This is a genomic window from Pseudomonas sp. SZ40, from assembly GCF_052958135.1.
In genome coordinates this window covers 57,672-112,723 of the sequence record NZ_JBQWIF010000005.1, presented here as the reverse complement: position 1 = coordinate 112,723, position 55,052 = coordinate 57,672, and the positions used below count along the sequence as shown (strand labels likewise).

Sequence of the window (55,052 nt, the reverse complement as noted above, 5' to 3'; positions counted from 1 at the left end):
CCGATTCCCATTAGGAGACTTGCATATGAGTATTACAAGGAAAGCGGTACCCCTGATCATTGCGTCCACCTTTCTGACGGGGTGCGCTGGCGTTCAGAAATCCGACTGGCCAACCTGTGCTGCGGTAGGCGGCGTCAGTGGCGCAGCGTTGGGCGCCATCGAAAGCTCGGCCTGGGCTGGTGGTGGTGCAGTGATCGGTGCTGGCTTCGCTGCCGCCTATTGCTGGGTGCACGGCGCTGATGGTCAGGAAGAGCTGGTGTTGGTCGAAGAAACCATCGTCGAAGAGCCGGTGGTCGCTGAGCCGGTTGCTGAAGCGGTACGTGTCGAGCTGGACGTGAAGTTCGATTTTGACAAGTCTCAAGTGAAGCAGGAAAGCCTTGGCGATATTCAGAGCCTGGCTGACTTCCTCAAGCAATATCCGCAAACCACCACTGTGGTTGAAGGCCATACCGACTCCGTCGGTACCGACGCCTACAACCAGGCCCTGTCCGAGCGCCGTGCAAATGCCGTGCGTGAAGTACTGGTCAATCAGTACGGTGTGGGTGGTACCCGCGTGAATGCAGTCGGCTATGGTGAAAGCCGTCCGGTTGCCGATAACGCCACCGAAGAAGGCCGTGCGATCAACCGTCGCGTGGAAGCGGAAGTCGAAGCACGGCCATAAGCCAGCCTCGACATTCGCGAGAATCCTGACCGGCTTCATGCCGGTCAGGAGCACGATGCTACGCAACGGGCATCGTTTTCGTTCGACCCTCTGGTTTCCTTACCCGCAAACACAGTAATGTGCCGCAAAATCATAAGCGGTCGGGGCGGGCAATGAAGACTATCGCGGGGCTGGGCAAACTCTTGGCGACACTGTTCTGGTGCGTCGTGCTTGCCAATCTGATCGACCCATACGCTCAACCTTTCGCTCAGTTGCTGACGCTCGCTGGCGCTGCCGTGCTGGCGCTGCATGTCATCGAACTGGCGTTGTTCAATGGTCTGCTTCGCGGTCAGCCGCGCGTCGCTGTGGCGCGGGCTCAGGTGCTGGCTTTCGGCATCTTCCATCTGTGGACGCTTCCGGCTGTTGCCAGCACGGCTCTGCAGGTTAGCCCCGAGGAAACCGCCCATGCGTAAGCTGATTCTGCTGGCGGCACTGTGTTGCCCGTTGCTGGCACTGGGCGAGGCCGTCATCGAGGTCGACTCCCACAACTTCATGCGCCTGCCCGCGCAGGGCAGCGTGCTGCAATTGCAGCGCCTGACGATCGCAGACAACGGTACCTTGCTGGTGCCGGTCGGGGTCAGCGAGTTGCGTATCGACGAGCTATATCTGGGTCATAACGCGCAGATCGCCATCGCGCCGTCCAACGAAAGTCTGCATCTGGATATCGGCTCCGGCGAGATCGCCTCGGGCGCGCAGATCAGTGCGCCGGGTGCTCCGGGTACTGCCCAGCGTGCAGCAGTACCGGGGCGTACGCTGGTCATCCGCCTGCAGGCCGTGAACACCGATCAGTGGCTGCTCGATGCCCGTGGTGGTCGTGGCGCCCCCGGTTATGCCGGACTGGACGGCGCCGATGGCAAGGCCGGTGGTTGTGCCTGGGGGCAGGCCAGTGAAGGCCACAATGGCCAGAACGGTACCGATGGGCATCCCGGTGCGCCGGGTGGGCAGGTGCGTCTGGAGGTCCCGGCGGACTTCCCTGTCGAGCGTTTGCAGGCCCGGCTGGAAGGTGGCGCCGGTGGCCCTGCCGGTAGTGCGGGCATTGCCGGTACGGGTGGTGCGAGCAAGGGCTGCTGGATCTACAGCACCAGCGGTGCTCGCGATGGGCGGCCCGGCATGGCCGGCCAACCCGGTGCAGCCGGGCAGGACGGGCGCCTTGACGTGGTGCGTTTCTGATCAGCGCTTAAAGATTGGGGCGGGCTGCCGCGATCGCGACCACGACCAGCCCCAATGACAGGTTGATCGCGACCAGTCGGCGGATACGCCCCAGTACGACGCCACCTGCCGGCCAGTCCTGGGCTTGCACCGCGCGGCGCAATGCCGGCAGTTGCAAGGCCTGGATACGCAGGAACAGCGCCAGCATCGCCAGATAAAGGCCCATCATCACGTTCACGTAGCGGGGGGCGCCATCGAAGCCGCTGAAGCCCATGTGCAGCATGCCGACTCCGCTGATCGGCAACAGCAGCACCGCGATCCACACCCAGACGAAGAAGCGCCGGAACACGTCCAGCCATAGCGTCAGCCGCTCGGCGGGCTGCAGCGTGGCGCCTGTCGCGGGGCGCAGCACCATCCAGGCGAAGAACATGCCGCCGACCCAGACCAGCGCAGCGAGCAGGTGCAGGGTGTAGATCAAGGAATAAGGTTGCATTCATGTACTCCGGTTACAGCCCGGATCAGGCAGCATTGGCCGATGCGATCGCAGCCATGCCTGGCCGACGTTGCCGAAGTCCATTTCCTCGCCGTCGCTCGGGACGGCTCGATTGCCAGCAGCACTGCGCTGATCGGGTTTCAGAAAGTCTTGCCGCGCGCTGCTCTTCATCCGGTTTTGGCAAGCGAGTCAGCGCGCAGGCGATTGGCGCGCTATGATAGCGGCCGTTTGCAAACACTGAAAATATATCCAGCCTTTTTAGCCTAAGTTCTTCATGCTCAGTACCGAACTCAAGTCCCAGATCCAGGGCGCCTATTCCCGTTTTCTCGAGTCCAAGGGGCTCAAGCCGCGCTATGGGCAGCGTCTGATGATCGCTGAAATAGCCAAGGTGCTCGGGACCATCAAGACCGACGACGAGGAGCGTCGCCTGGGCGAGCCTGCCGTGGTCGCGGTGGAGGCTGGCACCGGTACCGGCAAGACCGTGGCCTACAGCATGGCGGCCATCCCTATCGCCAAGGCGGCCGGCAAGCGGCTGGTGATCGCCACGGCCACCGTGGCCCTGCAAGAGCAGATCGTGCACAAGGATCTTCCGGATCTGATGCGTAACAGCGGCCTCAGTTTCAGCTTCGCACTGGCCAAGGGCCGTGGGCGCTATCTGTGCCTGTCGAAACTCGACGTATTGCTGCAGGAAGGCCAGGCGCAGAGCTCCACCGCGCAGTTGTTCGAGGAAGAAGGCTTTCGTATCGACGTGGACGAGGCAGGGCAGAAGCTCTTCACCTCCATGATCGAGAAGCTCGCTGGCAATAAGTGGGATGGTGACCGTGACAGCTGGCCCGAGGAGCTGGAAGACAGCCGTTGGGCGCAACTGACCACCGATCACAGCCAGTGCACCAGCCGGCACTGCCCCAACTTCGGACAATGCGCCTTCTACAAAGCCCGCGAAGGCATGGGCAAGGTCGATGTGATCGTCACCAACCACGACATGGTGCTGGCGGATCTCGCCCTCGGCGGCGGGGCGGTGCTGCCCGATCCGCGTGACACCCTGTATGTGTTCGACGAAGGCCATCACCTGCCGGACAAGGCCATCGGCCATTTCGCTCACTTCACCCGGCTGCGTTCCACTGCCGACTGGCTCGAGCAAATCGCCAAGAACCTCGCCAAGCTGCTGGCTCAGCATCCCCTGCCGGGTGACCTCGGTCGGCTGATCGAGCAGGTCCCGGAGCTGGCTCGCGAGCTCAAGACCCATCAGCAGTTCATGTTCAGCGCCTGTGAACAGCTCGCTGATTTCAAGCCGGGCGAAGATATGGAGGGGCGTGAGCGGCCGCGCCATCGTTTCATCGGCGGCGTGGTGCCCGAACACCTGATCGAGCTGGGCCTGGAACTCAAGAAGGGTTTTTCCAAACTCACCGATCTGTTCACTGGCGTCACCGAAAAACTCAAGGAAGCCATGGATGGTGAGACCGGCAACGGCATCGCCAGCCACCAGGCCGAAGAGTGGTACCCGCTGTTCGGCAGTCTGCTGGCGCGGGCCAAGGGCACCTGGGAGCTGTGGCTGGCGTTCACCAGTGAAGACCCGGAAGACAGCCCGCCGATGGCGCGCTGGCTGACCCTGGCCGAAAGTGGTGCGTTGTTCGATATCGAGGTCAATGCCAGCCCGATCCTGGCCGCCGAGACCCTGCGGCGCAACCTGTGGAATGTGGCCTATGGGGCCCTCGTGACCTCGGCGACACTCACCGCACTGGGAACCTTCGACCGCTATCGCATGCGCGCCGGGCTGCCGAAGGTGGCCGTCACGGCGGTGGTGCCGAGTCCGTTCCACCATGCCGATGCAGGCGTGTTGCGGGTCCCGGATCTGAAGGCCGACCCGCGCAATGCCGCCGAGCACACGGCCGCGATCATCCGCGATTTGCCTGGGCTGGTGCAGGGTTCGCGGGGAACCCTGGTGCTGTTTTCCTCGCGTCGACAGATGCAGGACGTGTTCGACGGCCTGGAGCGCGACTGGCGCAAGCGTGTGTTCATCCAGGGCAACCTGTCCAAGCAGGAAACCCTCAACAAGCACAAGGCTCGGGTCGACAGTGGCGAGGAGAGCGTGCTGTTCGGTCTCGCCAGCTTCGCCGAAGGTGTCGACTTGCCTGGCGCCTATTGCGAGCACGTGGTGATCGCCAAGATTCCTTTCGCGGTACCGGATGATCCTGTCGAGGCCGCACTGGCGGAGTGGATCGAAGCCCGTGGCGGCAACCCGTTCATGGAAATCTCCGTGCCCGATGCATCGCTGCGCCTGGTTCAGGCCTGCGGGCGCCTGCTACGTACCGAGGCGGATCGTGGCACCATCACCCTGTTGGATCGACGGGTGGTCACCCAGCGTTACGGCAAGGCGATTCTCAATGCGTTGCCGCCGTTTCGCCGAGAGATCTCCTGACGCCGCCCCGGCGACGGCGAAAAAAACAGGCACCAAAATCGTCCTTAATCGACATGCGGGCTTTGCGGTCAGGCCCCCATCTGGCGCACTATTGCCGCTTCGCGCGTGAAGCGCGGCATAGGGCTCGTGGCGGGACTGTCTCGGGTCATTTTTATCTGTCGAGTTGCGGGGAGAAGGGGTCTTGAAGGTCAACACCTGGCTGCTGTCGGCCGATCGTTCGGTGCAGTGCGACGCGCACGTGCCCACCGAGGGTCTGGTTTCCAAAGTACGGTCACTGTGCATCGCTGCAGCCCGTCCTCGACAACCCCTGGCGATGGGACGTCTGGTTCTGGTCGCGCTGCTCGGCCTGCCGACCATGGGCCATGCCGCAGATCAACAGGAACTGTTCAACTTCGTCCGGCCGATGGACGCGGTACAGATCGGTGGCGAAAACGCCTACCTGCCCAGCGTTACTGCGGAAAGCGCTGCCCAGGGCGAAATCCTGCGCCGCGCTACTTTCAACCCAAGCGAACGCCCGACGCTGCGGCTGACTCCGCAGAGTGGCAACTGGGACTGGTCCGAGTTCAGTGCCATGAGTTTGCGTGTGCAGAACGCCATGGATTGGGCGCTGACTGTCGATGTCACCATCGAAAGTGCCGACGGCAAGCGCCTGACCACCCAGATCGCCCTGCCGGCCGGGCCCGCGCAGACACTGCTGGTGCCGCTGGGGGCTACCTCGCCGCGTGCTCAGGGTATGCGTGCCGGGGCCGTGATGCCGTGGCGTTACGATGGTCGTCTGCTGCTGTTGGCGGAGACCGTCAATGGTGAGATCGACCCGGCGAAGGTCACTGCGGTGACGCTCTCCATCCCCAATCCTCAGGCTGCCCAGCATCTGTTGCTGGGACGTTTCGGTGTGCGCGACAGCGCCGATCTGGAAGACGCCTACCGCGGTATCGTCGATACCTATGGTCAGTTCACTCGCCGTGATTGGCCGGGCAAGATCAAGAACGACGATCAACTGCGCCAGGGTGTTGCTCAGGAAGACAAGCAACTGCAGGCCTGGCAGGCCGATCGCCCCCGGCAGGACAACTATGGCGGCTGGATCGGCGGCCCGTCCTTCGAGGCCACTGGCTTTTTCCGCACCGAGAAGCGGGCAGGGCGCTGGTTCCTGATCACGCCCGAGGGCAACCCCTTCTATTCCCTGGGGGTGAACACGGTCATCGGCAGCGAGAGCCAGACCTATATCGAAGGCCGTGAAAAGATGTTCAGCGCGCTGCCCGCCGAGGGCGAGCCGCTGGCCGCGTTCTACGGCAGCAGCGACAACCAGTCCGATACCGGCGCCAACCGCGGCCGTGCCTTCGACAGTGGTCGTTGGTACGATTTCTACAGCGCCAACCTGCAGCGCACATACGGCGCTCAGGACCCCAAGGTCTGGCGCGAGCGGGCACAGAATCGTCTGCAGGCCTGGGGCTTCAACACCCTGGGTAACTGGAGCGAGAACGATTTCGCCTTCGACAAACGCATGCCCTACAGCATCCCGCTGTCGATCCATGGCGACTACGCGACCATCAGCACCGGTATCGATTGGTGGGGCGGCATGCCTGACCCGTTCGATCCACGATTCGCCATGGCCGCCGAGCGCGCCATCGCCATCGCCACCCGTGACCATCGTGACGACCCCTGGGTGATGGGCTATTACGCCGACAACGAACTGGCCTGGGCCGGTCCGGCGGACGATCCGCTATCGCGCTACGCCCTGGCATACGCGACCCTGCGCCTGACCACCGACGTGCCGGCCAAGCGTGCGTTTCTGAAACAGCTGCGCGACAAGTACCGCAACCAGGAAGGGCTGTCCAAGGCCTGGGGTATCGAGCTGCAGGCCTGGGAACTGATGGAAGACCCTGGCTTCAAGGCGCCGCCGATCAACCCGGCCTACCCGGCCATTGAAAACGACATGAAGCGTTTTCTGCGTCTGTTCGCCGACACCTATTTCAAGACCATCGCCGACTCGCTCGACTGGCACACGCCGAATCATCTACTGCTCGGTGGTCGTTTCTCGGCGAGCATTCCCGAGGCGGTGGAAGCCTGTGCTCAATACTGTGACGTGCTGAGCTTCAATTTCTACACCCGCGAGCCGCAGCACGGTTACGACTTCGAGGCACTGCGCAAGCTGGACAAGCCGATGCTGGTCACCGAGTTCCATTTCGGCTCTCGCGACCGCGGCCCGTTCTGGGGCGGCGTATCCGAGGTCTACAAGGAAGAGGAGCGCGGCCCGGCCTATGCGCATTTCCTCGAGAAGGCACTCGAAGAACCGCAGATCGTCGGTGTGCACTGGTTCCAGTACCTCGATCAGCCGGTAACCGGACGCCTGCTCGATGGCGAGAACGGGCACCTGGGGCTGGTGGCGATCACCGACAGGCCGTGGGACGGTTTCGTCCAGGCGGTTCGCAAGGCCAACCTGGCCGTGCCGTCCAAGGTGCTCGAGGAGGCAGCCAAGGAGCCGCCAGCCGCAGCCGCTCCGGCCAAGGACGCGGCGGCCGAGCCTGAAGCCAAGCCGAGCGAAGCGACCACGCCTTAATCACCGGGGCGCCAGGTGAGCCTGGCGCCTCCCTCGCAGGAGCAAGCAGTGCAGATTCAGGGTTACTTCGACCTCAAGTTCGAAGCAGTGAAAGACGCCTTCGCCGATTTCTTCGACGATCCGCAGGAACGCGGTGCAGCGCTCTGCGTTCAGGTGGGCGGTGAAACCGTGGTGGATATCTGGGCCGGGGTCGCCGACAAGGACGGCCAGCAGGCCTGGCACAGCGATACCATCCTCAACCTGTTTTCCTGCACCAAGCCCTTCACGGCGGTTACCGCGCTGCAGTTGGTCGGCGAAGGCAAGCTGGAACTGGACGCACCGGTAGCCCGCTACTGGCCGGAGTTCGCGGCAGCAGGCAAAGAGCGCATCACCCTGCGCCATCTGCTCAGCCATCAGGCCGGGTTGCCGGCGATACGTGAGAGCTTGCCGGCCGAAGCCCTTTACGATTGGCAGACCATGACCCGTGCGCTGGCGGCCGAGGCACCCTGGTGGGCCCTGGGCGAAGGCCACGGCTATGCGCCGATCACCTATGGCTGGCTGGTCGGAGAATTGTTACGGCGTATTGAAGGGCGTGGCCCGGGCGAGTCGATCGTTGCACGCACCGCCAAGCCGTTGGGCTTGGACTTTCATGTCGGCCTGGCCGATGAGGAATTCCACCGGGTGGCGACGATCAGCCGTGGCAAGGGCAATGTCGGCGATGCCGCGGCCCAGCGCCTGCTCAAGACCATGATGAGCGATGCCCAGGCCCTGACCACCCGGGCGTTCGCCAACCCTCCCTCGATCATGACCAGCACCAACAAGCCGGAGTGGCGGCGCATGCAGCAGCCCGCCGCCAATGGCCACGGCAATGCCCGTAGCCTCGCTGGTTTCTACAGCGGTCTGCTCGATGGCAGCCTGCTCGACAGCGAGCTGCTGGCCGAACTCACCCGTGAGCACAGTGTCGGTGAGGACAGGACCTTGCTGACGTCGACCCGTTTCGGCCTTGGCTGCATGCTCGATCAGCCCGCCCTGGCCAACGCCACCTACGGCATGGGGCCGTGCGCATTCGGCCATCCCGGTGCGGGAGGTTCGACCGGTTTCGCGGACCCGCAGCGCGATGTGGCCGTGGGTTTCGTTACGAATAACCTGGGGCCGTTCGTCTTAATGGATCCGCGGGCACAGAAACTTGCAGGTATCTTATGCAAGTGTTTTTAACAATCGCGGCTAAACTCTTGCGTAATATGGCTTTTAGCTGCTGACTCCGGTTTGGCCGGGTGACTTCGACCGATTAGATGTGGATGACCGATGCTTTCCTATAAGACTTGCGCGCTGGCGCTTTGCGTACTGTTGACAGGTTGCTCCCTGTTCGAGAAGAAGGAAGACCCCAAGCCGGCGCCGATGCCGCCGCCCGAGGTTACCCAGGCCTGGCTCGATGAGTACGAGCCGCTGGTGCGCGAAGCGATCAAGGGCAGCAACTTCGAAATCGAACGTCGCGAGAACCTGCTGGTGGTCACCGCCCCGGTCAAGGGTTCGTTCAACCCTGACCGTCCAGGCATGCTGCTGCCGGTCACCCTCGGGCCGATCACCCGCGTAGCCAAGGTGCTGGAGAAGGACAACAAGGTCGGCGTGCTGGTATTGGGGCATGCCGATAGCAGCGGCGCGCTGGAAACCAACCGTGAGCTCAGCCATGAGCGTGCACGTGCCTTCACCGCCATCTTCCGCCTCAGCGGCCTCAAGCAGGATCGCCTGATGGTTCAGGGCATGGGCCCGGACATGCCGCGTGCAGCCAACGACAGCGCCAATGGTCGTGAGTTGAACCGCCGCGTGGAAATCCTGTTGACCCGTCAGGACACCCTGCGCGCATTGATCGCCCAGTACAGCCGGCCAGCTCCGGCCCCGGCGGCTACCGATGCCACCGCTGTGGCCGTGGCCGACAAGCCGGCAGCCAAGGCTGACGCAAAACCTGCAGCCAAGGCGGCGAGCAAGCCTGCAGCCAAGGCGGTGGCCAAGTCATCGGCCAAACCTGCAGCCAAGCCGGCGGCCAAGCCTGCCGCGAAGGCAGTAGCCAAGGCAGCCGACAAGCCTGCGGCCAAGAACACCACCAAGTTGGCCGACGCCAAGAAAGTGGTTGCTTCAGATCAAGCCAAATAGGCGTTACGCCTTTAGACTAGGGTCTCTGTCGCTTCCGAGAATACGCTCATGACACAGACCCTGGCCGACATGCGCCGTGACTACACCCGTGACGGCTTGAGCGAGGAACAGGCTCCACTGGAGCCCTTCTCGCTGTTCAGAAGCTGGTTCGCCGACGCGGTGAAGACCGAGCAACTTCCTGTAGAACCCAATGCCATGTCCCTGGCGACCGTCGATGCCGATGGTCGTCCGCACTGCCGTGTGCTGCTGCTCAAGGGGCTCGACGAGCAGGGTTTCACCTTCTTCAGCAATTACCAGAGCGCCAAAGGCGAGCAGTTGCAGGCCAACCCCTTCGCGGCGATGACTTTCTTCTGGCCGACCCTGGAGCGTCAGGTGCGTATCGAAGGTCGGGTAGAGCGGGTTTCGCCTGCCGAGTCCGATGCCTACTTTCAGGTGCGTCCGCTGGGCAGCCGCCTGGGTGCCTGGGCGTCGCCACAGAGCCGGGTGATCCATGATCGTGCCGAGCTGGAGGGGCTGCTGGCGCAGACCGAACGCCGCTTCGCCGACCAGGCTCCCGAGTGCCCGCCGCACTGGGGCGGATACCGCCTGCTGCCGGAGCGCATCGAGTTCTGGCAGGGCCGTGCCAGCCGTCTGCACGATCGCCTCGACTATCGCCGCGAGGGCGACGCCTGGTTGCGTCGGCGCCTGGCACCCTGACGTAGCCCCATGCCTCGCCATCGCTGCGGCGCATGGCATGTCGCCGGGTCTTTCATTCTGCCTACAATGGCGGCTTCCTTCCCGGAGGCCGCACGATGCTCGAACTCGACTCCACCCTGGCCCAGCACATCGTTGATCGAGCCATGGCCATCCTGCCGTACAACATCAACGTGATGGATGCTCAGGGCATGATCATCGGCAGCGGTGATCCGCTGCGCCTGCATACCCGGCATGAGGGGGCACAGCTGGTGCTGGCCAACCGTCGCGTCGTGGAGATCGACGAGCAGGCCGCAACCTGCCTGCGTGGCGTGCGGCCCGGCGTCAATCTGCCCTTGCTGCACGCCGACGCGCTGATCGGCGTATTGGGTATCACCGGAGCGCCCGAGGTGGTGAGGCCCTATGCCGAGCTGGTGCGCATGGCCGCGGAGATGCTGGTCGAGCAACGCCAGGTACAGGCCGAGCGCCACTGGCAGCGGCATCAGCTGGATGCCTGGCTGCGTCAGCTGTTCGATCCGTCGGTTGCCCTGGGTACTTTGGCGGCTGATGCCGAGCGTCAGGGCCTGGCACTCGGCTGGCCGCGTCAGGTGTGTCTGCTGGAGTTGCAGGAGCAGGGCGAGCCCCTGGCGCAGCAGGCCCGCCTGCTCGGTGCGCTGAGCGGCAAGAGCGAGCACCTGTGCGCACCATTGGGAATGCGCGAATTGCTCTGGTGCCGCCCGTTGGCGGCGGGCCGTACCGACAGCCATTGGCTGGCAAGCGCCGACGAGCGTGACTGGGGCGTGGCTCGCCTGTTGGTCAGCGACCCGGTGCAGTCCCTCGGGCAATTGCGCCAGGCCTGTCTGGCCTTGCGCGATCTGCAGGCTTTCGCCCGGGCACGTTATCCGTCGCAGCGCCTGATCTGCCTGGAGGAGCATCGCCTGCCGACACTGCTCTACGCACAGCGCAACAGCTGGTTGCTGCAAGGCTGGCTGGCGCCGTTGAAGCAGGTGCTGGCCCAGGATGGCAGCGGTGCTCTTCGTGAGACGCTCGAGGCCTGGTGTGCCCATGACGGCCAGGTGCAGAGTTGTGCCGCTGCCCTGGGGATTCATCGCAATACCCTGCGTTATCGCCTCGAACGCATCGCCGAACTCAGCGGTGTCGAGCTGACCCGCCTGGATCGTCGCCTGCAGCTGTCACTGGGCCTGGGCCTTATCGAGCCAGGCTGAAGTTCCGCACGCAAATGATGCATCTGCACAGTAACTGACCTGCGCTTTGCCTTTCTCGTTGTGCGGGTGAACAGGGTGTCGCCCGCTGTTGCTGGGTGACAATGCACGGCACCTGGCAAATCACATAACAACAATGAGGAAACCGGCATGGCTCTGGTTCTGATCCTGGTCGCGCTCATCGCGTTTATCGTGGTGTCGACTACACGTCTCAAGCTGCATCCCTTTCTTGCCCTGCTGATCGCCGCGATAGTCGCCGGCTTCGCTTATCAACTGCCCCATCAGGACATTCTCAAGACTGTCGCCACCGGCTTTGGCGGCATCCTCGGCAACATCGGTGTGGTGATCGTGCTGGGGACCATCATCGGTGTGATTCTCGAGCGCAGCGGCGCCGCCATCACCCTGGCGGAAACCGTGATCAAGCTGCTCGGCGAACGCTTCCCCACGCTGACTATGTCGATCATCGGTTACATCGTGTCGATCCCCGTGTTCTGCGACTCCGGCTACATCATCCTCAATTCGCTGAAGAACGCCCTGGCCGCACGCATGAAGGTCTCCATGGTGGCGATGAGCGTCGCTCTGGCCACCGGCTTGTACGCCACGCATACCTTCGTGCCACCGACCCCCGGGCCGATCGCAGCTGCCGGCAACCTTGGTCTCGAATCGAGCCTGGGTCTGGTTATCGCCGTCGGTCTGTTCGTGGCCATGGTGTCCGCGCTGGCCGGCCTGCTCTGGGCCAACCGCTTCATCGGCAAGGACATCGCCCTCGAGGACGACGGCACGCCGGGCGCCGAGGATTTCGAGGCGCTGAAGGCGCAGTACGGAAAACTGCCGAGCGCCACCCAGGCCTTCGCGCCGATCCTGGTGCCCATCGTGTTGATCTGTCTGGGATCGGTGTCGGTATTCCCCAGCCGCCCGCTGGGCGATGGCACGCTGCAGGCCGTGCTGAGCTTCCTCGGTCAGCCGGTGGTGGCATTGCTGGTCGGTCTGGTGCTGGCTTGTACCTTGCTCAGGGGCAACGGCAAGCGCCAGCAACTGCATGATCGGGTGACCGACGGCATTCTCTCCGCCGCGCCGATCATCCTCATCACCGGTGCTGGTGGCGCTTTCGGTGCGGTGCTCAGCGCTTCGCCGCTGGGCGCTTATCTGGGCAGCACCTTGTCCGCATTGGGTATCGGCCTGTTCATGCCATTTCTGGTCGCTGCAGCGCTGAAGACAGCACAGGGTTCCACCACCGTGGCCATGGTCACCACGTCGGCGATGGTCGCGCCACTGCTCGGGCAGATCGGCCTGGATAGCGAGATGGGCCGGGTGCTCACCGTACTGGCGATCGGTGCTGGCGGCATGACCGTTTCCCACGCCAACGACAGCTACTTCTGGGTAGTGACCCAGTTCAGCCGCATGCCGGTAGCCGTTGCCTACCGCGCGCAAACCATGGCTACGCTGATTCAAGGTGTGGTCGGTATCACCACGGTTTGGCTGCTGAGCCTGGTACTTCTCTAAGAACCTGCTCCATGTCTGCTGTGCGTCGGTACTGCGCTGTAAAAAAGGCATTGCCCTAGCTCGCCAGGCCTAGAGAAGGTTCTCAGCCGTTTTCATACGGGACGCCCCGCGGCGTCCCGCTGCATCGAGGTCTTGCCATGAAAATCGTCATCGCTCCTGATTCGTTCAAGGAGAGCCTGAGTGCGCCCGACGTGGCCCAGGCCATCGCCCGCGGCTGGCTCGCCGTTTACCCGGATGCCGAGATCGCGTTGTGCCCCATGGCCGACGGCGGCGAAGGAACGGTGGATGCCGTGCTCGCCGCCACTGGCGGCGAGCGTCGTGAGCTGCGCGTTCAGGGCCCCCTGGCCACACCGGTGCAGGCCCATTGGGGCTGGCTGGGCGATGGTACGGCGGTAATCGAGATGGCCGCTGCCAGCGGCCTGCACTGGGTGCCGAGTGCGCAACGTGATGCCCGAGTGACCAGCAGCTACGGCACCGGGGAGCTGATTCGTGCGGCGCTGGACGCCGGTGCCACGCGGATCATTCTCGGCCTCGGTGGTAGTGCCACCAACGACGGTGGCAGCGGACTGCTGCGTGCATTGGGTGCGCGCTTTCTCGATGCAGGTGGCAACGAATTGCGGCCGGGCGGGGCGGCACTGGCCACGCTGCAGCGCGTCGACCTCAGCGCACTGGATCCCCGTCTGCAGGATGTTCAGGTCGATGTTGCCGCAGACGTCGACAATCCTCTGTGCGGGCCTCATGGCGCGTCGGCTGTGTTCGGTCCGCAGAAGGGCGCCAGCCCGGAGCAGGTCAAGGAACTGGATGCCGCCCTGGCGCGTCTGGCCGAAGTGGTCGGTGAAGCGCTTGGCGAAGACTTCAGCGCTTTCCCCGGTGTCGGTGCTGCCGGTGGCCTCGGTTTCGCTGCCAAGGCGTTTTTCGGTGCGCGCTTTCGTCCGGGTATCGAACTGGTTGCCGAGCTGTCAGGCCTTGCCGAGGCGGTGAAGGGGGCCGACCTGGTGATCACCGGAGAGGGGCGTCTCGACGCCCAGAGCCTGCATGGCAAGACGCCGGTCGGCGTCGCGCGGGTGGCGCAGGCTCAGGGAGTTCCGGTGATCGCCCTGGCCGGCAGCCTGGGGGAGGGGTATCAACAGGTGCGCGAAGCCGGTATCGAAGCCGCCTTCAGCCTGGCGCCAGGGCCTATCACCCTGGAGCACGCCTGCGCCAATGCCGCGCAGGAGCTGCAAGCCCGGGCTGCCGATTTAGCCAGGTTCTGGCGCCTGGCTCAGGCTGCGCGACGCTGATCGGGAACCGATGATTGCGTAATGGCACGGTGACGAACGTAGCCGGCTGCTGTCTATACTCCTGTCAGGGGAGAGGCCCTGTTGCGTCGCCCATCCTGTACCGCTGCTGAACGGGTGATGCAATTTATGGGCATTCACAGTGACCGTCCTGGCGGCCGTGCTGTCATAGCGTTATCAGTCCAGTCTGGAGAATCGTCATGCATAAACCTGGTATTTTCGTTGTCCTGTTTGCCGCAGCGACTCTCACCCTTGGCGGCTGCGCATCGAGCCTGACCGGCGACAGCTATTCCCGCGATGAAGCGCGTGCCGTGCAGACCGTGCGCATGGGTACCATCGAATCCCTGCGTCCGGTGAAGATCGAAGGCACCAAAACGCCAATCGGTGGTGGTGCCGGCGCCGTCATCGGTGGCGTTGCAGGCAGCGGCGTTGGCGGTGGTCGTGGTTCGGCCGTGGCGGCGGTGATCGGTGCTGTAGCTGGTGGTCTGCTGGGTGCAGCTGCCGAAGAAGGCATCACCCGTACGCAAGGCGTTGAAATCACCGTGCGTGAAGACGACGGCAGCATGCGCGCCTACGTGCAGGCCGTTGAGGAAAACCAGATTTTCCGCGTTGGTGAGCGTGTCCGCATCATGACCGTCAACGGCACCAGCCGTGTGACCAACTGATGTTCGTCTGACGGCGCCATGTGCGCCGTCGGTACCATTGCACGAAAGCCGGACCGGCATGCCGATCCGGCTTTTTTCATGGGCGTTATTCGCTAAAAACCGCCATTTAGAGCGTTCGCAAGAGAGTCAGTCGGGCCACGCCGAAATCTCTCCGAGGATAGTTTTAGTAATAATTCTATCCATGACCTTGAGTCGATAGTTAAGCATAATCGAGCTCGCTTTCCTGGTTAGCGCGCTCGCAGCTCACGACTGGAAAAACAAGTCGAACGCCATGGGTGTTTCGCCAGTCAGTTAGAGCGACCGCGCATTATGCGCAGACTTGATCGAAACTGACTTGGCATGCTCCGAGTTGGACTGCTACAGGCGGTTTCTCCGCCTGCCGGGTTGGCATCACGCACACCATCGCAGGGATCGGCCGGACGCCAGGCGCCCGGTATTCTGGCACACACTAACTGGCCGTCTGGCTGCATGACGGGCTTGTACAAGGGGTTTAGTGTATGGCGCTTGCGCTGATCATCGCCTTACCATTTTTAGGCATCTTTCTACCGTTGCTGGCTGACCGCATGGGGCGCTCGCTCTGTGCGCTGGCAGCCGCGATCGGGCCTGCAGCGGCGCTCGTGCTGCTCTGGCTACAGCAGCCGGCGGTGTTCGCTGGCGAGGTACGGATCGTCCGCTATCCGTGGCTGTCGGACCTCGGCCTGGACCTGAGCCTGCGCCTCGACGGCCTGGGTTTCCTGTTCGCCCTGATGATTCTCGGCATCGGTTTGCTGGTGATCCTCTACGCCCGTTATTACCTGGGCAAGCAGGAGCCGATGGGGCGCTTCTTCGCCTATCTGCTGCTGTTCATGGGCGCCATGCTGGGCGTGGTGCTCTCGGAAAACATGCTGCTGATGATGGTGTTCTGGGAACTGACCAGCCTGTCGTCGTTCCTGCTGATCGGCTTCTGGAGTGGCAGTTCGGACGCACGCCGCGGCTCGCGCATGGCCCTGACCGTCACCGGCGGCGGCGGTCTGGCCCTGCTGGCAGGCATCCTGCTGCTTGGCAATATCGCTGGCAGCTTCGAGCTGACCCAGGTGCTGGCAGCTGGCGATGTGATCCGCAATCACGCCCTGTACCCGATTACCCTGATCCTGATTCTGCTAGGCGTCTTCACCAAGTCCGCGCAATTTCCCTTCCATTTCTGGCTGCCGCAGGCCATGTCGGCACCCACGCCGGTGTCGGCCTATCTGCACTCGGCGACCATGGTCAAGGCTGGCGTGTTCCTGCTGGCGCGCTTTTACCCGGTGCTGGCAGGCACGGAGTGGTGGTTCTATCTGGTCAGCGTGACCGGCATGGCGACGCTGCTGTTCGGCGCTGGCATGGCATTGTTCCAGCACGATCTCAAGGGGCTGCTGGCCTATTCGACCATCAGCCACCTGGGCCTGATCACCCTGCTGTTCGGCTTCAACTCTGATCTGTCCTCGGTCGCGGCGGTGTTCCACATCATCAACCACGCCACCTTCAAGGCTTCGCTGTTCATGGCCGCCGGTATCATCGACCATGAAACCGGAAGCCGCGACATGCGGCGTATCGCCGGGCTCTGGAAATACATGCCGCACACCGCCGTGCTGGCCATGGTCGCGGCCTCGGCAATGGCCGGGGTGCCACTGCTGAACGGCTTCCTGAGCAAGGAAATGTTCTTCACCGAGACGCTCAATCAGGATCTGCTCGGCATCTTCAGCTGGATGATTCCCGCCGCGGCTACGCTCGCCGGGGTGTTCTCGGTCGCTTACTCGTTGCGTTTCATTCACGACGTGTTCTTCAACGGCGAGCCGAAGGACCTGCCCAAGTATCCGCCCCACGAGCCGCCGCGCTACATGAAGATCCCGGTGGAAGTGCTGGTCTTCCTCTGTCTGCTGGTGGGCATGCTGCCGGCCTACACCGTGGCGCCGCTGCTGGCCTCGGCGGCCTCGGCGACCCTGGGGGGCGAAGTACCTTATTACAGCCTGTCGATCTGGCATGGCTTCAACCTGCCGCTGGGCATGAGCGTGATCGCCCTGGTGGGTGGGATCATCGTCTACGCCTGCCGCGAGCCGCTGTTCCGTTGGTACAACGGCATGCCGGAGGTGGACGCCAAGGAGATGTTCGAGCTGCTCAACAGCCGTCTGGTGAAGAGTGCGCGCTGGATCACCAGGCTGCTCGAGAGCGGTTCCCAGCAGCGTTACGTGGCGCTGCTGCTGATCAGTGCCCTGGTGCTGATCACCGTCGCGTTGTCGTCGATGGATTCGCTGGGCGGCGAGGTACCCTTATCGCCCCTCGACGGCATCACCGTGCTTGGCATGCTGGTGCTGTGCGTGATGGCCGTGCTCACCGTGGTGTTCCACCGCAACCGCCTCAAGGCGCTGATGACCCTGAGCTGTGCCGGGCTGATGGTGGCCCTGGCGTTCGCCCGTTATTCCGCGCCGGACCTGGCGCTGACCCAGCTATCCGTAGAGGTGGTGACCATCATCCTGCTGGTGCTGGCGCTGTTCTTCATGCCCGATCGCACGCCGATGGAGTCGAGCAGCCTGCGTGGCCTGCGTGACGTGCTGCTGGCCGGTGGTAGCGGGATCGCCGTCGCGCTGCTGGCTTACGCGGTGATGACGCGCCCCTACGACAGCATTGCCTCGTTCTTCCTCGAGAACAGCGTCAGTGGGGGGGGCGGTACCAACGTGGTCAACGTGATCCTGGTCGACTTCCGCGGTTTCGATACCCTGGGCGAGATCAGCGTGCTGGCCATCGCCGCGATCGGCATCTATGGCCTGCTCGCCGGGCTGCACCTGCCTCATCCGCTCACCGACCCGAATGGCAAGCCCTGGTCGCGCGACAGCCACCCGATGATCCTCGACAGCATCGCCCGGGTGCTGCTGCCCATGGCCCTGCTGGTGTCGGCGTTCATCTTCGTGCGCGGGCACAACCTGCCGGGTGGTGGCTTCATCGCCGGTCTGATCACCGCGATCGCCCTGATCCTGCAGTACGTGGCCCACGGCGTTGAATGGACGCAGCGGCGCATGCCCTGGAGTTACCACAGTATCGCCGGTCTTGGTGTGATGATCGCCGCGCTCACCGGCCTCGGCAGCCTGGCTTTCGGCGCGCCGTTCCTGACTTCGGCTTTCGACCATTTCCATCTGCCGGTGATCGGTGAGTTCGAGTTGGCGACCGCGCTGCTGTTCGACCTTGGTGTGTACCTGGCCGTGGTCGGCTCCACGTTGCTGATCCTGTCCAACATCGGTCACGTTAGTCAGGACGAATCGAGCAAGGAGGTACTCTGATGGAAGCGCTATTCGCCATTACTCTGGGCGTGCTGGCTGCCAGCGGTGTGTACCTGCTGATGCGCGCACGTATTTATCCGGTGGTCATGGGCCTTACCCTGATCTCCTACGCGGTCAACCTGTTCCTGTTCGCCATGGGCCGTCTCGGCACCGGCGTGCCTGCGGTGATCGGCAAGAGCAGCGAACACGGCGACCCGATTCCCCAGGCGCTGGTGCTCACCGCCATCGTCATCGGCTTCGCCATGACCGCCTTCGTCGTGGTGCTGTCGCTGCGTGCGCTGGGCGAGCTGCGTACCGACCATGTCGATGGTGAGGAGCCGCGCTGATGAATCATGCGTTGATCCTGCCCATCCTCATCCCGCTGTTCACCGGTAGCCTGCTGCTGATTCGCTCGCAGCTGTCGCTGACCGCCAAGCGCTGGATTTCCCTGCTGGCCACCTGGGCCCTGGTGCCACTGAGCGCCTGGCTGGTACTGCAGGCTGACTCCGGTGCCTTGCAGATCTATGCCTTGGGCAACTGGCAGCCGCCATTCGGCATCGTGCTGCTGCTCGACCGGCTGGCGGCAATGATGCTGCTGGTCACCGCCGTGCTGGCCAGCTTCGCCATGCTCTATGCGGTGCGCGGCGATGACGAGCGCGGGTCGAACTTCCACGCCCTGATGCAATTCCAGTTGCTGGGTATCAATGGTGCGTTTCTCACCGGCGATCTGTTCAACCTGTTCGTGTTCTTCGAGATCCTGCTGATCGCGTCCTACTCGCTGCTGGTCTACGGCGGTGGCCCGAAGCGGATCAAAGCCGGCATGCACTACGTGGTGCTCAACCTGGTGGCCTCGTCGTTCTTCCTGATCGGCGTGGGCATGCTCTATGGCCTGCTCGGCACGCTGAACATCGCCGACCTGGCACTCAAGGTGTCCGAAGCCGATGCCGACCGCCAGCCACTGCTCGCTGCTGCCGGTTACCTGCTGTTGATCGTGTTCGGCCTCAAGGGCGCCATCCTGCCGCTGTATTTCTGGTTGCCCAACGCCTATGCCGCGGCTACGGCGCCGGTGGCCGCTCTGTTCGCGATCATGACCAAGGTCGGTCTGTATGCGGTGATCCGCGTCTTTACCCTGGTGTTCGGCAGCGAGGCGGGCGAGCTGGCCCACCTGATCGACTACCTGCTCTGGCCGCTGGCGGCCCTGACCCTACTGGCCGGCGTTGTCGGCGCCCTGGCCGCACGCAGCCTCGGCCGCTTGATCGGCTACCTGGTGATCGTGTCGGTCGGCACTCTGCTGGCGGGTGTCGCCATGGGTACGGTGCAGAGCATCGGTGCCGCGCTCTACTACCTGATACACAGCACCTGGGTGTGTGGCGGTTTGTTCCTGCTCGCCGACCTGCTGGCCCGCCAACGCGGCGAGATCGGCTTGCGGCTACGCAAAGGTCCGCAGTTGCTGCAGCCGAAACTGCTCGGCGGGCTGTTCTTCATCGGTGCCATTTCCGTCGCCGGCCTGCCGCCTTTCTCCGGGTTCCTCGGTAAGCTGATGCTGTTGCGCTCGGTAGAAACCGGTATGCAGACGCTGGTGCTCTGGCCGGTCGTGCTGGTCGGTGGCTTGGGTATGGTGATCGCTCTGGTACGTGCAGGCAGCACGCTGTTCTGGCGCTGCACCGGCGAGACGGCACCGGCCGCCGAGTTCGACCGGATTCGCGCCCTGGCGGCCATCGGCCTTCTGGCTGGCGGCCCGCTGCTGGTGATCGCCGCGCAGCCGATCCATGAGTATGTCCTGGCCGTCGCCCAGCAGTTGCTGGATGTCGATAGCTACCTGCAGATCGTCCGCGGAGGTGATGCATGAGCCGATCCCGATGGTTGCCCCATCCCATGCTGACTGTGCTGCTGACGATCATCTGGTTGTTGATGGTCAACGCCCCCAGCTTCGGTCACTTGCTGCTTGGCGCCTTTCTTGGCTGGGGCATCGCTTTTCTGTGCCAGGGCTTCATGCTCGACGTGCCGCGCTTGCGCCGCCCGCTGCTGCTGTGCCGCTACCTGCTGATGGTGCTCTGGGACATCGTGGTCGCCAACCTGCACGTCGCGCGGCTGGTGCTGGGCCCGACGCGCAAGTTGCGACCGGCATTCGTCGAGGTGCCGATGGCCATCGAAAACGAATTCATGCTGTCGGTGCTCGCTTGCATCCTGTCGCTGACGCCGGGAACCGTTTCCTCGGGCCTGAGCAACGATCACAAGACCCTGCTGCTGCATGGTCTTGATGTACCCGACGAGCAGGAGCTGATTACCGAGCTCAAGTCGCGCTACGAAGCCCCGCTGATGGAGATTTTCGAATGCTCGCGTACGTAATTCCCTTTTGCATGACCCTGATGGGCGTTGCCGTGACGCTCAACGTGATTCGCCTGGTGCGCGGCCCGGATATGCCGGATCGTGTGCTTGCTCTGGATACGCTGTACATCAATGCCCTGGCATTGATCGTGGTATTCGGTATCTGGCTGAAGTCGGATCTGTTTTTCGAGGCGGCGCTGCTGATCGCCGTCATGGGTTTCGTCGGTACCGTCGCGGTGGGCAAGCACCTGCTGCACGGCGAGATCATCGACTGAGGAGCGTATTGTCATGCCATTCTGGATCGAAGCATTGGTGGCGTTTTTTCTGTTGGTCGGCTGCTCGTTTGCGCTGATCGGCGCCATTGGCCTGTACCGCCTGCCGGACTTCTTCACTCGCCTGCACGGCCCTACCAAAGCCACCACGCTGGGCGTCGGCAGCATGGTGGTGGCGTCGATGATCTTCTTCGGTAGCCACGAAGAGGGACTGAGCTTCCACGAGCTGCTGATTACCCTGTTCCTGTTCATCACCGCCCCGGTCAGTGCGCACATGCTCGCCAAGGCGGCGATGCAGCAGAAGGTCAAACTGGTACGTCGCACCCGTGGGCGGCCCTGGGAGTCCTGAACTGGGCTGCCGGTTTGCCGCCTGACTGTGCCTGTCGGCGGCTCTGCATCACTTCTACACTGCGTCAGTCCTGATCCCGAACGAGGCCTGGCAGATGCAGTGGCAAATACGCGCGGCGACCGCCGCTGACATCCAAGCGCTTTGTGCGCTGATCTTCGAACACGGCCCCAACCCGTGGAATCACCTACCGCGCGCCGAAGTGACTGCCCATTTGCATGGCATCGCCGATGGCAGCACGCGCGCGCTGCTGGCGGAGGGCGAGGGTGGGTTGCTGGGGTTCGTCAGCCACGTGCGTACCACCTGGTTCCACGAGTATCAGCCCCTGGGCCGAGGCGATGACGAGCACGCTTATATCTGCGAGGCGGTGACCCACCGTGACATGGCAGGGCGCGGGCTGGGTTCGGCGTTACTGCGCCAGGTGGTGACGGATATCCGCAGCGAGGGCATCAGCGATATCTATATCGACCGCCATGAGGAGAACGCCGCTTCGGCGGGCATGATGCGCAAGGCCGGATTCGTCGAGATCACCCGTTACGATGATCCCGAGCGCCGGCCCAATGGCTCGCGGCGTACCAGCTTGTGCCGCTGGCAGCCGGATTAGCCGGCCAGTAGCGCCCGTGCCACGCCCTCGGCAACGCGGATACCGTCGACACCGGCGGAAAGAATGCCGCCGGCGTAACCGGCACCTTCGCCAGCCGGGAACAGGCCGCGCACGTTGAGGCTCTGCAGGTCTTCACCGCGGGTGATGCGCAGCGGCGACGAGGTACGGGTTTCGATGCCGGTAAGCACCGCATCGTGCAGGTCGAAGCCCCTGATCTGCTTGCCGAAGGCCGGCAGGGCCTCGCGGATCGCCTCGATGGCGAAGTCCGGCAGGGCCGCTGCCAGATCGCCCAGCTTGATCCCCGGCTTGTAGGACGGCTCGACGCTGCCCAGGGCTTCGCTCGGCTTGCCAGCGATGAAGTCGCCCACCAGCTGACCCGGTGCTTCGTAGTTGCTGCCGCCCAGCACGTAGGCATGGGACTCCAGACGCTCCTGCAGCTCGACCCCGGCCAGCGGGCCACCGGGGTAATCCTGCTCAGGGGTAATGCCCACCACAATGCCGGCGTTGGCATTGCGTTCGTTGCGCGAGTACTGGCTCATGCCGTTGGTCACCACGCGATGCGGCTCGCTGGTGGCGGCCACCACGGTGCCGCCCGGGCACATGCAGAAGCTGTACACCGAGCGGCCGTTCTTGGCGTGGTGCACCAGCTTGTAATCGGCAGCGCCGAGTTTCGGGTGACCGGCGTACTTGCCGAGGCGGGCGCGGTCGATCAGCGACTGGGGGTGTTCGATACGGAAACCTACCGAGAAGGGCTTGGCTTCCATGAACACGCCGCGCTTGTGCAGCGCGCGGAAGGTGTCCCGAGAACTGTGGCCGAGGGCCAGGATGACGTGGCGGCTGTGCACCTGTTCGCCGTTCTCCAGTTCCACGCCGACCAGTTGACCGTCTTCGATCAGCACATCACTGACACGTTGCTGGAAGCGTACTTCGCCGCCCAGCGCCTTGATCTCTTCGCGCATGGTGGCGACCACGCCGGTCAGGCGAAAGGTACCGATATGCGGCTTGCTGACATAGAGGATCTCCTCCGGCGCACCGGCCTTGACGAATTCCTCCAGCACCTTGCGGCCGTAGTGGTTCGGGTCCTTGATCTGGCTGTACAGCTTGCCGTCGGAAAAGGTCCCTGCGCCGCCTTCGCCGAACTGCACGTTGGACTCCGGGTCGAGGACCTTCTTGCGCCACAGGCCCCAGGTGTCCTTGGTGCGCTGACGCACTTCCTTGCCACGTTCGAGGACGATCGGCTTGAGGCCCATCTGTGCCAGCAGCAGGGCCGCGAAGATACCGCAAGGGCCGAAGCCGATCACCAGCGGGCGCTGTTGCGGTTGCTGCTCGGCAGGAATGCTCAGCGGTTTGTAACGCACGTCCGGGGCGATGCCGAGATTGCGGTCGTTGCTCAGGCGCGCCAGCAGCGCCGCTTCGTCGCGCACGCTGAAATCGAGGGTGTAGATGAACGGCATGTCGCCGGACTTCTTGCGCGCATCGTAGCTGCGCTTGAACACGCTGAACTCGAGCAGTTCGCTGTCTTCGATACCCAGCCGCTCGACCAGGGCTGGGCGCAGTGCGTCGTCGGCATGGTCGAGGGGCAGTTTCAGTTCGGTGATGCGCAGCATGTGGAGTCCACCTATCAGGGCCGGAGGTCACCCGGCAGCTTTTCGAGGGCGGCGATTATGGACGAAAAAAGCCAGTCAGGCTGCAGTTCGCGCGTCGCAGTCGACAGGGGGCAATTGCAAATGCACAGATAGCGAGCCTAGGGACGCTTGGCCGTGCGCCATGATGATTCTGGAAGTGGAGCGGCTACCAGTCTCTTACTCGCGTTTGCTTACGATTTGCCGGTGTTGCCCGGCGCAGGGAGTTGTTAGGGTCTTGGCTCACCTTTCATAGGGATATCAAGGGGATAACATGAGCGAGCAACCCAGGAGCGACGCAGCTCCGGTCAGCGTTCTGCTGGCCACCGACCTGAGCGTGCGTTGCGATCGCGCACTGGATCGGGCCGCGCAACTGGCCGTTGAATGGCAGGCCATGCTGGTAGGTGTCAACGTACTGGAAACAGGCCAGGCGCCGGATCTGGTACTCGGTTGGGCCAGCGCTCGGGACGACGCGAGCCTGGCGCGCTTCGCCGAGCAGCGGTTGCAGGAGGATCTCGCCGGCCTCGACGTGCCTGTGCGGCTGCGTATCGAGCGTGGCGAACCGGTGCAGGCCATCGCCAAGGCGGCGCGGGAAACCGGCAGCGCACTGGTGGTGACCGGCGTTGCCAGCAACGAGCTATGGGGCCGGCTGTTGCTCGGCTCCACCGTCGAGTCACTGATCCGGCAACTGCCACAGCCCTTGCTGGTGGTTCGCCAGCGGCCGCGCGGCCGCTACCAGCGCATTCTGGTCGCCACCGACTTTTCCGATTCGTCGCGCCATGCATTGCATGCCGCTGCCCGCTACTTTCCGGACCGCGAGCTGGTGCTCTATCACGCCACCGAAGCGCCGATGTCCGACCGTCTGGAGCGAGTGATCGACGGGCAGACGCGTCAGCATATCGAAGAGGGCGATTACGCGGCCTTTCTTGCGGCCAGCGATCTGCCGGAGGGGGCGGGCACGCGTATCCGCATCGTCATCGAACAGGGTTCGTTGGGAGCTTCACTGAGCCACTACGTGCGTGAGCATGCGGTGGATCTGGTGGTGATGGGCACCCACGGCCGCAGCGGGCTGATGAACGTGTTGTTGGGCAGTGCGGCCAGCGAACTGCTGCAGTGGGTGCCGTGCGACACGCTGGTCGTGCGCGAGCCCCGCGCCGGCGAGTAGTTAGCGCGCTTGCAGCCAGCGCCGACGCTGCTCGGCATCGTGGAACGTCCAGGCCACGAAGCGGCTCTGCTTCTGGCCCTGGCTCATTTCCACGGTCCGCGTTTCCACGGCGCCGACTTTCTTCAGTGTGGCGTACACGCCAGGCAGGTTGCCGGATTTGGAGATCAGCGTGCTGAACCACAGCACCTGCTCGCGGTGATCGGCGCTTTCACGAATCAGCCGGGCGACGAATGCCGCTTCGCCGCCCGGACACCACAGCTCGGCAGCCTGGCCGCCGAAGTTCAGCACCGGCAGCTTGCGCTTGGGGTCGAGCTTGCCGAGGTTGCGCCATTTGCGCTTGCTGCCGCTGGCGGCTTCGTCCGCCGAGGCGTGGAAGGGCGGGTTGCACAGGGTCAGTTCGAAGCGCTCCTCAGGCTTTAGCAGGCCGCTGAACACATGCCCGGCATCGGGTTGCAGGCGCAGGTCGATCTGTTCGCTAAGGCCTTGATTCGACTGCACGATGGCCTTCGCCGAGGCGATGGCCTGAGAGGCGATATCGGCACCCAGAAAATGCCAGCCGTACTCGCGGTTGCCGAGTAGCGGGTAGATGCAGTTGGCGCCTACGCCGATATCCAGCGCCCGTATCGTCGCTCCTCTGGGGATCTCGCCGGTGTTGTCGGTCGCCAGTAGATCGGCCAGGTAATGCAGGTAATCCGCACGCCCGGGAATGGGCGGGCACAGGTAGTCCGCCGGAATGTCCCAGTGCGTGATGCCATAGAACTGCCGGAGCAGCGCGCGGTTGAACACCTTCACCGCCGCCGGATTGGCGAAATCGATGCTCTCCTTGCCATATGGATTGATGATCACGAACGCCGCCAGCTCCGGACTGGTCTTGATCAGCGCTGGAAAGTCATAACGCCCCTGATGGCGGTTGCGCGGATGCAACTGGCCCTTGTCGGCTGACGGGGCGGATGGTTTCGGTGGGCGTTTGGCGGACATGCTGATGGATCACGGCAGGGGTGGGGGCGTATTTTCCCACAGGTGATAGTGGTGTGCTTGCCGGCTTTTCGCCGATCCCTGGAAAACCGCAGCGAGCTGCCCTCGGTTGTCGGGATGCGTACTGACTCAGGTCAAGGGGCTACTGCCTGCGCAGCTCTAGACTGGCTCCATCTAGGGGAATGACAGGGAGGCCGGACATGGCCTATCTCAGATGGAGCGATGACCTGAATACCGGAATCGCGGTGATCGACGGCCAGCACCGGCGTATCGTCGACATGATCAATGAGCTGTACGTCGCTCAGCAGGAGGGTGCGCGCGACGGCGTGGCCCTGGTGATCGAGGAGCTGGTGGATTACACCACCTCGCACTTCGCCTTCGAAGAGGCGATGCTCGAGGAGGCCGGCTACGTCTTCACCAAGGCCCACAAGCGGGTGCACGACATTTTCATCAAGCGGGTCGACGATTACCGCACGCGATTCAAGCAGGGCGAAGACGTCTCCGACGAATTGCGCAGCCTGCTCGGCCGCTGGCTGTTCGGGCATATCCGCAACGACGACCAGAACTACGTGGCCGCGGTCACCGAAAACCTCCGCCGCCTGGCCGCCGACAAGACCGAAGAGGGGTGGTTGAGCCGCGCCAAGCGCCGCTTCTTCCACGCGGCGTAGCGGGCTGTTCCAAGGTCGTGATCGTTTCTCACGCTCCGCCTTGGATGCGGCCGATTGGTGGGCTGAAGCGGATCGCCGCCCGGCCCCCCTACGATCCTGTGCGGGCTGTAGGGTGGGCTTCAGCCCACCAAATCGAAGGACCGCCCGCTAGAGCGGGAAGATCCACGGCACCATTACCACGCTGACGATCATCACCAGGATGGTGAACGGCACGCCGATACGCACGAAATCCCCGAAACGGTACTGCCCCGGCCCAAGCACCAGGGTATTCACCGGCGACGAGATCGGTGTCATGAAGGCAGCCGAGGCGGCCAGGGCGACCGTCATGGCGAAGGGCACGGGTGACGCTCCCAGTGCCTGGGCCGTGGCGATCGCCACCGGAGCCATCAGCACCGCCGTGGCGGTATTGGAGATGAACAGGCCGATGAGGGCGGTGACAGCGAACAGGCTGGCGAGGATCACCCGCGGCCCGGCTTCGCCGAGCGCACCGACCAGCCCGTTGACCGCCAGATCGATTCCTCCGGTTTTCTGCAGGGCCAGGGCGAACGGCAGCATGCCGACGATAAGAATCAGGCTCGGCCAGTGGATCGACCGGTAAGCGCTGGGCATGTCGACGCAGCGGAAGGCGCCCATCAGCAGGCAACCGATCAGTGCGGCCATGACATTGGGCACCAGGCCGCTGATCATCAGGCCGACCATCACCGCCAGGCTCAGCAGGGCATAGGGTGCCTGGCGCGCGGCGGGAGCCACTTCATCGACTTCGGCGGGCAGGCTGAGTACCAGAAAGTCGCGATTGAGGCTTTGCAGGTGATGGATCCGCTTCCAGCTGCCAGCCACAAGCAGGGTGTCGGCGTGGGTCAGCTTCTCGTCCACCAGCAGGCCTTCGAGCGCCTGACCATGACGGCGCAGGCCGACCACGTTGAGCTTGTAACGGCTGCGCAGACCGAGCTCCTGAATGCTTTTGCCCGGCAGGTGCGATTCCGGCGGCAACGCCACTTCGGCCAGCCCCAGTTCATGGGAGTGCACGCTGTAGTAGGAATTGCGCAGCGGCAACGCTTCCAGGCCCAGCTCCTGATAGGCGCCGAGCAGGGCGATGGCCGGGCTGGCCAGGTCGACCAGCAGCACGTCACCGGCCTGAAGTTGAGTATTGCCGGTCGCCATCAGCAGTAGAGTGCGGAACTGCCGCTGACGCTCCACGGCGATCACGTTGATGCCGTACTGCGAGCGCAGGTGCAGCTCGTCCAGCGCCTGGTTGGCAAGCGGCGAATCGGCGCGCACGCGCAGACGTCGTTCGCGCTCGTTGAGGCGGTAGCTGTTGGCCAGATCGCTCAGGGTCAGTCGCGGCGGTACAGAGGCGTCACCGTCGGCATCACGCTGCAACCAGCGACGTGTGGCAAGCATGTAGAGCACGCCCAGTACCAGCACGGCGAGCCCGATTGGGGTGAAGCTGAAGAAGTCGAAGCCCGGCAGGCCAGCGCGAAGCAGCTCGCTGTGCACCACCATGTTCGGCGGCGTGGCCACCAGGGTCAGCATGCCGCTGATCAGGCCGGCGAACGCCAGTGGCATCATCAGCCGGCCCGGTGCGATCTTCAGACGCGCCGCCACACCCAGCACCACCGGAATGAAGATCGCCACCACGCCGGTCGAACTCATCACCGAGCCAAGCCCGGCCACTGCCACCATCAGCAGGACCAGCAGGCGGGTTTCGCTGCTGCCTGCTTTGGCCACCAGCCAGTCGCCGAGACGGTAGGCGATACCGGTGCGCACCAGGCCTTCACCGATCACGAACAGCGCGGCAATCAGGATCACGCTGGGGTCGCTGAAGCCGGCCAGGGTTTCCTGCATGCTGAGCACGCCGGTCATCGGCAGGGCGACGATGATGATCAGTGCGACCACGTCCATGCGTGGCTTGTCGAGGACGAACAGCACCACTGCGGTGAACAGCAGGCCCAGCACCATGAAGAGGTCTAGGGTCATTCTGGCTCCTTGCCCGATCTCTTGCTCTGGCCGTTACTCAGGCCTTGGCGCGAGATCGTCTGAGTTTGCTGCAGTGTTTCAGGGGTAGCCGAGAACGGCCTTGACCTGCTGCAGATTGGCGGCGATCCAGCCTTTGTCGATGGCGCCCCAGTCGCGGATCACGTAGTGGCCTGCATTGTTGCGTTCGCCGTCCTGTTGCTGGAACTGGCAATCGATATCCAGCTCTTCCAGCGCGCTCAGGGTGTCCTGTGCGGTACGCCTGGGCATGCCGGTGGTGGCCATCAGCGCCGGCACGCTGTCGGCCGCGCCACTGTCGATCAACCAGGCGACGTAGAGACGGCGGTAGAAACTGGTCTTGGTCTTGCTCACTTCCATTTGCAGGGGCCCGATCATGTGGGGAGTTTCGAGGATACTGCGTGCCGGGCCGGGATAACAAACCGCCTGACCACAAACGACAACGGCCTGCCGGGCTTTAGCCACGGCAGGCCGTTGTCAGTTGCGCACTGGATACAGGATGTTGAAAAACGCAGGCGAGGCAGCCAGCGCAATACCGACGGCGGCCCCGCGAAGGTAGGCAAAAAAGCGCAGTGTACGAGTCGTACATGAGCATTTTTTGCCTGCCTTCAACGCTGCGAAGGCAACGCAGGTAGTTTTTCAGCCGCCTGGTTACAGGCTGGCGATCTTGCCGCGCTGCTCCACCAGATTGGCCAGCGCCTGCTCGGCTTCGGCCAGCTTGGCGCGTTCCTTCTCCAGTACTTCAGCCGGCGCCTTGGCGACGAAGCCCTCGTTGGCCAGCTTGCCGCCGACCCGTTTGGCTTCACCTTCCAGGCGCTGGATTTCCTTGTCCAGGCGCGCCAGTTCGGCTTCCTTGTCGATCAGCCCGGCCATCGGCACCAGGACCTGCATGTCGCCGACCAGGGCAGTGGCGGACATCGGTGCCTGTTCGCCGGCTGCCAGTACCTTCACCGACTCGAACTTGGCCAGCTTGTTGAGCAGCGGGGCGTTGTCGTTCAGGCGACGCAAGTCTTCGGCATTGGCGTTGGCGAGGATGACGTCGATGCGCTTGGCCATGGAGATCTTCATCTCGCCACGGATCTGCCGCACGCCGAGCATCAGTTGCTTGACCCACTCGATGTCGCCCTCGGCGGCCGCGTCGATGCGGCTTTCGTTGGCCACCGGCCAGGGTTGCAGCATCAGCGTTTCGCCGCTGACGCCGGCTTGGCCCTTGATGCGCTGCCAGATTTCTTCGGTGATGAACGGCATGAACGGGTGAGCCAGGCGCAGGATCACTTCCAGCACACGCACCAGCGTGCGGCGGGTGCCGCGCTGGCGCTCGATGGGGGCGTTCTCGTCCCACAGCACCGGCTTGACCAGTTCAAGGTACCAGGCGCAGTACTCGTCCCAGACGAATTCGTACAGGGCCTGGGTGGCCAGGTCGAAGCGGAAGGCGTCGAGGTGGCGGGTCACGTCCTGCTCGCAACGCTGCAGGGCGGAGATGATCCAGCGATCGACCGGCGACAGATCCACGGCTTCATCATTGATGCCGGTGTCCTGGCCATCGGTGTTCTCGATGACGAAGTTGGCAGCGTTCCACAGTTTGTTGCAGAAGTTGCGATAGCCCTCGACGCGGCCCATGTCGAACTTCACGTCGCGGCCGGTGGTGGCCAGCGAGCAGAAGGTGAAACGCAGGGCGTCGGTGCCGTAGCTGGCGATGCCTTCCGGGAATTCTGCCTTGGTCTGCTTGGCGATCTTCTCGGCGAGCTTGGGCTGCATCATGCCGCTGGTGCGTTTGGCCAGCAGGGTTTCCAGATCGATGCCGTCGACGATATCCAGCGGATCGAGGACGTTGCCCTTGGACTTGGACATCTTCTGGCCCAGGCCGTCGCGCACCAGACCGTGAACGTAGACGGTCTTGAACGGGATCTGCTTGGTCAGGTGGGTGGACAGCATGATCATCCGGGCAACCCAGAAGAAGATGATGTCGAAACCGGTAACCAGCACGTCGGTCGGGTGGAAGGTCTTCAGGAAGTCGGTCTCTTCCGGCCAGCCGAGGGTGGAGAAGGTCCACAGGCCGGAGCTGAACCAGGTATCCAGTACGTCGTCGTCCTGGCGCAGCGGGATGTCGCCCAGGTTGTGCTTGGCGCGTACTTCCGCTTCGTCACGACCCACAAAGACATTGCCTGCCTGGTCGTACCAGGCCGGAATGCGGTGGCCCCACCACAGCTGACGGCTGATGCACCAGTCCTGGATGTCGCGCATCCAGCTGAAGTACATGTTCTCGTACTGCTTGGGCACGAACTGGATTTCACCGTTCTCGACCACTTCGATGGCCTTCTCGGCCAGCGGCTTGGTGGACACGTACCACTGATCGGTCAGCCACGGCTCGATGATGGTGCCGGAGCGGTCGCCCTTCGGCACTTTCAGGGCGTGGTCGTCGATCTTTTCCAACAGGCCGAGGGTATCGAACGCGGCGACGATCCGCTTGCGTGCTTCGAAACGGTCCAGGCCAGCGTACTCGGCAGGCAGGCTGGCATCGAGCAGGGCGTTGACGCTGCCGTCGATGTTGAAGATCTGCGCACCCGGCAGCACGGCTGCGTCCTGGTCGAAGATGTTGATCAGCGGCAGGTTGTGGCGCTTGCCGACTTCATAGTCGTTGAAGTCATGGGCCGGAGTGATCTTCACGCAGCCGGTGCCGAATTCCGGGTCGCAGTAGTCGTCCGCGATGATCGGGATGCGGCGGCCAAGCAGCGGCAGTTCGACGTACTGGCCGATCAGAGCCTTGTAGCGTTCGTCTTCCGGGTTCACGGCGACGGCGGCGTCACCCAGCATGGTTTCCGGGCGCGTGGTGGCGACGATCAGGTAGTCGGCGCCTTCGGCGGTCCTGTTGCCGTCAGCCAGCGGGTAGCGCAGGTTCCACAGGTGGCCTTTCTCGTCGTGGCTTTCCACTTCCAGGTCGGAAATGGCGGTGTGGAACTTGGTGTCCCAGTTGACCAGGCGCTTGCCGCGGTAGATCAGGCCATCCTCGTGCAGGCGCACGAAGGCTTCCTTGACCGCCTCGGACAGGCCGTCGTCCATGGTGAAACGCTCGCGCGACCAGTCCACGGACGAGCCCAGACGACGAATCTGCCGGGTGATGTTGCCACCGGACTCGGCTTTCCACTCCCAGACCTTGTCGAGGAATTTCTCGCGGCCCAGATCATGGCGATCGATACCCTGGGCGCCCAGTTGGCGTTCCACCACCATTTGCGTGGCGATGCCGGCGTGATCGGTGCCCGGCTGCCACAAGGTGTTGCGGCCTTGCATGCGGCGGAAGCGGATCAGGGCATCCATGATCGCGTTGTTGAACCCGTGGCCCATGTGCAGGCTGCCGGTCACGTTCGGTGGCGGGATCATGATGGTGTAAGGCTCACCGGAGCCCTGCGGGGCGAAGTAGCCCTTCGCCTCCCAGTTTTCGTACAGGGCGGTTTCGATGGCGTGGGGCTGGTAGGTCTTGTCCATGCGCGGCGGGACCCTTCTGGCGTCTGATCGGAAAAGCCGAACAGTATAACGCCTATGAGCGGCAAGCCATAAGCGGCTAGCGACAAGTTGAGCGCGAGTTTTTCTCTCGCGCTTCGACGCTTGCGGCTTGCGGCAGCTTTCGGGCTATTTGCGCGGTGGCAGCAGACGATGCAGGCGAGCCTGCAGGCGGCGTTTGAGCTCGGCTTCGATCTGCGGCACGAAGTCGTCGATCACGTCCTGCAGCAGCAACTGGGCGGCGGCGCGCAGTTCGCTGTCCAGACGGTTGATCTCGTTGTCCCGGCCAATGGCGCGTTGCACCGTCTGGCGCAGCTCGTCTTCCGATGCCATGCCGGCAACTGCCCCACTGGCTGCCACTGGCTGCGGGCTGGGGGCGGCGGCATGCACCACATCGGAGAGCAGCGGAATATCGTCGGGATCGAATTTTTCGGTCAGCAAGGGCGGATCGAGGTCGTCATCCAGCAGTTCGCGAATCGACTCGAGATCGTTCAGCAGGGCGCCGGGCTTGTGTGGTGGGTTCAGATTGTCCATGGGGAGAATTTACAGTTCGACACGTTTGGGATCATAGCCCCGTTGACGGTAGCTGCGGAAATTCTCCCGGCAGGCGGTCAGCAGGTCGGGTTCCTGGTTGACGATCTCGATCACTCGACTGAAATGCTCGATGTGTGGGCTGAGCGTACTGCCCAGGTTGATCAGCACGCCCTGAGTCGCCTCGGGCGCCTCGTCGACACCGATCACGATGGGCGATTTCGGGTCGTCCTGATGCAGATCGTGGGGAATGAAGCTTTCCTGGCGAGCCCGCCAGAGCAGCTCGTCGAGCTCGCTGCATTGGGCCGCGTCGCTGCCACGCAGAAACACCGGCAAGCCATGACGCCAGGCCTTGCCGGCAAGCTGACAGGCCGCGCGCAGGCGCTCGGCCGTGGTGCTCGACGACAGTACGTAGAATTCTATTCGGGGCATGTAAGGTATCCGCAGACAGCCATCAGGCCGTGCGCCGCCAGCCGGCGGCGCACGGCTCAGGCTGCTATCAGCGCTGCTCCTGCGGTACGCGATCGAGCAGGTACTGGGTCAGCAGGGGGACTGGGCGGCCAGTGGCGCCCTTGTCCTTGCCGCCACTGATCCAGGCCGTACCGGCGATGTCCAGGTGGGCCCAGCGATAGCTCTTGGCGAAGCGCGACAGGAAGCAGCCCGCGGTGATGGTGCCGGCCTTGGGGCCGCCGATATTGGCGATGTCGGCAAACGGGCTGTCCAGTTGCTCCTGGTATTCGTCGTACAACGGCAACTGCCAGGCGCGATCATCGGCGTGGCGGCCTGCAGCGAGAATCTCGCCAACCAGGTCGTCATCGTTGCCCATCAGGCCGGACACGTTGCTGCCCAGGGCGACGATGCAGGCGCCGGTGAGGGTGGCGATATCGATCACCGCCTGCGGCTTGAAGCGTTCCGCGTAGGTCAGTGTGTCGCACAGCACCAGACGGCCTTCGGCGTCGGTGTTGAGGATTTCCACGGTCTGCCCACTCATGGTGGTGACGATATCGCCAGGGCGGGTGGCACCGCCGCTGGGCATGTTCTCGGCACAGGCGAACAGGCATACCAGGTTGATCGGCAGCTGCAGCTCCAGCACGGCGCGCAGGGTACCGAACACGCTGGCGGCGCCGCACATGTCGTATTTCATCTCGTCCATGCTGGCGGCGGGTTTGATGCTGATGCCGCCGGTATCGAAGGTGATGCCTTTACCGACCAGTACGTAGGGCTTGTCGCCCTTCTTCGCGCCCTGATAATTGAGCACGATCATCCGCGGTGGCTGATCGCTGCCCTGGGCGACGGCGAGGAAAGCGCCCGCGCCGAGCGCCTGCAGCTTCTTCTCGTCGAGGATGTCGACCTTGAGGTTCTTGTGCGCCTTGACCAGTGCCTTGGCTTGCTCGGCCAGGTAGCTGGGGTGGCAGATGTTCGGCGGCAGATTGCCCAGGTCCTTGGTCAGCGCCATGCCGATGGCGATGGCGCGAGCCTCGGTGGTCGCGCGCTCGACGTCGGCGACACTGGCCTTGTCGGTGATCAGGGTGATTTTCTTCAGCGCGCCAGGCGTGGCCTTCTGGCTCTTGAAACGGTCGAACTGGTAGCCAGCGTCTGCCAGGCTTTCCACCAGCAGACGAGCCTTGCCGTAGGCGTCGCGGTTCTTCACCTGGACATCCTGCAGGGCGAACAGGGCGTCGCTGCCACCGAGGTTCTTCAGTACCCCGTAGACGGCCGCGATCAGTTTGCGCAACTGGCGGTCGGAGAGCTCGGCGTCCTTGCCGGTGCCGACCAGCAGCACCCGCTCTGCCTTGAGATTCGGCAGGCCGTGGGCCAGCAGCGTCTGGCCAGGCTTGCCAGCCAGGTCGCCGCGCTTGAGCAGGGCACTGATCGCGCCACCGCTGGCAGCATCCACCGCTTTGGCAGTGGCACCGAGGATTGCACCTTCACCGACTGGAATGACCAGCGTGGCGGTTTTCAATGTTTCCGGGCGAGCGCTTTTGACAATAAATTCCATGCGTGGTGTCCCCAAGACAACGAGTCGCGAATGCAGGGTGATTTACGGCGGTTCTGCTAACGGCCTCCGTTCAAAGGCGCGTTGGTGACCGACAGACTAGCTGTACCTGCCGTACCGATCGACAGCTTAGTCAGTTCTGACCAGCCACCTTCATGATTGATCCATCGAGCCGAGGCGCCCCAGGCACCTCTGGCGTTGCCCGGCAGGTTCGTTTGCCGGGCAGGTAGTCGCTTGCATGCGTCGAGGTATCGTACAGGCGGCGTTGGCGGATGCCCAGCCTTCAGGGCTGCTCGATCGCCACCCGGCCGTGCCGCCCGGTCACGGTTGCCGGTACCCGTGGCAGGGTGAAAAGTGCCTGCGCGAGGCTATCGTTGACGCTGGCCTTCACCTTTTTCATCGCCTTCGATAGCGTGTGAATCCAGCTCACTGCCCAGGTCAAATCCATGATCGCCATTCGACCCATGACAATCGCCGATCATGAGGCATTGATGCACCTCATGAAACATACGCCAGGGGTGTCGTTGCGAGACGCGGACTCACTGGAGGCAACGGCAAGGTATCTGCTGCGAAACCCCGGCCTGAGTTTCGTTGCCGAGCACGGGGCGGTCATCTGCGGGTGCGTCATGTGCGGACACGACGGGCGTCGTGGTTATCTCCAGCATCTGCTGGTAATTCCTGAGTACCGTCATCGGGGAATCGCCAGCAGGCTTGTGGAAAGCTGCATTCTCGGTCTCGAAAGCCTTGGCATACGCAAGTGTCATCTGGATGTATTGAAGGACAATGAGGCCGCAGCTGGCTATTGGGTCAGTCAGGGGTGGCAACTGCGCCGTGACATCGATCGATACTCCTTTACCCGGCCAGGGGATGAAAATGCCTGACGACAATGCTTTCGCGCTCATCGCTCGCTGCCCCATGACCTGCGCGTGCACCGTCTCCTGCGTTCGCGCCTGGCGGCGATGTTGATGGGGGTGTGAGCGTCGTTGCTCCGCGTTTCGTGCGTTGGGCAATGGGCGTATTCGAACGGATCGCACCCGCTTGCGGTCTAGAAATGGCGCGCCCATGTTCCTCAGTGACACGCCGATCCAATCGCAGGATAATGGCGACAATTTTTTCGCGGGTTCGCCTAATACGCGTACCGGCATGCAGTGCGGCGGGTTCGAGCGCCGCCGCCTGAGCCTGACAACCCTGGAGTGTCTGTTTGATCGTCTTCCGATATTTGTCCCGAGAGGTTCTGGTTACCTTGAGTGCGGTCAGTGCCGTGCTGCTGGTGATCATCATGAGTGGCCGCTTCATCAAGTACCTGGCCCAGGCGGCTCAGGGGATACTCGATCCGAGCGTGCTGTTCCTGATCATGGGCTTTCGTCTGCCCGGCTTTCTGCAACTGATTCTGCCGCTGGGGCTATTCCTCGGTTTCCTGCTGGCTTACGGGCGTCTGTATCTGGACAGCGAGATGACCGTGCTGTCGGCAACCGGCATGAGCCAGCAGCGGCTGTTCGTCTACAGCCTGGCACCGGCTACCGTGGTGGCGCTGCTGGTTGCCTGGTTGAGCATGGGGCTGGCGCCTCAGGGCGTTTCCCAGGTGGCCAAGATCTTCAACGAGCAGGACGCGCTGACCGAGTTCGATACGCTGGTGCCGGGGCGCTTCCAGTCCATGCGCAATGGTTCGCGGGTCACCTACACCCAGGAACTGTCGGAAGATCGCACCGAACTGGGTGGTATCTTCATCTCCGACAAGCGTTTGTCCCGCGCTGGTGACAAGGAGCGCGGCATCACCGTGCTGGTGGCCGAGAATGGTCGTCAGGAAGTGCAGAGCGACGGCAGCCGTTACCTGATTCTGGAAAATGGCTATCGCTATGACGGCAATCCGGGGCAGGCCGATTACCGCGTCGTGCAGTACGACACCTACGGTGTGCTGCTGCCCAAGCCTTCGGTGACCGCAGACATCAGCGAGCGCGAAGCCATACCGACCTCGCAGCTGTTCGGCAGCGATGAGCCGCGTCTGCAGTCCGAATTGCAGTGGCGCCTATCCATTCCATTGCTGGTGTTCATCGTCACCCTGATGGCGGTGCCGCTGTCTCGGGTCAACCCGCGTCAGGGTCGCTTCCTCAAGTTGCTCCCGGCGATTCTGTTGTACATGACCTACCTCGGTTTGCTGGTAGCGGCACGCAGTGCGCTGGACAAAGGGCGCATTCCGCCAGCAGTCGGTCTGTGGGGCGTGCACCTGTTGTTCTTGGTGATCGGTCTGGCCCTGCTGTATTGGGAACCGATGCGCCTGAAGCTGGTAAGTCGTCGGGAGATCGCTCGTGGTTAAGCTGGATCGTTACATTGGCGCGCAGGTGCTGTTCGCCATTCTGGCTGTGCTCGGCATCATCGTCGGCCTGGCTCTGCTGTTCGCCTTCATCGACGAGCTGGGCGATATAGAAGGTAACTACAGCCTGGGCGATGCCCTGTGGTACGTCTTCCTCACGGCGCCGCGGCGTATCTACGACATGCTGCCCATGGCTGCACTGGTGGGCTGTCTGATCGGTCTGGGTACCCTGGCGAGCAACAGCGAACTGACCATCATGCGTGCCGCTGGCGTGTCCATCGGGCGCATCGTCTGGGGCGTGATGAAACCGATGCTGGCGCTCATGCTGGTCGGCATCCTGATCGGTGAGTATGTCGCCCCCTGGAGCGAGAACCAGGCTCAGGCCGGTCGTGCCATGGCGCAAGGCGGTGGTGAGGCGCAAACGTCCAAGCGTGGCATGTGGCATCGCCAGGGTCAGGAGTTCGTGCATATCAACGCCGTACAGCCCGATGGCGTGTTGTTCGGTGTGACGCGCTACCGATTCGATGATCAGCGTCGCCTGGAGTCGTCCAGCTTCGCTCGTCGCGCAACCTATGAAGGCAGCTACTGGCAGCTGGAAGATGTGGCGACCACCCAGTTCCACGAGCGCAGGACCGAAGTGGTCAGCGTGCCGAGCGAGCGCTGGGATATCGAACTCAATCCGCAGTTGCTCGGTACCGTGGTGCTGGAGCCTGAGGCGCTGTCGGTCAGCGGCCTGTGGCGTTACATTCACTACCTGAAAGAGCAGGGGCTGAACAATGGCCAATACTGGCTGGCGTTCTGGACCAAGGTGCTGCAGCCGCTGGTGACCGCGGCACTGGTGCTGATGGCGATCTCCTTCATCTTCGGGCCGTTGCGCTCGGTCACGCTCGGTCAGCGTGTGTTCACCGGTGTGCTGGTCGGCTTCGTGTTCCGTATCGCACAGGATCTGCTCGGTCCGTCGAGCCTGGTATTCGGCTTCTCGCCGCTGTTCGCGGTGCTGATCCCGGCTGGCATCTGCGCGGTGGCAGGCTTCTGGCTGCTGCGCCGCGCAGGCTGATCGGTCGCGTCTTCTCCCGGCTCGCGGGAGAGGGCGCGGTAGCACCCTCGGCGTTTGCTCTTCTCTTCAGGCAGGCATTCACGGTGGTGGAGGCCGGTCGTTCTGCTCTCGCTATTCGCGATGCGCGTTCTTCGGCAGTTGCACGGTAAGGCTGTCCGAATAGCGGTCGTGCCAGCTGAGTCTGCGTTTGTCGAAAAGTATCCACAGGTAGCCCAGCCCAAGGGTCAGCCCTGAAGCGATGGCGACCAGAAAGCGCAGCAATGCCTGCCACAGGCTGATCGCCGTGCCGTCTGCATTCTGTACACGTATACCCCAGACCTGCATGCCCAGCGTCTGGCCGTTGTGCGTCCAGAACTTGGCGAAGAAACCGAACAGGCTGAACAGCAACAGGGTGGATAGCAGGGGATCGCCGTCCAGCGCTCCGGCCTCTGACCATTGGCGTAACTGCGCTTCGCCGTAGATGGCCATCTGAATCAGCTTGTAGATGAAGGTGACGACGATCAGCAGGGCAATGCACAGAAAACTGTCGTAAAGCACCGCAGCCAGGCGGCGGCCCAGGCCGGCTGCGGGGAAGTCACCTTGCGGGCGCAGTGCATGTTTCGGCATGGAGGGCTCGTGATGTGGGTAGGGCAGGGCATACTAAATTGCAGGCATAAAAAAACCCCTGATATGCATCAGGGGTTTTTCAGACAGCGGCTTATTCCTGGACTTGAACTTGGTCAGCCTGCATGCCTTTTTGACCTTGTACAGCGACGAAGCTAACTTTTTGGCCTTCTTTCAGGCTCTTGAAGCCGTTACCTTCGATAGCGCGGAAGTGTACGAACAGATCCGGACCGCTTTCTGGAGTGATAAAACCAAAACCTTTCTCGTCGTTAAACCACTTGACGGTACCGTTCTGACGATTCGACATGTCTCTTTTCCTTGGAACTAGAGTTGATGACAGCCTCCATGTGTAGAGGACTGAAGACTGGTTGCAAGGAGTGTTGGAAGTCGAACGGGATGTAGCGGATCTTGAGCGATCTACTGCATCAGGTCACGATTCTCGGCGACCCATGCAAACACAGTGACTGAACTCTACGCTAACTCTGAAGCAAATGCCAACCCCTCGGGCACGCATAATCCCACGCAAGATTCGTGAGGCTTTAAGGCGAGTTCCGAGTTGGTTTTTTATAATGGCTAATTGATTGCGCGAAGAGGAGTCACGCAGCACAGCTTTGGTGCGAACTGTCACAAGTAGGTAACAGTTGAAGGATATATGGTGCCCCGGGGGAGACTCGAACTCCCACTTCTTTCGAAAACGGATTTTGAATCCGCCGCGTCTACCGGTTCCGCCACCGGGGCACAATGGCGGCGCAGTATAGGGAGCAAGTTGCCATTGGTCAATGCACTTGCGTGGTCACCGTGTAGGAATTCCGGTAAGCTGCTCCGCCCTGCAAGACGACACCTTTTCCACCATGCGCGTTGCCGACTTTCATTTCGAACTGCCAGATGAGCAGATCGCCCGCCACCCCCTTGCCGAACGCCGTGCCAGCCGCCTGCTGATTCTCGACGGTGCCAGTGGCGCGCTCGCGCATCGGCATTTCGCCGACCTGCTCGAGTACCTGCGCCCGGGTGACCTGATGGTGTTCAACAACACCCGCGTGATTCCGGCGCGGCTGTTCGGCCAGAAGGCGTCCGGTGGCAAGCTCGAGGTGCTGATCGAACGCGTGCTCGACGAGCATCGCGTGCTGGCCCATGTGCGTTCCAGCAAGTCGCCCAAGCCGGGCTCGACGATTGTCATCGAGGGTGGCGCTCAGGCGCAGATGGTCGCGCGTCACGATGCGCTGTTCGAACTGCGTTTCGACGAGGCGGTGTTGCCGCTGCTCGAGCGGGTCGGGCACATGCCGTTGCCTCCTTATATAGACAGGGCGGATGAAGATGCGGATCGCGAGCGCTATCAGACCGTCTATGCGCAGAAGGCCGGCGCCGTGGCGGCGCCTACCGCAGGCCTGCATTTCGACGATGAGTTGCTGGCGGCCTTGCGCGAGAGGGGCGTCGAGAGTGCCTTCGTCACGCTGCACGTCGGCGCAGGAACCTTTCAGCCGGTGCGTGTGGAGCGTATCGAAGATCATCACATGCACAGCGAGTGGCTGGAGGTCGGTCAGGACGTTGTCGACGCCGTCCAGGCGTGCCGCGCCCGCGGCGGTCGCGTCGTTGCCGTGGGCACGACCAGCGTCCGCTCGCTGGAAAGCGCAGCCCGCGATGGCGAGCTGAAACCCTTCAGTGGTGATACCGACATATTCATCTATCCTGGTCGGCCCTTCCACGTGGTCGATGCCCTGGTGACCAACTTCCATCTGCCCGAGTCGACCCTGCTGATGCTGGTATCGGCTTTCGCCGGCTATGCGGAAACCATGGCGGCCTACGCTCAGGCGGTGGCCGAGGGGTATCGCTTCTTCAGTTACGGTGATGCCATGTTCATCACCCGCAATCCCGCGCCACGCGGGCCCGAGGATCACCTATGACGCGCAGCTGCCGCATGTCCTTCGAACTGCTGGCCACCGATGGCAAGGCCCGTCGTGGTCGCCTGACTTTCCCCCGTGGCGTGGTCGAGACCCCGGCCTTCATGCCGGTTGGCACCTACGGCACGGTAAAAGGCATGTTGCCGCGCGATATCGAAGCCATCGGTGCGCAGATCATCCTCGGCAATACCTTTCACCTGTGGCTGCGCCCGGGTACCGAAGTCATCAAGCGTCATGGCGACCTGCATGACTTCATGCAGTGGCAGGGGCCGATCCTCACCGACTCGGGCGGCTTCCAGGTGTTCAGTCTGGGGGCGATGCGCAAGATCAAGGAGGAGGGCGTGACCTTCGCCTCGCCGGTCGACGGTTCCAAGGTGTTCATGGGCCCGGAAGAGTCGATGCAGGTGCAGCGCGATCTGGGGTCAGACATCGTGATGATCTTCGACGAGTGCACGCCGTATCCCGCCGAGTTCGATGTGGCCAAGACCTCAATGGAGCTGTCGCTGCGCTGGGCCAAGCGCTCCAAGGTCGCCCATGGTGACAGCACCGCGGCGCTGTTCGGTATCGTTCAGGGGGGCATGCACGAGTCGCTGCGCATGCGTTCGCTGGAGGGCTTGAGCGAGCTGGATTTCGACGGCCTGGCCATCGGCGGGTTGTCGGTCGGCGAGCCGAAGGAAGAGATGATCAAGGTGCTGGATTATCTGCCGGGGCAGATGCCCAGCGACAAGCCACGTTACCTGATGGGCGTCGGCAAGCCGGAAGATCTGGTCGAAGGCGTGCGCCGTGGTGTGGATATGTTCGACTGCGTGATGCCGACGCGCAATGCGCGCAACGGCCACCTTTTCATCGACACCGGCGTGCTGAAAATCCGCAATGCGTTTCACCGTCACGATGACTCGCCGCTGGATCCGACCTGCGACTGTTACACCTGCAAACACTTCTCGCGCGCCTATCTGCACCATTTGGATAAGTGCGGCGAAATGCTCGGCAGCATGTTGAATACAATCCACAACTTGCGTCATTACCAGCGCCTTATGGCTGGTTTGCGCGAGGCAATTCAACAGGGTACATTGGCCGCCTTTGTCGATGCCTTCTACGCCCGGCGCGGTCTGCCAACGCCGCCGCTGGATTGATGATTCGATGGCTAAAAGAACTTTTAACAGGAGTGTCAAATGAGCTTTTTTATTCCCGCTGCCTACGCTGATGCCGCTGGCGCAGCTGCCGGCCCGGCTGGTTCCGGTTTCGAGTGGATCTTCCTGGTCGGCTTCCTGGTCATCTTCTACCTGATGATCTGGCGCCCTCAGGCCAAACGTGCCAAAGAGCACAAGAACCTGCTGGGCAATCTGCAGAAGGGCGACGAGGTGGTGACCTCCGGTGGCATCGCCGGCAAGGTTTCCAAGGTCAGCGACGATTTCGTGGTGATCGAAGTGTCCGATACCGTCGAACTGAAGATCCAGAAAGGTGCCATCGCAGCAACCCTGCCTAAGGGCACGCTGAAAGCCATCTGATGACGGTTGAAAAACTACCTGCGTTGCCATCGCTGCGTTAAAACAAGCTCGGAATGCTCATGTACCAAAGTACGCTCCGCTTCCTCGCCGGTTTTTGCCTTGCGCTGGCTGCCTCGCCTACGTTTTTCAGCGGTTTGTTGACTATCTGTTCCAGTTTTATCCATCCCGCGGGGCGCAGATTGCGCCCCGCGTCATAAGCGGGCGGCGTCATTCATGCTCAACAAATACCCTCTGTGGAAATACCTGCTGATCGCAGCCGTACTCGGCATCAGCCTGATTTATTCCGCACCCAATCTCTACCCCGATGATCCGGCCATTCAGGTCAGCGGGGCCAGCTCGGCACAGACCATCGAGCAAGCCGATCTGGATCGCGTCAGCAAGGCGCTGACCGATGCCGGTATCGAGGTCAAGGCATCGAGCGTTGCCGAGCAGGGCCGTAGCGGCCTGCTGCGTCTGACCAAGCAGAGCGACCAGCTGCCGGCCAAGGATGTCGTGCGCAAGACGCTCGGCGACAACTATGTAGTGGCTCTCAACCTGGCTCAGACCACTCCCGACTGGCTGCGTAATCTGGGCGCGAGCCCGATGAAGCTCGGCCTCGACCTGTCCGGTGGTGTGCACTTCCTGCTCGAGGTCGACATGGACAAGGCGCTGGACGTGCGTCGCCAGGTCTATGAAGGCGAGCTCAAGAGCCTGCTGCGCAAGGAGCGCGTGCGCTATCGCAGCATGCCGCAGCAGGGTGGCGCCATCCAGCTTGGCTTCGCTGACAGCGAAACCCTGGAAAAGGCCCAGCAGCTGATCCGCAAGGATTTCAACGATTTCGAATTGAATGCCCAGGAACGTGGCGGCCAGCAAGTGCTGCGCGTAACCATGACGGCAGCCAAGATCGCCGAGATTCGCGAATACTCGATCCGCCAGAACCTGACCACCGTGCGTAACCGGGTCAACGAACTGGGCGTCGCCGAGCCGCTGGTCCAGCGTCAGGGTGCCAACCGCATCGTGGTCGAGCTGCCAGGCGTGCAGGACACTGCCGAAGCCAAGCGTATTCTCGGCAAGACCGCCAACCTCGAGTTCCGTCTCGCCGCCGATCCGAATGCGCCGCGTGGCACTACCGAGCAGTTCGGCTTCCGTGAGGAAGGCCGTCCGCCGGTGCAGCTCGAGCGTGAGCTGATCATCACCGGTGATCAGGTCACCGACGCCCAGGCCAGCTTCGACGAAAACGGCCGCCCGCAGGTGAATATCCGTCTGGATGGTCACGGCGGCGACCTGATGAACCGCGCTACTCGCAGCAACGTCGGGCGCAGCATGGCGGTGATCTTCATCGAGCAGCGTCCGCTGACCCGCTATGTGAAGCAGATGGTCGACGGCGTCGAGCAGGAAGTGCAGGTCGATTCCTTCAAGGAAGAGAAGCAGATCATCAGCCTGGCGACCATCCAGTCGCCGCTCGGTAGCCAGTTCCGCATCACCGGCCTGAACGGCCAGGGCGAGTCGTCCGAGCTGGCGCTGCTGCTGCGCGCCGGTGGTCTGGCTGCGCCGATGTACTTCGCTGAAGAGCGCACCATCGGCCCGAGCCTGGGGGCCGAGAACATCGTCAAGGGTATCGAGTCCACCGAGTGGGCCATGATCTTCGTGTCGCTGTTCATGATCGCCATCTACCGTTTCTTCGGTGTTCTGGCGACCGTGGCGCTGGCGTTCAACCTGGTGCTGCTGGTGGGGCTGATGTCGGTAATCGGCGCGACCCTGACCCTGCCGGGTATCGCCGGTATTGTGCTGACCCTGGGCATGGCGGTCGACGCCAACGTGTTGATCTACTCACGGATACGTGAGGAGCTGAACAACGGCCTGTCGGTACAACGGGCGATCCACGAAGGTTTCGACCGTGCCTACTCGGCGATTCTCGACAGTAACCTGACCACGCTGCTGGTCGGTGCCATCCTGTTCGCGCTGGGTACCGGGCCGATCAAGGGCTTCGCCGTGACGCTGTCGATCGGGATCATCACCTCGATGTTCACCGCGATCATGTTCACCCGAGGGATGGTCAACCTGATCTTCGGTGGCCGTAACTTCAAGAAACTGTGGATCTGAGGTGAGGCTATGAGACTTCCATCCCGCATTCCGTTCATGGCGATACGCAACATCGCGTTCGCCGTAACCGTGGTCATCAGCCTTATTGGTCTTGGTAGCCTGTTCAAGCATGGCCTCAACTTTGGCCTGGATTTCACCGGCGGTACGCTGATCGAGCTGACCTACGAGCAGCCGGCCGACCTGGAACTGATCAAGCGCGAGCTGGGTCAGGCAGGTTATCCGGATGCCGTGGTGCAGAGCTTCGGTTCCACCACTGACGTGCTGGTGCGCATGGCTGGCGACTCGGCCGATCTTGGCAACGAAGTGGCTGCCGCGCTGCGCAAGATCGACGTCGATACCTCGTTCGAGGTCAAGCGCGTCGAGTTCGTCGGCCCGCAGGTGGGTGAGGAGCTGCGTGACCAGGGTGGCCTGGCCATGCTTCTGGCGCTTGGCGGCATCCTGCTGTACCTGGCCTTCCGCTTCCAGTGGAAGTTCGGCCTGGGTGCCGTGGCCTCGCTGGCCCATGACGTGATCGTTACCCTGGGCATCCTGGCGTTCTTCCAGGTGCCGTTCGACCTGACGGTGATGGCGGCCGTGCTGGCGATGCTGGGTTATTCGCTGAACGACACCATCATCATCTATGACCGTATCCGCGAGAACTTCCGGGTACTGCGCAAGGCCGACATCATCGAGAACATCGACGTGTCGGTTACCCAGACCCTGCTGCGTACCATCGCCACGTCGACATCGACTGCCATGGCGCTGGTCGCGCTGCTGGTGTTCGGTGGTGACAGCCTCGCAGGCTTCGCCCTGACGCTGCTGATCGGTGTGTTCGTGGGTACCTACTCCTCGATCTACATCAGTGCTCCGGTACTGATCTGGCTGAAGCTGTCCTCCGAGGATCTGATTCCTCCGGTGGCCACTGCAGAGGGTGCCGACGAGCGTCCCTGAGGTGTGATGCACTGCTCTGTTCGCAGTGGATAAAGGCGGGCGACAAGGGAACTTGTCGCCCGTTTTGCGTTTCCAAGGCAGGGAGTAAAGCGCAATGGCGCTGCAGTTGTGATCAGGAGGTTCGCATGAACAAGTCGTTGTTGGTTGGAGCTGTGTTAGGTGCTGTTGGTGTCACTGCAGGTGGCGCTGTCGCGACCTACAGTTTGGTCGGCGGCGGCCCTCAGTACGCCGAAGTCCTGGCGGTCAAGCCGGTGACTGAAACCATCAAGACCCCGCGTGAAGAGTGCAAGGACGTGGCCGTTACTCGCCAGCGCCCCGTTCAGGATCAGCATCAGATCGCAGGTACCGCCATCGGTGCCGTGGTCGGCGGTCTGCTCGGCAATCAGGTGGGTGGTGGCAATGGCAAGAAGATCGCTACCGTGGCCGGCGCCGTGGGTGGTGGTTACGCAGGTAACAAGGTGCAGGAAGGTATGCAGAGCCGCGATACCTATACCACCACCGAGACGCGCTGCAAGACCGTCACCGACTCCAGCGACAAGATCGTTGGCTATGACGTGAAATACGATCTGGATGGCAAGATCGGTAAGGTGCGCATGGATGAAGAGCCCGGTAGCAAGATCCCGGTGCGCGACGGCAAGCTGGTGCTGGCCGGTTCCGAGGCGGACGAGTAATTCGCATTGGCTAGATGCACGAAAGGCGCTCTCGGGAGCGCCTTTTTCATGGGCAATAAAAAACCGGCGCCAGGCCGGTTTTTCATAGGTGCAGCTATTAGCGCTTGAGCGATGCCGAAAGATGCGGCTGGATCGCGGTCAGCACTGCCTTGAAGCACTTGGTGTTGCCGGCGACGATCTGACCCTTCTCGAGGAATTCATGACCACCGCTGAAGTCGCTGACCAGGCCGCCTGCTTCCTGAATCAGCAGGGCGCCAGCTGCCATGTCCCACTCGGACAGGCCGAATTCCCAGAAGGCGTCGAAACGGCCCGCGGCTACATAGGCCAGGTCCAGGCTGGCAGCGCCGGCGCGGCGTACGCCTGCGGTCTGGCCGACCAGGCTGCGGAACATGCCCAGGTAGTTTTCCAGGTTGTCCAGCTGGCTGTCGCGGAACGGGAAGCCGGTGCCCAGCAGGGCGCCGTCCAGGCTCTTGCGATTGCTGACGCGCAGGCGGCGGCCGTTCAGGGCGGCGCCACGGCCACGGCTCGCGGTGAATTCCTCCTGGCGTACCGGATCGATGATCACGGCGTGCTCGAGGCGGCCGCGGTATTTGCAGGCCACGCTCACGGCGAAGTGCGGCACGCCGCGGATGAAGTTGGTGGTGCCGTCGAGTGGGTCGATGATCCACTGATAGTCGGCGCCGTCACCGCTGCCTTCGAGCAGGCCGCCCTCTTCGCCGAGGAAGCTGTGGGTCGGGTACGCCTTGCGCAGGGCCTGGACGATCATCAGCTCGGCAGAGCGATCGATCTCGGTCACGTAGTCCTTGGCGTCCTTTTCATCTACGGAGATGACGTCCAGGCGTTCGATTGAGCGGAAGATCATTTCACCGGCGCTACGGGCTGCGCGCAGCGCGATATTCAGCATGGGCTGCATGGAAGTTCACCTGGGGTCGTAATAAAGCCGGCCATTCTAGCAGAAAAGCCTGTCGCTTGAAGTGCCGTCCGTGTCCTGCGTGGCATAAAGCAGGGGGCTTCTGTAAGATTTGTCACCTTATTTATCCGATGCGGGCGTCTCCCTTGCTGCAGAACATTCGAGTGGTACTGGTCAGCACCAGTCATCCCGGCAACATCGGTGGGGCGGCTCGCGCCATGAAGAACATGGGGCTGTCGCGGCTGGTGCTGGTCGAGCCGCGGCAGTTTCCGAGCGAAGAGGCGGTGGCCCGAGCGTCCGGCGCTACCGATATTCTCGATTCTGCCCTGGTGGTTTCGAGTCTCGAAGATGCCTTGGTCGGTTGCAGTCTGGTATTCGGCACCAGTGCCCGTGAGCGACGCATACCCTGGCCGCTGATCGATCCGCGCGAGTGTGGCGTGGCGGCTGTGGAAAAGGCTGCCGCTGGCGGCGAGGTGGCGCTGGTGTTCGGTCGCGAACACGCCGGCCTGACCAACGAAGAGCTGCAGCGCTGTCACTTTCATGTGCACATCCCGTCCGACCCCACGTTCAGTTCGCTGAACCTGGCGGCCGCCGTGCAGGTGCTGACCTACGAGGCGCGCATGGCCGCCCTGGCGCTGGAGAATGCGCCCCTTGTGGCGCCTCGTCAGGAGGTTGCTGCCGATGAGGGTGAGCAACCGGTGACCGCTGACGAGATGGAGTCCTTCTATGGGCACCTCGAGAAATCGTTGGTGGAAATCGGTTTTCTGGACCCGGTCAATCCGCGCCATCTGATGAGTCGCCTGCGTCGTCTGTACGGCCGCAGTGGCGTGACCAGGCTGGAAATGAACATCTTGCGCGGCGTGTTGACGGAAACGCTCAAGGCGGCGCGCGGCGAGCACCATAAGCGGGGAAAGACTGATGTTTGAGCGCATGCGGGAAGATATCCAGGGTGTTTTTCATCGTGATCCGGCGGCGCGCAATGCGTTCGAAGTGGTCACCTGTTACCCCGGGTTGCATGCGGTTTGGCTGCATCGTGCTGCGCATGGGCTGTGGGTGTCCGGTTGGAAATGGCTGGCGCGCAGCGTGTCGAACTTCAGTCGCTGGCTGACCGGCATCGAGATTCACCCGGGTGCGGTGATCGGCCGGCGTTTCTTCATCGACCACGGTATGGGCATCGTCATCGGTGAAACCGCGGAGATCGGGGACGACGTGACGCTCTATCAGGGCGTGACCCTGGGCGGCACCAGCTGGAACAAGGGCAAGCGCCACCCGACGCTCGAAGATGGCGTGGTGGTGGGCGCTGGCGCCAAGGTGCTCGGTCCGTTCACGGTCGGTGCCGGTGCCAAGATCGGTTCCAACGCAGTGGTCACCAAGGCGGTGCCGGCTGGTGCGACGGCGGTGGGTATTCCCGCCAAGATCATCGTCAAGGACGATGACGGGCTCGAGGCGCAGCGCCAGGCCATCGCCGACAAGCTGGGTTTCGATGCCTACGGCGTCAGTCAGGACATGCCCGATCCGGTGGCGCGGGCGATCGCGCAGCTGCTCGATCACCTGCATGCGGTCGACAATCGCCTGGAAGGCATGTGCGAGGCGCTCGGTGCGCTGGGTAGTGACTACCGTGCCAAGGATCTGCCGGAGCTGCGTGCCGAGGACTTCGACGGTGTCTGCAAGGGGCAGGGCGACAAGCCGGCCGCCTGATGCGTGGCGGGCGTAGCTTTGCTATGATCCGCCGCCATTCCGGGCGTGCAAGGCGCCTAAATCCGAGTGTTTTGGTAGGTCTTATAGTTGACTTAAATACTCGGGAATAGGATAATTGCGCCACATTGTGATTCCTTGGTAACCCTTCATGCGACTGACTACCAAAGGCCGATACGCCGTGACTGCCATGCTCGATCTCGCGCTGCATGCGCAGAACGGGCCGGTATCCCTCGCCGATATCTCCGAGCGCCAGGGTATTTCTCTCTCCTATCTCGAGCAGCTGTTCGCCAAGCTTCGCCGTGGGAGTCTGGTATCCAGCGTGCGTGGTCCGGGTGGCGGCTATCAGCTGTCGCGCAACATGCAGGGTATCCAGGTCGCTGAAGTGATCGACGCGGTCAACGAATCCGTCGACGCCACCCGTTGCCAGGGGCAGGGCGGTTGTCACTCCGGCGACATCTGCCTGACCCATCACCTGTGGTGTGATCTGAGCCAGCAGATCCACGAGTTCCTCAGCGGCATCAGCCTGGCCGATCTGGTCACGCGCCGCGAGGTGCAGGAAGTCGCCCAGCGCCAGGATCAGCGCCGCTGCAACAACAATGGCAGGGCACACCTTCTGGATAAGATTGAAGCGTCCACCGTCGATTGAGCACGCAAGGCGCCGGCCTGATACCTGATTAGGAGATACCGAAATGAAATTGCCGATCTACATGGACTACTCCGCGACAACGCCGGTCGATCCTCGCGTTGCGCAAAAAATGATCGAATGCCTGACCAACGAAGGCAACTTCGGCAACCCGGCTTCGCGCTCTCACGTGTTCGGCTGGAAAGCCGAAGAAGCGGTAGAGAATGCCCGCCGTCAGGTTGCCGAACTGGTCAACGCCGATCCTCGCGAGATCGTCTGGACCTCCGGTGCCACCGAGTCCGACAACCTCGCGATCAAGGGCGTGGCCAGCTTCTACGCAAGCAAGGGCAAGCACCTGATCACCTCGAAGATCGAGCACAAAGCGGTGCTCGACACCATGCGTCAGCTCGAGCGTGAAGGCTTCGAAGTCACCTACATCGAGCCCGGCGAAGATGGCCTGATCACCCCGGCCATGGTCGAGGCGGCGCTGCGTGAAGACACCATTCTGGTGTCGATCATGCACGTCAACAACGAAATCGGTACCGTCAACGACATCGCAGCGATCGGTGAGCTGCTGCGCGCCCGTGGCGTGTTCTTTCACGTCGATGCCGCCCAGTCGACCGGCAAGGTGGAAATCGACCTGCAAACGCTCAAGGTCGACTTGATGGCCTTCTCGGCGCACAAGACCTACGGTCCGAAAGGGGTCGGCGCGCTTTACGTACGCCGCAAGCCACGCATCCGTCTGGAAGCTCAGACCCACGGTGGCGGCCACGAACGCGGCATGCGTTCCGGCACCCTGGCGACCCACCAGTGCGTCGGCATGGGCGAAGCCTTCCGTATCGCCAAGGAAGAAATGGCTGCAGAGAACGCCAAGGTGCTGGCCCTGCGCGACCGTTTCTTCAAGCAGGTCGACGGCCTGGAAGAGCTGTACATCAATGGCAGCATGACTGCCCGTGTACCGCACAACCTGAATCTCAGTTTCAACTACGTCGAAGGCGAGTCGCTGATCATGGCCCTCAAGGACCTGGCGGTATCGTCCGGTTCGGCCTGTACCTCGGCCTCCCTGGAGCCTTCCTACGTGCTGCGCGCCCTGGGCCGTAACGACGAATTGGCACACAGCTCCATTCGATTCACCTTCGGTCGTTTCACCACCGAAGAAGAAGTCGATTACGCCGCGGAGAAAGTACGCGAGGCAGTCACCAAGCTGCGCGAACTGTCGCCGCTCTGGGATATGTTCAAAGAAGGTGTCGACATTTCCAAGGTGGAATGGGCAGCACACTAAAAGCTGCCGGTGAGCGGCGCCTGATGAAAGAGGATTGATAACATGGCTTACAGCGAAAAGGTCATCGACCACTACGAGAACCCGCGCAACGTCGGCAAGATGAACGCGGAAGATCCTGACGTCGGCACCGGCATGGTCGGCGCGCCGGCCTGCGGCGACGTGATGCGTCTGCAGATCAAGGTCAACGAGCAGGGCGTCATCGAAGACGCCAAGTTCAAGACCTACGGCTGTGGCTCCGCCATCGCCTCCAGCTCCCTGGCCACCGAGTGGATGAAGGGCAAGACGCTGGACGAGGCAGAGACCATCAAGAATACCCAGCTCGCCGAAGAGCTGGCTCTGCCACCCGTGAAGATTCACTGCTCGGTGCTCGCCGAGGACGCCATCAAGGCGGCCGTGCGCGACTACAAGCAGAAGAAAGGTTTGCTCTAAGGAGGTTTGTCGATGGCCATCAGCATGACTCAAGCCGCTGCCCAGCATATCCGTCGTTCGCTCGACGGTCGTGGCAAGGGTGAGGGTATCCGCCTGGGTGTACGCACCACCGGCTGTTCCGGTCTGGCTTACGTGTTGGAGTTCGTCGACGAAACCGCCGGCGAAGACCAGGTGTTCGAGAGCCATGGCGTGAAGGTGATCATCGATCCCAAAAGCCTGGTTTACCTCGACGGCACCGAGCTCGATTTCGTCAAGGAAGGGTTGAACGAAGGCTTCAAGTTCAACAACCCGAACGTCCGTGGCGAATGTGGCTGTGGCGAAAGCTTCAACATCTGATGAACAGTTCCGGTCCCTGCCATTTCGCCCTGTTCGAGTTGCAGCCGAGCTTTCGTCTGGATCTCGATCAGTTGGCGGCTCGTTACCGCGAGTTGGCTCGTAGCGTGCACCCCGATCGTTTCGCCGACGCTTCCGAGCGCGAGCAGCGCCTGGCGCTGGAACGCTCGGCGAGCCTCAACGAGGCCTACCGCACGCTCAAGAGCGACTCGCAGCGGGCTCGTTATCTGCTGGCGATGCGTGGCCCCGAGCTGCCGCTGGAAGTCACCGTGCAGGATCCCGATTTCCTGATGCAGCAGATGCAGTGGCGTGAAGAGCTCGAAGAGTTGCAGGACGAGGCCGACCTGGCTGGTGTTGCCGCTTTCAAGGGCCGCCTGAAGATCGCCCAGCAGGAGCTGAACGAACGTTTCGCCGAGGCTTGGGAGGACAATGCGCGCCGAGAAGAGGCTGAACGCCTGATGCGCCGCATGCAGTTCCTCGACAAGCTTTCCCACGAGGTGCGCCAGCTGGAAGAGCGCCTCGACGATTAATGCTCGTACGGCTGCCGTGGCCGTGCCTGATACCCAGATAAGCACCGACTACCTATGGCTTTATTGCAGATTGCTGAGCCCGGACAGAGCCCACAACCACACCAGCGTCGTCTGGCTGTAGGGATCGACCTGGGCACCACCAATTCCCTGGTCGCTGCCGTGCGCAGCGGCGTCAGCGAGCCGCTGCCGGACACTGAAGGGCGCCTGATTCTGCCCTCGGCCGTGCGTTATCACGCCGATCGCGTCGAGGTCGGTGAAACGGCCCGCCGTGACGCCGCCAGCGACCCCTTCAACAGCATCCTGTCGGTCAAGCGCCTGATGGGCCGCGGCCTTTCCGATGTGAAGCAATTGGGTGAGCAACTGCCTTACCGCTTCGTCGCCGGCGAGTCGCACATGCCCTTCATCGACACCGTGCAAGGGCTGAAAAGCCCGGTTGAAGTGTCCGCCGACATCCTTCGGGTATTGCGTCAGCGTGCCGAGTCGACCCTGGGTGGCGAGCTGGTGGGCGCGGTGATCACCGTGCCGGCCTATTTCGACGATTCCCAGCGTCAGGCCACCAAGGATGCTGCGCGTCTGGCCGGTCTGAGCGTGCTGCGCCTGCTCAACGAGCCCACCGCCGCTGCGGTCGCCTATGGCCTCGACCAGAACGCCGAAGGCGTGGTGGCGATCTACGACCTGGGCGGCGGCACCTTCGATATCTCCATCCTGCGCCTGACCGGTGGCGTGTTCGAGGTGCTGGCCACCGGTGGCGACAGTGCGCTGGGTGGTGACGATTTCGATCACGCCATCGCCGGCTGGATCGTCGAGCAGGCTGGGCTGTCCGCCGATATCGAGCCGGGTGCCCAGCGCAGCCTGCTGCAGACCGCCTGTGCCGCCAAGGAAGCGCTGACCGCTGCCGAGAGCGTCGAGGTCGTGCATGGCGATTGGCGCGGCGTGCTGTCCCGTACCGATTTCCAGGCGCTGATCGAGCCCATGGTGGCGCGCAGCCTGAAGGCCTGCCGTCGCGCCGTGCGTGATTCCGGTGTCGAAGTCGAAGACGTCGGTGCCGTGGTCATGGTTGGCGGCTCGACCCGGGTGCCGCGTGTGCGCGAAGCGGTTGGCGAGCTGTTCGGCCGTCAGCCGCTGACCGATATCGACCCCGATCAGGTTGTCGCCATCGGTGCGGCGATCCAGGCCGATGCCCTGGCTGGCAATCGCCGTGCAGACGGCGAAGAATTGCTTCTGCTGGACGTCATCCCGTTGTCCCTGGGGCTGGAAACCATGGGCGGGCTGATGGAGAAGGTGATTCCGCGCAACACCACGATTCCAGTGGCCCGTGCACAGGAATTCACTACCTACAAAGATGGCCAGAGCGCCATGATGATCCACGTGCTGCAGGGTGAGCGCGAACTGATCAGCGATTGCCGGTCCCTGGCGCGCTTCGAGCTGCGTGGCATCCCGCCCATGGTGGCTGGCGCGGCGAAGATCCGCGTGACCTTCCAGGTGGACGCCGACGGTCTGCTCAGCGTAAGTGCCCGCGAGCTGGCTTCGGGCGTCGAAGCCAGTATCCAGGTCAAGCCGTCCTACGGCCTTACCGATGGTGAGGTGGCGCGCATGCTGAAGGACTCCTTCCAGCACGCCGGTGGTGACAAGGCCGCCCGCGCGTTGCGCGAGCAGCAGGTTGACGCCCAGCGTCTGATCGAGGCGGTCGAGGCTGCCCTGCAGGTCGATGGCGAGCGTCTGCTGGATGCCGAGGAGCGCATGGTGATCGACCTGCAGATGCAGGAATTACGTGATTTGTTGACCGGTACCGATGGCGTGGCCATCGAGCAGCAGACCAAACGTCTGTCGCAAGTGACCGATGCTTTTGCAGCCCGCCGCATGGACCTGACGGTGAAAGCCGCGCTGGCCGGGCGCAACCTGAATGAGATCGAGGAATAACTGATGCCTCAGGTAATTTTTCTGCCCCACGAGAAATTCTGTCCGGAAGGGCTGGTGGTTGAGGCTCAGCCTGGTACTTCCATTCTGGAGCTGGCCCACGAGCACCATATCGAGATGGAAAGCGCCTGTGGCGGCGTGTGTGCCTGCACCACCTGCCACTGCGTCGTGCGTGAAGGTTTCGATTCGCTGAACGAAGCCGACGAGCTCGAAGAGGATTACCTCGACAAGGCCTGGGGGCTGGAAGCTCAGTCGCGTCTCGCCTGTCAGGCTATCGTTGGTGAAGAAGACATCACCGTCGAAATTCCCAAGTATTCGCTCAACCACGCCGCCGAAGCGCCGCACTGATCAGGAAGCCCACGCATGAGCCTGAAATGGGTTGATGTTCTCGAAATCGCCATCCAGCTCGCCGACGGCAAGCCGGATGTGGATCCCCGTTACGTGAATTTCGTCCAGCTGCATCGCTGGGTGGTAGAGCTGCCGGAATTTTCCGACGACCCGCAACGCGGCGGCGAAAAGGTGCTCGAAGCCATTCAGGCGGCCTGGATCGAAGAGGCGCAATGACCCGTCAGGGCGGCTTCGGTCGACCCCGGCGTGCAGGGTGGAGGGGCAGTACGGGCTCCGCTCTTATGCTTTTGACTGGAACCCGCGTATAATTCGCGGGTTTAATTTTTGGCTTTAATCCACTGTTTCTGGAGTTTCAAATGGCTGTTCAACGCACGTTCTCCATCATCAAGCCTGATGCCGTCGCTAAAAACGTCATCGGCGAGATCACCACTCGTTTCGAAAAAGCCGGTCTGCGCATTGTCGCTTCCAAGCAACTGCAACTGTCCGAGCGCGAAGCTGCTGGCTTCTACGCCGAGCACAGCGAGCGTGGTTTCTTCAAGGATCTGGTTGCATTCATGACTTCCGGCCCGGTCATCGTCCAGGTTCTGGAAGGCGAAAACGCCATCGCCAAGAACCGTGAGCTGATGGGCGCTACCAACCCGAAAGAAGCTGCTGCCGGCACCATCCGTGCCGACTTCGCCGTTTCCATCGACGAGAACGCCGTTCACGGTTCCGACTCGGAAGCTTCCGCTGCTCGCGAAATTGCTTACTTCTTCTCCGCTACCGAGGTAAACGCTCGCATTCGCTAAGGCGAAGCGTGCGAAGGTGACGTCATGACCGACACGAATGGCAAAATCAACCTGCTGGGCCTGACCCAGCCGGAAATGGAGCAGTTCTTCGACAGCATCGGAGAGAAGCGCTTTCGTGCCGGTCAGGTCATGAAGTGGATTCACCACTTCGGCGTCGATGATTTCGCCGCCATGACCAACGTCGGCAAGGCCTTGCGCGAAAAGCTCGAGGCCGCTGCCTACATTCGCGGGCCCGAAGTGGTCAGCGAAGACATTTCTTCCGATGGCACCCGCAAGTGGGTCGTGCGTGTGGCGTCGGGCAGCTGCGTGGAAACCGTGTACATCCCCCAGGGTGGGCGTGGCACGCTTTGCGTTTCCTCACAAGCTGGCTGTGCTCTGGACTGCAGCTTCTGCTCCACGGGCAAGCAAGGTTTCAACAGCGACCTCACCGCGGCCGAGATCATCGGCCAGGTGTGGATCGCCTGCAAATCGTTCGGCAGCGTGCCGGCGAAGATCGACCGTGCCGTCACCAACGTGGTGATGATGGGCATGGGCGAGCCGCTGCTGAACTTCGACAACGTCGTCGCCGCCATGAAAATCATGATGGATGACCTCGGCTACGGCATTTCCAAGCGCAAGGTGACCCTGTCGACCTCCGGCGTGGTGCCGATGATCGACAAGCTCGGTGAAGTGATCGACGTGTCCCTGGCGCTGTCGCTGCACGCGCCGAACGACGAACTGCGCAGCCAACTGGTACCGATCAACAAGAAGTACCCGCTGGAGATGCTGCTGGCTGCCTGCAAGCGTTATGTTTCGCGCCTCGGCGAGAAACGTGTGCTGACAATCGAATACACCCTGCTCAAGGACGTGAACGATAGACTCGAGCACGCCGAGCAGATGGTCGCGCTGCTGGCCGACATGCCCTGCAAGATCAACCTGATTCCGTTCAACCCGTTCCCCCATTCGGGTTATGAGCGTCCGAGCAACAACGCCATTCGCCGTTTCCAGGAACTCTTGCAAAAAGCCGGTCACAACGTCACGGTGCGCACCACCCGTGGTGAAGATATCGACGCGGCGTGCGGGCAACTGGTTGGCCAGGTAA

The 55,052-nt window shown here is 62.7% G+C and carries 53 protein-coding genes, 1 tRNA gene and 2 pseudogenes (1 of these 56 only partly in view); 42 read left to right on the top strand and 14 right to left on the bottom strand.

Going from position 1 to position 55,052, the window contains the following annotated elements; genetic code table 11:
- Positions 1-304: 304 nt before the first annotated feature.
- The 3 genes and pseudogenes from ACT9T4_RS06600 to ACT9T4_RS06590 all read left to right on the top strand — a co-directional run.
- Positions 305-661 (top strand): annotated as a pseudogene (locus ACT9T4_RS06600) (OmpA family protein); the annotation flags it as partial.
- Positions 662-813: 152 nt separating this feature from the next.
- The gene (locus ACT9T4_RS06595; RefSeq protein ID WP_042555251.1) at positions 814-1,113 is read left to right on the top strand and encodes a DUF1145 domain-containing protein; all 300 of its coding nucleotides are present in this window, start codon (positions 814-816) and stop codon (positions 1,111-1,113) included.
- On the top strand, positions 1,106-1,870 hold the full coding sequence (locus ACT9T4_RS06590; RefSeq protein WP_042555252.1) for a hypothetical protein: 765 nt from the start codon (positions 1,106-1,108) through the stop codon (positions 1,868-1,870). The genes ACT9T4_RS06595 and ACT9T4_RS06590 overlap by 8 nt, the downstream gene beginning before the upstream one ends.
- Positions 1,871-1,877: 7 nt before the next feature.
- On the opposite strand, the gene ACT9T4_RS06585 is transcribed toward ACT9T4_RS06590, so the two are convergent.
- Positions 1,878-2,342 (bottom strand): CopD family protein, encoded by a 465-nt coding sequence (locus tag ACT9T4_RS06585; RefSeq protein WP_499116152.1) that lies wholly within the window; start codon positions 2,340-2,342, stop codon positions 1,878-1,880.
- Between the two features lie 274 nt (positions 2,343-2,616).
- On the opposite strand from ACT9T4_RS06585, the gene dinG reads away from it, so the two are divergent.
- From dinG to ACT9T4_RS06505, 16 genes and pseudogenes are all read left to right on the top strand, one after another.
- On the top strand, positions 2,617-4,761 hold the full coding sequence (gene dinG, locus ACT9T4_RS06580; RefSeq protein WP_042555254.1) for an ATP-dependent DNA helicase DinG: 2,145 nt from the start codon (positions 2,617-2,619) through the stop codon (positions 4,759-4,761).
- 313 nt (positions 4,762-5,074) lie between these two features.
- Positions 5,075-7,318, top strand: coding sequence for a beta-agarase (locus tag ACT9T4_RS06575; RefSeq protein ID WP_499116212.1), 2,244 nt, complete (start codon positions 5,075-5,077; stop codon positions 7,316-7,318).
- 48 nt (positions 7,319-7,366) lie between these two features.
- Positions 7,367-8,512 (top strand): serine hydrolase domain-containing protein, encoded by a 1,146-nt coding sequence (locus ACT9T4_RS06570; RefSeq protein ID WP_499116150.1) that lies wholly within the window; start codon positions 7,367-7,369, stop codon positions 8,510-8,512.
- A 171-nt stretch (positions 8,513-8,683) separates the two neighbouring features.
- Positions 8,684-9,448, top strand: a pseudogene (locus ACT9T4_RS06565) (OmpA family protein); the annotation flags it as partial.
- A 48-nt stretch (positions 9,449-9,496) separates the two neighbouring features.
- Entirely contained in the window at positions 9,497-10,144 is a 648-nt protein-coding gene (pdxH, locus tag ACT9T4_RS06560; protein ID WP_042555257.1) for a pyridoxamine 5'-phosphate oxidase, read from the top strand.
- A gap of 95 nt (positions 10,145-10,239) precedes the next feature.
- Entirely contained in the window at positions 10,240-11,346 is a 1,107-nt protein-coding gene (locus tag ACT9T4_RS06555) for a sugar diacid recognition domain-containing protein (protein ID WP_042555258.1), read from the top strand.
- A 147-nt stretch (positions 11,347-11,493) separates the two neighbouring features.
- A complete protein-coding gene (locus ACT9T4_RS06550; RefSeq protein WP_499116147.1) occupies positions 11,494-12,846 on the top strand; it encodes a GntP family permease in 1,353 nt (450 codons plus the stop codon).
- Positions 12,847-12,983: 137 nt separating this feature from the next.
- Complete coding sequence (locus tag ACT9T4_RS06545) at positions 12,984-14,126, top strand: glycerate kinase (protein WP_042555260.1); 1,143 nt, start codon at positions 12,984-12,986, stop codon at positions 14,124-14,126.
- 197 nt (positions 14,127-14,323) lie between these two features.
- Positions 14,324-14,788 (top strand): outer membrane lipoprotein, encoded by a 465-nt coding sequence (locus tag ACT9T4_RS06540; protein ID WP_042555261.1) that lies wholly within the window; start codon positions 14,324-14,326, stop codon positions 14,786-14,788.
- 497 nt (positions 14,789-15,285) lie between these two features.
- A complete protein-coding gene (locus tag ACT9T4_RS06535) occupies positions 15,286-18,078 on the top strand; it encodes a monovalent cation/H+ antiporter subunit A (RefSeq protein WP_042555262.1) in 2,793 nt (930 codons plus the stop codon).
- Entirely contained in the window at positions 18,078-18,404 is a 327-nt protein-coding gene (locus ACT9T4_RS06530) for a Na+/H+ antiporter subunit C (protein WP_042555263.1), read from the top strand. Before ACT9T4_RS06535 ends, ACT9T4_RS06530 begins: the two co-directional genes overlap by 1 nt.
- Positions 18,404-19,906: a monovalent cation/H+ antiporter subunit D gene (locus tag ACT9T4_RS06525; RefSeq protein ID WP_042555264.1), complete on the top strand. Its 1,503-nt coding sequence runs from the start codon at positions 18,404-18,406 to the stop codon at positions 19,904-19,906. The genes ACT9T4_RS06530 and ACT9T4_RS06525 overlap by 1 nt, the downstream gene beginning before the upstream one ends.
- Positions 19,903-20,406 (top strand): Na+/H+ antiporter subunit E, encoded by a 504-nt coding sequence (locus tag ACT9T4_RS06520; RefSeq protein ID WP_042555265.1) that lies wholly within the window; start codon positions 19,903-19,905, stop codon positions 20,404-20,406. The genes ACT9T4_RS06525 and ACT9T4_RS06520 overlap by 4 nt, the downstream gene beginning before the upstream one ends.
- On the top strand, positions 20,391-20,660 hold the full coding sequence (locus ACT9T4_RS06515) for a K+/H+ antiporter subunit F (protein WP_042555266.1): 270 nt from the start codon (positions 20,391-20,393) through the stop codon (positions 20,658-20,660). Before ACT9T4_RS06520 ends, ACT9T4_RS06515 begins: the two co-directional genes overlap by 16 nt.
- A gap of 13 nt (positions 20,661-20,673) precedes the next feature.
- Positions 20,674-21,006, top strand: coding sequence for a Na+/H+ antiporter subunit G (locus ACT9T4_RS06510; RefSeq protein ID WP_042555267.1), 333 nt, complete (start codon positions 20,674-20,676; stop codon positions 21,004-21,006).
- Positions 21,007-21,100: 94 nt separating this feature from the next.
- Complete coding sequence (locus ACT9T4_RS06505; protein WP_042555268.1) at positions 21,101-21,607, top strand: GNAT family N-acetyltransferase; 507 nt, start codon at positions 21,101-21,103, stop codon at positions 21,605-21,607.
- On the opposite strand, the gene ACT9T4_RS06500 is transcribed toward ACT9T4_RS06505, so the two are convergent.
- The gene (locus tag ACT9T4_RS06500) at positions 21,604-23,214 is read right to left on the bottom strand and encodes an NAD(P)/FAD-dependent oxidoreductase (protein ID WP_042555269.1); all 1,611 of its coding nucleotides are present in this window, start codon (positions 23,212-23,214) and stop codon (positions 21,604-21,606) included. The two genes, ACT9T4_RS06505 and ACT9T4_RS06500, sit on opposite strands and share 4 nt — an antisense overlap.
- 289 nt (positions 23,215-23,503) lie before the next feature.
- Between ACT9T4_RS06500 and ACT9T4_RS06495 the strand changes: the two genes are divergently transcribed.
- On the top strand, positions 23,504-24,394 hold the full coding sequence (locus ACT9T4_RS06495; protein ID WP_042555270.1) for a universal stress protein: 891 nt from the start codon (positions 23,504-23,506) through the stop codon (positions 24,392-24,394).
- On the opposite strand, the gene rlmF is transcribed toward ACT9T4_RS06495, so the two are convergent.
- Positions 24,395-25,372 (bottom strand): 23S rRNA (adenine(1618)-N(6))-methyltransferase RlmF, encoded by a 978-nt coding sequence (gene rlmF, locus ACT9T4_RS06490; RefSeq protein WP_042555271.1) that lies wholly within the window; start codon positions 25,370-25,372, stop codon positions 24,395-24,397.
- Between the two features lie 197 nt (positions 25,373-25,569).
- Here rlmF and ACT9T4_RS06485 point away from each other — a divergent pair, with 197 nt between their 5' ends.
- Entirely contained in the window at positions 25,570-26,037 is a 468-nt protein-coding gene (locus tag ACT9T4_RS06485) for a bacteriohemerythrin (RefSeq protein ID WP_499116140.1), read from the top strand.
- A 147-nt stretch (positions 26,038-26,184) separates the two neighbouring features.
- Here ACT9T4_RS06485 and ACT9T4_RS06480 read toward each other — a convergent pair whose 3' ends face one another.
- The 7 genes from ACT9T4_RS06480 to ACT9T4_RS06450 all read right to left on the bottom strand — a co-directional run bounded on the left by ACT9T4_RS06480 (position 26,185) and on the right by ACT9T4_RS06450 (position 34,502).
- The gene (locus tag ACT9T4_RS06480; protein ID WP_499116138.1) at positions 26,185-28,014 is read right to left on the bottom strand and encodes an SLC13 family permease; all 1,830 of its coding nucleotides are present in this window, start codon (positions 28,012-28,014) and stop codon (positions 26,185-26,187) included.
- A 78-nt stretch (positions 28,015-28,092) separates the two neighbouring features.
- Complete coding sequence (locus ACT9T4_RS06475) at positions 28,093-28,389, bottom strand: winged helix-turn-helix domain-containing protein (protein ID WP_499116210.1); 297 nt, start codon at positions 28,387-28,389, stop codon at positions 28,093-28,095.
- Positions 28,390-28,680: 291 nt separating this feature from the next.
- Positions 28,681-31,512: a valine--tRNA ligase gene (locus tag ACT9T4_RS06470; RefSeq protein ID WP_499116136.1), complete on the bottom strand. Its 2,832-nt coding sequence runs from the start codon at positions 31,510-31,512 to the stop codon at positions 28,681-28,683.
- A gap of 144 nt (positions 31,513-31,656) precedes the next feature.
- On the bottom strand, positions 31,657-32,061 hold the full coding sequence (locus ACT9T4_RS06465; protein ID WP_499116134.1) for a DNA polymerase III subunit chi: 405 nt from the start codon (positions 32,059-32,061) through the stop codon (positions 31,657-31,659).
- A gap of 9 nt (positions 32,062-32,070) precedes the next feature.
- The gene (locus ACT9T4_RS06460; protein WP_042555276.1) at positions 32,071-32,490 is read right to left on the bottom strand and encodes a DNA polymerase III subunit chi; all 420 of its coding nucleotides are present in this window, start codon (positions 32,488-32,490) and stop codon (positions 32,071-32,073) included.
- Positions 32,491-32,557: 67 nt separating this feature from the next.
- Positions 32,558-34,057 carry a leucyl aminopeptidase gene (locus ACT9T4_RS06455; RefSeq protein WP_499116132.1) on the bottom strand — a complete coding sequence of 500 codons (1,500 nt, stop codon included), beginning with the start codon at positions 34,055-34,057 and terminating at the stop codon, positions 32,558-32,560.
- Positions 34,058-34,337: 280 nt separating this feature from the next.
- Positions 34,338-34,502 (bottom strand): hypothetical protein, encoded by a 165-nt coding sequence (locus tag ACT9T4_RS06450; protein WP_499116131.1) that lies wholly within the window; start codon positions 34,500-34,502, stop codon positions 34,338-34,340.
- Here ACT9T4_RS06450 and ACT9T4_RS06445 point away from each other — a divergent pair.
- From ACT9T4_RS06445 to lptG, 3 genes are all read left to right on the top strand, one after another.
- Entirely contained in the window at positions 34,501-34,935 is a 435-nt protein-coding gene (locus ACT9T4_RS06445) for a GNAT family N-acetyltransferase (protein WP_082045842.1), read from the top strand. The genes ACT9T4_RS06450 and ACT9T4_RS06445 overlap by 2 nt on opposite strands.
- 320 nt (positions 34,936-35,255) lie before the next feature.
- Positions 35,256-36,368 (top strand): LPS export ABC transporter permease LptF, encoded by a 1,113-nt coding sequence (gene lptF, locus ACT9T4_RS06440; RefSeq protein ID WP_042555280.1) that lies wholly within the window; start codon positions 35,256-35,258, stop codon positions 36,366-36,368.
- Positions 36,361-37,422: an LPS export ABC transporter permease LptG gene (lptG, locus tag ACT9T4_RS06435; protein ID WP_042555281.1), complete on the top strand. Its 1,062-nt coding sequence runs from the start codon at positions 36,361-36,363 to the stop codon at positions 37,420-37,422. Before lptF ends, lptG begins: the two co-directional genes overlap by 8 nt.
- Positions 37,423-37,533: 111 nt before the next feature.
- Here the strand turns inward: lptG and ACT9T4_RS06430 are convergent, their stop codons facing one another.
- From ACT9T4_RS06430 to ACT9T4_RS06420, 3 genes are all read right to left on the bottom strand, one after another.
- Entirely contained in the window at positions 37,534-38,028 is a 495-nt protein-coding gene (locus ACT9T4_RS06430; RefSeq protein ID WP_042555282.1) for an RDD family protein, read from the bottom strand.
- 91 nt (positions 38,029-38,119) lie between these two features.
- On the bottom strand, positions 38,120-38,332 hold the full coding sequence (locus tag ACT9T4_RS06425) for a cold-shock protein (RefSeq protein WP_010486675.1): 213 nt from the start codon (positions 38,330-38,332) through the stop codon (positions 38,120-38,122).
- Between the two features lie 346 nt (positions 38,333-38,678).
- Positions 38,679-38,763: transfer RNA gene (locus ACT9T4_RS06420), tRNA-Leu, on the bottom strand.
- Positions 38,764-38,876: 113 nt separating this feature from the next.
- Between ACT9T4_RS06420 and queA the strand changes: the two genes are divergently transcribed.
- From queA to ACT9T4_RS06390, 6 genes are all read left to right on the top strand, one after another.
- Entirely contained in the window at positions 38,877-39,926 is a 1,050-nt protein-coding gene (queA, locus tag ACT9T4_RS06415) for a tRNA preQ1(34) S-adenosylmethionine ribosyltransferase-isomerase QueA (RefSeq protein WP_042555359.1), read from the top strand.
- Positions 39,927-39,940: 14 nt separating this feature from the next.
- On the top strand, positions 39,941-41,056 hold the full coding sequence (gene tgt, locus ACT9T4_RS06410) for a tRNA guanosine(34) transglycosylase Tgt (protein ID WP_179540005.1): 1,116 nt from the start codon (positions 39,941-39,943) through the stop codon (positions 41,054-41,056).
- Between the two features lie 39 nt (positions 41,057-41,095).
- Positions 41,096-41,431 carry a preprotein translocase subunit YajC gene (yajC, locus tag ACT9T4_RS06405; RefSeq protein WP_042555284.1) on the top strand — a complete coding sequence of 112 codons (336 nt, stop codon included), beginning with the start codon at positions 41,096-41,098 and terminating at the stop codon, positions 41,429-41,431.
- A gap of 213 nt (positions 41,432-41,644) precedes the next feature.
- Complete coding sequence (secD, locus tag ACT9T4_RS06400) at positions 41,645-43,513, top strand: protein translocase subunit SecD (protein WP_042555285.1); 1,869 nt, start codon at positions 41,645-41,647, stop codon at positions 43,511-43,513.
- A 9-nt stretch (positions 43,514-43,522) separates the two neighbouring features.
- The gene (gene secF, locus ACT9T4_RS06395) at positions 43,523-44,443 is read left to right on the top strand and encodes a protein translocase subunit SecF (RefSeq protein WP_042555286.1); all 921 of its coding nucleotides are present in this window, start codon (positions 43,523-43,525) and stop codon (positions 44,441-44,443) included.
- Between the two features lie 125 nt (positions 44,444-44,568).
- Positions 44,569-45,114, top strand: coding sequence for a glycine zipper 2TM domain-containing protein (locus ACT9T4_RS06390; protein WP_042555287.1), 546 nt, complete (start codon positions 44,569-44,571; stop codon positions 45,112-45,114).
- 97 nt (positions 45,115-45,211) lie between these two features.
- Here the strand turns inward: ACT9T4_RS06390 and suhB are convergent, their stop codons facing one another.
- Complete coding sequence (gene suhB, locus ACT9T4_RS06385; protein WP_042555288.1) at positions 45,212-46,027, bottom strand: type III secretion system regulator SuhB; 816 nt, start codon at positions 46,025-46,027, stop codon at positions 45,212-45,214.
- Between the two features lie 128 nt (positions 46,028-46,155).
- Here suhB and trmJ point away from each other — a divergent pair, with 128 nt between their 5' ends.
- The 12 genes from trmJ to rlmN all read left to right on the top strand — a co-directional run.
- Positions 46,156-46,950 (top strand): tRNA (cytosine(32)/uridine(32)-2'-O)-methyltransferase TrmJ, encoded by a 795-nt coding sequence (gene trmJ / locus ACT9T4_RS06380; RefSeq protein ID WP_499116124.1) that lies wholly within the window; start codon positions 46,156-46,158, stop codon positions 46,948-46,950.
- Complete coding sequence (cysE, locus tag ACT9T4_RS06375; RefSeq protein WP_499116122.1) at positions 46,943-47,722, top strand: serine O-acetyltransferase; 780 nt, start codon at positions 46,943-46,945, stop codon at positions 47,720-47,722. Before trmJ ends, cysE begins: the two co-directional genes overlap by 8 nt.
- 148 nt (positions 47,723-47,870) lie before the next feature.
- Entirely contained in the window at positions 47,871-48,368 is a 498-nt protein-coding gene (iscR, locus tag ACT9T4_RS06370) for a Fe-S cluster assembly transcriptional regulator IscR (protein ID WP_042555291.1), read from the top strand.
- Positions 48,369-48,411: 43 nt separating this feature from the next.
- Entirely contained in the window at positions 48,412-49,626 is a 1,215-nt protein-coding gene (locus ACT9T4_RS06365) for an IscS subfamily cysteine desulfurase (RefSeq protein WP_042555292.1), read from the top strand.
- Between the two features lie 42 nt (positions 49,627-49,668).
- Positions 49,669-50,055, top strand: coding sequence for a Fe-S cluster assembly scaffold IscU (gene iscU / locus ACT9T4_RS06360; RefSeq protein ID WP_002552476.1), 387 nt, complete (start codon positions 49,669-49,671; stop codon positions 50,053-50,055).
- A gap of 12 nt (positions 50,056-50,067) precedes the next feature.
- Positions 50,068-50,391 (top strand): iron-sulfur cluster assembly protein IscA, encoded by a 324-nt coding sequence (gene iscA / locus ACT9T4_RS06355; protein ID WP_042555293.1) that lies wholly within the window; start codon positions 50,068-50,070, stop codon positions 50,389-50,391.
- Positions 50,391-50,918: a co-chaperone HscB gene (gene hscB, locus ACT9T4_RS06350; protein WP_042555294.1), complete on the top strand. Its 528-nt coding sequence runs from the start codon at positions 50,391-50,393 to the stop codon at positions 50,916-50,918. Before iscA ends, hscB begins: the two co-directional genes overlap by 1 nt.
- A gap of 54 nt (positions 50,919-50,972) precedes the next feature.
- Positions 50,973-52,838, top strand: coding sequence for a Fe-S protein assembly chaperone HscA (gene hscA / locus ACT9T4_RS06345; RefSeq protein WP_042555295.1), 1,866 nt, complete (start codon positions 50,973-50,975; stop codon positions 52,836-52,838).
- A 3-nt stretch (positions 52,839-52,841) separates the two neighbouring features.
- Complete coding sequence (gene fdx / locus ACT9T4_RS06340) at positions 52,842-53,183, top strand: ISC system 2Fe-2S type ferredoxin (RefSeq protein WP_042555296.1); 342 nt, start codon at positions 52,842-52,844, stop codon at positions 53,181-53,183.
- Between the two features lie 15 nt (positions 53,184-53,198).
- Positions 53,199-53,399, top strand: coding sequence for a Fe-S cluster assembly protein IscX (gene iscX / locus ACT9T4_RS06335; RefSeq protein WP_042555297.1), 201 nt, complete (start codon positions 53,199-53,201; stop codon positions 53,397-53,399).
- Positions 53,400-53,539: 140 nt separating this feature from the next.
- The gene (gene ndk, locus ACT9T4_RS06330) at positions 53,540-53,971 is read left to right on the top strand and encodes a nucleoside-diphosphate kinase (protein WP_042555298.1); all 432 of its coding nucleotides are present in this window, start codon (positions 53,540-53,542) and stop codon (positions 53,969-53,971) included.
- 24 nt (positions 53,972-53,995) lie between these two features.
- Positions 53,996-55,052: the 5' portion of a dual-specificity RNA methyltransferase RlmN gene (gene rlmN / locus ACT9T4_RS06325; protein WP_042555299.1), read on the top strand. The gene runs 92 nt beyond the window's last position; only the first 1,057 of its 1,149 coding nucleotides appear in the window; the start codon lies at positions 53,996-53,998; its stop codon lies beyond the right edge, outside the window.

What these genes read in the sequence shown, in the direction of transcription:
- ACT9T4_RS06520 (WP_042555265.1), top strand. Translation starts at nt 19,903, where the DNA reads ATGAGCCGATCCCGATGGTTGCCCCATCCCATGCTGACTGTGCTGCTG.
- rlmF (WP_042555271.1), bottom strand. Translation starts at nt 25,372, where the DNA reads ATGTCCGCCAAACGCCCACCGAAACCATCCGCCCCGTCAGCCGACAAG.
- ACT9T4_RS06500 (WP_042555269.1), bottom strand. Translation starts at nt 23,214, where the DNA reads ATGCTGCGCATCACCGAACTGAAACTGCCCCTCGACCATGCCGACGAC.
- iscR (WP_042555291.1), top strand. Translation starts at nt 47,871, where the DNA reads ATGCGACTGACTACCAAAGGCCGATACGCCGTGACTGCCATGCTCGAT.
- yajC (WP_042555284.1), top strand. Translation starts at nt 41,096, where the DNA reads ATGAGCTTTTTTATTCCCGCTGCCTACGCTGATGCCGCTGGCGCAGCT.
- ACT9T4_RS06550 (WP_499116147.1), top strand. Translation starts at nt 11,494, where the DNA reads ATGGCTCTGGTTCTGATCCTGGTCGCGCTCATCGCGTTTATCGTGGTG.
- ACT9T4_RS06555 (WP_042555258.1), top strand. Translation starts at nt 10,240, where the DNA reads ATGCTCGAACTCGACTCCACCCTGGCCCAGCACATCGTTGATCGAGCC.
- dinG (WP_042555254.1), top strand. Translation starts at nt 2,617, where the DNA reads ATGCTCAGTACCGAACTCAAGTCCCAGATCCAGGGCGCCTATTCCCGT.
- ACT9T4_RS06450 (WP_499116131.1), bottom strand. Translation starts at nt 34,502, where the DNA reads ATGGATTTGACCTGGGCAGTGAGCTGGATTCACACGCTATCGAAGGCG.
- iscA (WP_042555293.1), top strand. Translation starts at nt 50,068, where the DNA reads ATGGCCATCAGCATGACTCAAGCCGCTGCCCAGCATATCCGTCGTTCG.
- ACT9T4_RS06470 (WP_499116136.1), bottom strand. Translation starts at nt 31,512, where the DNA reads ATGGACAAGACCTACCAGCCCCACGCCATCGAAACCGCCCTGTACGAA.
- ACT9T4_RS06590 (WP_042555252.1), top strand. Translation starts at nt 1,106, where the DNA reads ATGCGTAAGCTGATTCTGCTGGCGGCACTGTGTTGCCCGTTGCTGGCA.
- ACT9T4_RS06595 (WP_042555251.1), top strand. Translation starts at nt 814, where the DNA reads ATGAAGACTATCGCGGGGCTGGGCAAACTCTTGGCGACACTGTTCTGG.
- cysE (WP_499116122.1), top strand. Translation starts at nt 46,943, where the DNA reads ATGTTTGAGCGCATGCGGGAAGATATCCAGGGTGTTTTTCATCGTGAT.
- secD (WP_042555285.1), top strand. Translation starts at nt 41,645, where the DNA reads ATGCTCAACAAATACCCTCTGTGGAAATACCTGCTGATCGCAGCCGTA.
- ACT9T4_RS06465 (WP_499116134.1), bottom strand. Translation starts at nt 32,061, where the DNA reads ATGGACAATCTGAACCCACCACACAAGCCCGGCGCCCTGCTGAACGAT.
- ACT9T4_RS06455 (WP_499116132.1), bottom strand. Translation starts at nt 34,057, where the DNA reads ATGGAATTTATTGTCAAAAGCGCTCGCCCGGAAACATTGAAAACCGCC.
- ACT9T4_RS06425 (WP_010486675.1), bottom strand. Translation starts at nt 38,332, where the DNA reads ATGTCGAATCGTCAGAACGGTACCGTCAAGTGGTTTAACGACGAGAAA.
- pdxH (WP_042555257.1), top strand. Translation starts at nt 9,497, where the DNA reads ATGACACAGACCCTGGCCGACATGCGCCGTGACTACACCCGTGACGGC.
- ACT9T4_RS06390 (WP_042555287.1), top strand. Translation starts at nt 44,569, where the DNA reads ATGAACAAGTCGTTGTTGGTTGGAGCTGTGTTAGGTGCTGTTGGTGTC.
- hscB (WP_042555294.1), top strand. Translation starts at nt 50,391, where the DNA reads ATGAACAGTTCCGGTCCCTGCCATTTCGCCCTGTTCGAGTTGCAGCCG.
- ACT9T4_RS06365 (WP_042555292.1), top strand. Translation starts at nt 48,412, where the DNA reads ATGAAATTGCCGATCTACATGGACTACTCCGCGACAACGCCGGTCGAT.
- ACT9T4_RS06460 (WP_042555276.1), bottom strand. Translation starts at nt 32,490, where the DNA reads ATGCCCCGAATAGAATTCTACGTACTGTCGTCGAGCACCACGGCCGAG.
- tgt (WP_179540005.1), top strand. Translation starts at nt 39,941, where the DNA reads ATGTCCTTCGAACTGCTGGCCACCGATGGCAAGGCCCGTCGTGGTCGC.
- ACT9T4_RS06505 (WP_042555268.1), top strand. Translation starts at nt 21,101, where the DNA reads ATGCAGTGGCAAATACGCGCGGCGACCGCCGCTGACATCCAAGCGCTT.
- hscA (WP_042555295.1), top strand. Translation starts at nt 50,973, where the DNA reads ATGGCTTTATTGCAGATTGCTGAGCCCGGACAGAGCCCACAACCACAC.
- ACT9T4_RS06585 (WP_499116152.1), bottom strand. Translation starts at nt 2,342, where the DNA reads ATGCAACCTTATTCCTTGATCTACACCCTGCACCTGCTCGCTGCGCTG.
- ACT9T4_RS06510 (WP_042555267.1), top strand. Translation starts at nt 20,674, where the DNA reads ATGCCATTCTGGATCGAAGCATTGGTGGCGTTTTTTCTGTTGGTCGGC.
- trmJ (WP_499116124.1), top strand. Translation starts at nt 46,156, where the DNA reads ATGCGGGCGTCTCCCTTGCTGCAGAACATTCGAGTGGTACTGGTCAGC.
- suhB (WP_042555288.1), bottom strand. Translation starts at nt 46,027, where the DNA reads ATGCAGCCCATGCTGAATATCGCGCTGCGCGCAGCCCGTAGCGCCGGT.
- secF (WP_042555286.1), top strand. Translation starts at nt 43,523, where the DNA reads ATGAGACTTCCATCCCGCATTCCGTTCATGGCGATACGCAACATCGCG.
- ACT9T4_RS06540 (WP_042555261.1), top strand. Translation starts at nt 14,324, where the DNA reads ATGCATAAACCTGGTATTTTCGTTGTCCTGTTTGCCGCAGCGACTCTC.
- ACT9T4_RS06445 (WP_082045842.1), top strand. Translation starts at nt 34,501, where the DNA reads ATGATCGCCATTCGACCCATGACAATCGCCGATCATGAGGCATTGATG.
- ACT9T4_RS06525 (WP_042555264.1), top strand. Translation starts at nt 18,404, where the DNA reads ATGAATCATGCGTTGATCCTGCCCATCCTCATCCCGCTGTTCACCGGT.
- iscX (WP_042555297.1), top strand. Translation starts at nt 53,199, where the DNA reads ATGAGCCTGAAATGGGTTGATGTTCTCGAAATCGCCATCCAGCTCGCC.
- ACT9T4_RS06575 (WP_499116212.1), top strand. Translation starts at nt 5,075, where the DNA reads ATGGGACGTCTGGTTCTGGTCGCGCTGCTCGGCCTGCCGACCATGGGC.
- iscU (WP_002552476.1), top strand. Translation starts at nt 49,669, where the DNA reads ATGGCTTACAGCGAAAAGGTCATCGACCACTACGAGAACCCGCGCAAC.
- ACT9T4_RS06485 (WP_499116140.1), top strand. Translation starts at nt 25,570, where the DNA reads ATGGCCTATCTCAGATGGAGCGATGACCTGAATACCGGAATCGCGGTG.
- ACT9T4_RS06530 (WP_042555263.1), top strand. Translation starts at nt 18,078, where the DNA reads ATGGAAGCGCTATTCGCCATTACTCTGGGCGTGCTGGCTGCCAGCGGT.
- ACT9T4_RS06535 (WP_042555262.1), top strand. Translation starts at nt 15,286, where the DNA reads ATGGCGCTTGCGCTGATCATCGCCTTACCATTTTTAGGCATCTTTCTA.
- queA (WP_042555359.1), top strand. Translation starts at nt 38,877, where the DNA reads ATGCGCGTTGCCGACTTTCATTTCGAACTGCCAGATGAGCAGATCGCC.
- ACT9T4_RS06495 (WP_042555270.1), top strand. Translation starts at nt 23,504, where the DNA reads ATGAGCGAGCAACCCAGGAGCGACGCAGCTCCGGTCAGCGTTCTGCTG.
- ACT9T4_RS06480 (WP_499116138.1), bottom strand. Translation starts at nt 28,014, where the DNA reads ATGACCCTAGACCTCTTCATGGTGCTGGGCCTGCTGTTCACCGCAGTG.
- ACT9T4_RS06430 (WP_042555282.1), bottom strand. Translation starts at nt 38,028, where the DNA reads ATGCCGAAACATGCACTGCGCCCGCAAGGTGACTTCCCCGCAGCCGGC.
- ndk (WP_042555298.1), top strand. Translation starts at nt 53,540, where the DNA reads ATGGCTGTTCAACGCACGTTCTCCATCATCAAGCCTGATGCCGTCGCT.
- ACT9T4_RS06545 (WP_042555260.1), top strand. Translation starts at nt 12,984, where the DNA reads ATGAAAATCGTCATCGCTCCTGATTCGTTCAAGGAGAGCCTGAGTGCG.
- fdx (WP_042555296.1), top strand. Translation starts at nt 52,842, where the DNA reads ATGCCTCAGGTAATTTTTCTGCCCCACGAGAAATTCTGTCCGGAAGGG.
- ACT9T4_RS06475 (WP_499116210.1), bottom strand. Translation starts at nt 28,389, where the DNA reads ATGGAAGTGAGCAAGACCAAGACCAGTTTCTACCGCCGTCTCTACGTC.
- ACT9T4_RS06515 (WP_042555266.1), top strand. Translation starts at nt 20,391, where the DNA reads ATGCTCGCGTACGTAATTCCCTTTTGCATGACCCTGATGGGCGTTGCC.